The 57,671-nt window shown below is 65.1% G+C and carries 46 protein-coding genes and 1 pseudogene (1 of these 47 only partly in view); 25 read left to right on the top strand and 22 right to left on the bottom strand.

Translation table 11 applies throughout. The annotated features are described in order from the left end of the window. The 7 genes from bioF to AC56LR_RS07980 form a co-directional block, all read right to left on the bottom strand. On the bottom strand, positions 1-574 hold the 5' portion of the coding sequence (gene bioF, locus AC56LR_RS08010; protein WP_497129314.1) for an 8-amino-7-oxononanoate synthase. The gene continues 626 nt to the left of window position 1, outside the view; 574 of the gene's 1,200 nt are visible here — the first part of the coding sequence; the start codon lies at positions 572-574; the stop codon falls past the left edge of the window. A 1-nt stretch (position 575) separates the two neighbouring features. Then, positions 576-1,916, bottom strand: a complete 1,341-nt coding sequence (gene bioA / locus AC56LR_RS08005) for an adenosylmethionine--8-amino-7-oxononanoate transaminase (protein WP_497129313.1) — start codon at positions 1,914-1,916, stop codon at positions 576-578. A 13-nt stretch (positions 1,917-1,929) separates the two neighbouring features. Then, positions 1,930-2,715 (bottom strand): enoyl-CoA hydratase/isomerase family protein, encoded by a 786-nt coding sequence (locus tag AC56LR_RS08000; protein WP_497129312.1) that lies wholly within the window; start codon positions 2,713-2,715, stop codon positions 1,930-1,932. Positions 2,716-2,728: 13 nt separating this feature from the next. Next, entirely contained in the window at positions 2,729-4,336 is a 1,608-nt protein-coding gene (locus tag AC56LR_RS07995) for a carboxyl transferase domain-containing protein (RefSeq protein WP_497129311.1), read from the bottom strand. Between the two features lie 18 nt (positions 4,337-4,354). Next, entirely contained in the window at positions 4,355-4,795 is a 441-nt protein-coding gene (locus AC56LR_RS07990; RefSeq protein ID WP_497129310.1) for a YchJ family protein, read from the bottom strand. A 43-nt stretch (positions 4,796-4,838) separates the two neighbouring features. Further along, a complete protein-coding gene (locus tag AC56LR_RS07985; RefSeq protein WP_497129309.1) occupies positions 4,839-6,086 on the bottom strand; it encodes a D-amino acid dehydrogenase in 1,248 nt (415 codons plus the stop codon). 112 nt (positions 6,087-6,198) lie between these two features. Continuing rightward, entirely contained in the window at positions 6,199-7,560 is a 1,362-nt protein-coding gene (locus AC56LR_RS07980) for a serine hydrolase domain-containing protein (RefSeq protein ID WP_497129308.1), read from the bottom strand. A 234-nt stretch (positions 7,561-7,794) separates the two neighbouring features. Here AC56LR_RS07980 and AC56LR_RS07975 point away from each other — a divergent pair, with 234 nt between their 5' ends. The 10 genes and pseudogenes from AC56LR_RS07975 (at position 7,795) to AC56LR_RS07930 (ending at position 18,366) form a co-directional block, all read left to right on the top strand. Then, positions 7,795-8,535 carry a GntR family transcriptional regulator gene (locus tag AC56LR_RS07975; protein ID WP_497129307.1) on the top strand — a complete coding sequence of 247 codons (741 nt, stop codon included), beginning with the start codon at positions 7,795-7,797 and terminating at the stop codon, positions 8,533-8,535. 97 nt (positions 8,536-8,632) lie between these two features. Next, a complete protein-coding gene (locus tag AC56LR_RS07970; RefSeq protein ID WP_497129306.1) occupies positions 8,633-9,511 on the top strand; it encodes an N-acetylmuramic acid 6-phosphate etherase in 879 nt (292 codons plus the stop codon). Between the two features lie 37 nt (positions 9,512-9,548). Continuing rightward, positions 9,549-10,829 (top strand): AmpG family muropeptide MFS transporter, encoded by a 1,281-nt coding sequence (locus AC56LR_RS07965; protein WP_497129305.1) that lies wholly within the window; start codon positions 9,549-9,551, stop codon positions 10,827-10,829. Positions 10,830-10,965: 136 nt separating this feature from the next. After that, on the top strand, positions 10,966-12,108 hold the full coding sequence (locus tag AC56LR_RS07960; RefSeq protein WP_497129304.1) for an acyltransferase family protein: 1,143 nt from the start codon (positions 10,966-10,968) through the stop codon (positions 12,106-12,108). A gap of 20 nt (positions 12,109-12,128) precedes the next feature. Beyond that, the gene (locus tag AC56LR_RS07955) at positions 12,129-13,733 is read left to right on the top strand and encodes a glycoside hydrolase family 10-like protein (RefSeq protein WP_497129303.1); all 1,605 of its coding nucleotides are present in this window, start codon (positions 12,129-12,131) and stop codon (positions 13,731-13,733) included. Between the two features lie 90 nt (positions 13,734-13,823). Beyond that, positions 13,824-14,747 (top strand): N-acetylglucosamine kinase, encoded by a 924-nt coding sequence (locus tag AC56LR_RS07950; protein ID WP_497129302.1) that lies wholly within the window; start codon positions 13,824-13,826, stop codon positions 14,745-14,747. A gap of 19 nt (positions 14,748-14,766) precedes the next feature. Beyond that, positions 14,767-15,549, top strand: a pseudogene (locus AC56LR_RS07945) (N-acetylmuramoyl-L-alanine amidase); the annotation flags it as partial. A 300-nt stretch (positions 15,550-15,849) separates the two neighbouring features. Then, positions 15,850-16,755: a LysR family transcriptional regulator gene (locus AC56LR_RS07940; RefSeq protein WP_497129301.1), complete on the top strand. Its 906-nt coding sequence runs from the start codon at positions 15,850-15,852 to the stop codon at positions 16,753-16,755. Then, positions 16,752-17,378, top strand: a complete 627-nt coding sequence (locus AC56LR_RS07935; protein WP_497129300.1) for a M15 family metallopeptidase — start codon at positions 16,752-16,754, stop codon at positions 17,376-17,378. Before AC56LR_RS07940 ends, AC56LR_RS07935 begins: the two co-directional genes overlap by 4 nt. Before the next feature lie 70 nt (positions 17,379-17,448). Continuing rightward, positions 17,449-18,366: a polysaccharide deacetylase family protein gene (locus AC56LR_RS07930; RefSeq protein WP_497129299.1), complete on the top strand. Its 918-nt coding sequence runs from the start codon at positions 17,449-17,451 to the stop codon at positions 18,364-18,366. Between the two features lie 50 nt (positions 18,367-18,416). Here the strand turns inward: AC56LR_RS07930 and dacB are convergent, their stop codons facing one another. Together dacB and AC56LR_RS07920 are read right to left on the bottom strand one after the other, a co-directional pair. Further along, positions 18,417-19,898, bottom strand: coding sequence for a D-alanyl-D-alanine carboxypeptidase/D-alanyl-D-alanine endopeptidase (gene dacB, locus AC56LR_RS07925; protein WP_497129298.1), 1,482 nt, complete (start codon positions 19,896-19,898; stop codon positions 18,417-18,419). A gap of 9 nt (positions 19,899-19,907) precedes the next feature. Continuing rightward, entirely contained in the window at positions 19,908-21,146 is a 1,239-nt protein-coding gene (locus AC56LR_RS07920) for a nucleoside recognition domain-containing protein (protein WP_497129297.1), read from the bottom strand. A gap of 167 nt (positions 21,147-21,313) precedes the next feature. Here AC56LR_RS07920 and AC56LR_RS07915 point away from each other — a divergent pair, with 167 nt between their 5' ends. The 3 genes from AC56LR_RS07915 to AC56LR_RS07905 all read left to right on the top strand — a co-directional run bounded on the left by AC56LR_RS07915 (position 21,314) and on the right by AC56LR_RS07905 (position 27,339). After that, the gene (locus AC56LR_RS07915) at positions 21,314-23,107 is read left to right on the top strand and encodes an ABC transporter substrate-binding protein (RefSeq protein WP_497129296.1); all 1,794 of its coding nucleotides are present in this window, start codon (positions 21,314-21,316) and stop codon (positions 23,105-23,107) included. Positions 23,108-23,293: 186 nt separating this feature from the next. Beyond that, on the top strand, positions 23,294-26,143 hold the full coding sequence (locus tag AC56LR_RS07910; protein WP_497129295.1) for a TonB-dependent receptor domain-containing protein: 2,850 nt from the start codon (positions 23,294-23,296) through the stop codon (positions 26,141-26,143). 146 nt (positions 26,144-26,289) lie between these two features. After that, complete coding sequence (locus tag AC56LR_RS07905) at positions 26,290-27,339, top strand: S66 peptidase family protein (protein WP_497129294.1); 1,050 nt, start codon at positions 26,290-26,292, stop codon at positions 27,337-27,339. Positions 27,340-27,351: 12 nt separating this feature from the next. Here the strand turns inward: AC56LR_RS07905 and AC56LR_RS07900 are convergent, their stop codons facing one another. Then, entirely contained in the window at positions 27,352-28,425 is a 1,074-nt protein-coding gene (locus AC56LR_RS07900; protein ID WP_497129293.1) for a hypothetical protein, read from the bottom strand. Between the two features lie 142 nt (positions 28,426-28,567). Here AC56LR_RS07900 and AC56LR_RS07895 point away from each other — a divergent pair, with 142 nt between their 5' ends. Then, entirely contained in the window at positions 28,568-29,947 is a 1,380-nt protein-coding gene (locus tag AC56LR_RS07895; protein WP_497129292.1) for a hypothetical protein, read from the top strand. Here AC56LR_RS07895 and AC56LR_RS07890 read toward each other — a convergent pair. From AC56LR_RS07890 to AC56LR_RS07860, 7 genes are all read right to left on the bottom strand, one after another. Next, entirely contained in the window at positions 29,944-30,486 is a 543-nt protein-coding gene (locus AC56LR_RS07890; RefSeq protein WP_497129291.1) for a GNAT family N-acetyltransferase, read from the bottom strand. The two genes, AC56LR_RS07895 and AC56LR_RS07890, sit on opposite strands and share 4 nt — an antisense overlap. Next, entirely contained in the window at positions 30,483-31,610 is a 1,128-nt protein-coding gene (locus AC56LR_RS07885; protein WP_497129290.1) for an acyl-CoA dehydrogenase family protein, read from the bottom strand. Before AC56LR_RS07885 ends, AC56LR_RS07890 begins: the two co-directional genes overlap by 4 nt. 33 nt (positions 31,611-31,643) lie before the next feature. Beyond that, a complete protein-coding gene (locus AC56LR_RS07880) occupies positions 31,644-32,312 on the bottom strand; it encodes an SDR family oxidoreductase (protein ID WP_497129289.1) in 669 nt (222 codons plus the stop codon). Positions 32,313-32,478: 166 nt separating this feature from the next. Then, positions 32,479-33,678 carry an acetyl-CoA C-acyltransferase gene (locus AC56LR_RS07875; protein WP_497129287.1) on the bottom strand — a complete coding sequence of 400 codons (1,200 nt, stop codon included), beginning with the start codon at positions 33,676-33,678 and terminating at the stop codon, positions 32,479-32,481. Then, entirely contained in the window at positions 33,671-35,509 is a 1,839-nt protein-coding gene (aceK, locus tag AC56LR_RS07870; protein ID WP_497129285.1) for a bifunctional isocitrate dehydrogenase kinase/phosphatase, read from the bottom strand. Before aceK ends, AC56LR_RS07875 begins: the two co-directional genes overlap by 8 nt. 171 nt (positions 35,510-35,680) lie before the next feature. Next, on the bottom strand, positions 35,681-36,865 hold the full coding sequence (locus AC56LR_RS07865) for an isovaleryl-CoA dehydrogenase (RefSeq protein WP_497129283.1): 1,185 nt from the start codon (positions 36,863-36,865) through the stop codon (positions 35,681-35,683). A gap of 120 nt (positions 36,866-36,985) precedes the next feature. Then, positions 36,986-37,387, bottom strand: coding sequence for a MerR family transcriptional regulator (locus AC56LR_RS07860; RefSeq protein WP_489874838.1), 402 nt, complete (start codon positions 37,385-37,387; stop codon positions 36,986-36,988). 129 nt (positions 37,388-37,516) lie between these two features. Here AC56LR_RS07860 and AC56LR_RS07855 point away from each other — a divergent pair, with 129 nt between their 5' ends. From AC56LR_RS07855 to AC56LR_RS07845, 3 genes are all read left to right on the top strand, one after another. After that, positions 37,517-38,569, top strand: coding sequence for an MBL fold metallo-hydrolase (locus AC56LR_RS07855; protein WP_497129280.1), 1,053 nt, complete (start codon positions 37,517-37,519; stop codon positions 38,567-38,569). Between the two features lie 258 nt (positions 38,570-38,827). After that, on the top strand, positions 38,828-39,244 hold the full coding sequence (locus AC56LR_RS07850) for a hypothetical protein (RefSeq protein WP_497129278.1): 417 nt from the start codon (positions 38,828-38,830) through the stop codon (positions 39,242-39,244). A gap of 117 nt (positions 39,245-39,361) precedes the next feature. Continuing rightward, on the top strand, positions 39,362-39,535 hold the full coding sequence (locus AC56LR_RS07845) for a hypothetical protein (protein WP_171087040.1): 174 nt from the start codon (positions 39,362-39,364) through the stop codon (positions 39,533-39,535). Between the two features lie 16 nt (positions 39,536-39,551). Here AC56LR_RS07845 and AC56LR_RS07840 read toward each other — a convergent pair whose 3' ends face one another. Both AC56LR_RS07840 and grxD read right to left on the bottom strand, forming a co-directional pair. Continuing rightward, on the bottom strand, positions 39,552-40,145 hold the full coding sequence (locus tag AC56LR_RS07840) for a UbiX family flavin prenyltransferase (protein WP_497129276.1): 594 nt from the start codon (positions 40,143-40,145) through the stop codon (positions 39,552-39,554). Then, positions 40,138-40,452 (bottom strand): Grx4 family monothiol glutaredoxin, encoded by a 315-nt coding sequence (grxD, locus tag AC56LR_RS07835; protein WP_497129274.1) that lies wholly within the window; start codon positions 40,450-40,452, stop codon positions 40,138-40,140. Before grxD ends, AC56LR_RS07840 begins: the two co-directional genes overlap by 8 nt. A 207-nt stretch (positions 40,453-40,659) precedes the next feature. Here grxD and AC56LR_RS07830 point away from each other — a divergent pair, with 207 nt between their 5' ends. Further along, positions 40,660-40,944 carry a hypothetical protein gene (locus AC56LR_RS07830; RefSeq protein WP_497129272.1) on the top strand — a complete coding sequence of 95 codons (285 nt, stop codon included), beginning with the start codon at positions 40,660-40,662 and terminating at the stop codon, positions 40,942-40,944. Positions 40,945-40,987: 43 nt separating this feature from the next. On the opposite strand, the gene AC56LR_RS07825 is transcribed toward AC56LR_RS07830, so the two are convergent. Beyond that, positions 40,988-43,351 (bottom strand): Tex family protein, encoded by a 2,364-nt coding sequence (locus AC56LR_RS07825; protein ID WP_497129270.1) that lies wholly within the window; start codon positions 43,349-43,351, stop codon positions 40,988-40,990. Between the two features lie 254 nt (positions 43,352-43,605). Between AC56LR_RS07825 and AC56LR_RS07820 the strand changes: the two genes are divergently transcribed. Next, a complete protein-coding gene (locus AC56LR_RS07820; RefSeq protein ID WP_497129268.1) occupies positions 43,606-46,719 on the top strand; it encodes a DEAD/DEAH box helicase in 3,114 nt (1,037 codons plus the stop codon). Between the two features lie 197 nt (positions 46,720-46,916). On the opposite strand, the gene AC56LR_RS07815 is transcribed toward AC56LR_RS07820, so the two are convergent. Beyond that, positions 46,917-47,165, bottom strand: coding sequence for a DUF3297 family protein (locus AC56LR_RS07815; protein WP_171087024.1), 249 nt, complete (start codon positions 47,163-47,165; stop codon positions 46,917-46,919). A 225-nt stretch (positions 47,166-47,390) separates the two neighbouring features. On the opposite strand from AC56LR_RS07815, the gene AC56LR_RS07810 reads away from it, so the two are divergent. The 5 genes from AC56LR_RS07810 to AC56LR_RS07790 all read left to right on the top strand — a co-directional run bounded on the left by AC56LR_RS07810 (position 47,391) and on the right by AC56LR_RS07790 (position 56,531). Then, positions 47,391-48,485 (top strand): PAS domain-containing sensor histidine kinase, encoded by a 1,095-nt coding sequence (locus AC56LR_RS07810; RefSeq protein ID WP_497129266.1) that lies wholly within the window; start codon positions 47,391-47,393, stop codon positions 48,483-48,485. 11 nt (positions 48,486-48,496) lie between these two features. After that, entirely contained in the window at positions 48,497-49,177 is a 681-nt protein-coding gene (locus AC56LR_RS07805; RefSeq protein WP_489874849.1) for a response regulator transcription factor, read from the top strand. Between the two features lie 179 nt (positions 49,178-49,356). After that, positions 49,357-50,067, top strand: a complete 711-nt coding sequence (locus AC56LR_RS07800; RefSeq protein ID WP_497129264.1) for a transposase — start codon at positions 49,357-49,359, stop codon at positions 50,065-50,067. A 243-nt stretch (positions 50,068-50,310) separates the two neighbouring features. Further along, positions 50,311-55,026 (top strand): glutamate synthase-related protein, encoded by a 4,716-nt coding sequence (locus AC56LR_RS07795; protein WP_497129262.1) that lies wholly within the window; start codon positions 50,311-50,313, stop codon positions 55,024-55,026. Between the two features lie 41 nt (positions 55,027-55,067). Continuing rightward, complete coding sequence (locus AC56LR_RS07790; RefSeq protein ID WP_497129260.1) at positions 55,068-56,531, top strand: glutamate synthase subunit beta; 1,464 nt, start codon at positions 55,068-55,070, stop codon at positions 56,529-56,531. A gap of 72 nt (positions 56,532-56,603) precedes the next feature. On the opposite strand, the gene AC56LR_RS07785 is transcribed toward AC56LR_RS07790, so the two are convergent. Then, a complete protein-coding gene (locus AC56LR_RS07785) occupies positions 56,604-56,828 on the bottom strand; it encodes a hypothetical protein (RefSeq protein ID WP_497129258.1) in 225 nt (74 codons plus the stop codon). A gap of 17 nt (positions 56,829-56,845) precedes the next feature. Between AC56LR_RS07785 and AC56LR_RS07780 the strand changes: the two genes are divergently transcribed. After that, positions 56,846-57,667: a transporter gene (locus AC56LR_RS07780; RefSeq protein WP_497129256.1), complete on the top strand. Its 822-nt coding sequence runs from the start codon at positions 56,846-56,848 to the stop codon at positions 57,665-57,667. Positions 57,668-57,671: the final 4 nt, after the last annotated feature.

Raw genomic sequence — 57,671 nt, 5'->3', positions numbered from 1 at the left:
TGCCGTCCATGCTGAACACGCTGTCGGTGACGACGATTTTGATGGCGGCGCTGCTGGCCTGCAGCAGCCGGTCCAGTGCGGCGACGTCCCCATGCGGATAGACCGTCACGCCGGCCTTGGCCAGGCGGGCGCCGTCGATCAGCGAGGCGTGGTTCAGCGCTTCCGAAAAAATCATGGCGTCGGCATCGGCGCCCAGGGCGGTGAGGATGGCGAGGTTGGCCATGTAGCCGGTGCACAGGTAGAGTGCGCGCGCCTTGTCGATATGCGGCGCCATCCACTCGGCCAGGCGGTGTTCCAGCAGCGCGTGCGCGCGGCTGTGGCCACTGACGAGGTGCGAGGCGCCGCTGCCGGCGCCGTAGCGGCTGGCGCCTTCGCGCAGCGCTTCGATCACCAGCGGATGCGCCGCCAGGCCAAGATAATCGTTGCTGCAGAAGGCCAGCATCGGGCGGCCATCGACGACCTGGCGCGGTGCGCAGGCGCTGTCGGCCACGCGCAGGCGGCGCGTGAGGCTGTGCGCGGAAAGCGTGTCGAGCTTGCGGTCGATGGCGGCGAGGATGTTTGGAAATGCGTCCATGCTAGGGAGCGATCACCGATTCGAAGACCCGCTGGGTGCGCTCGGCCAGGCCGGCGATCTCTTCGTCATTCAGGATATACGGCGGCATCAGGTAGACGGTGCGGCCAATTGGGCGCAGCAGCAGTTCGTTCTCGACCGCGGTAGTGAAAAAGCGGCGCGAGAAGTTTGACGCGCGGACTGGATCGGTTTCCACCGCGTCGAACGCGAAGATCATGCCGTGTTGGCGGAAATGGCGTGTGCGGTCGTGCTCGGCCAGCGGCGCCAGCGCCACGGTCAGTTTCGTCGCCAGCTCGCGGTTGCGGTTCAGGACGTCGTCGTCCTCGAAGATCTGCAGCGTGGCCAGCGCCGCGCGGCAGGCCAGCGGGTTGCCGGTATAGGAGTGCGAGTGCAGGAAGCCGCGCGTGATGTCTTCGCTGTAGAAAGACTGGTAGATGGCGTCGCTGGTCAGTACCAGCGACAGCGGCAAATAGCCGCCGCTGATGCCTTTCGACAGGCACAAGAAGTCCGGCCAGATGGCGGCCTGCTCGCAGGCGAAGAAGGTGCCGGTGCGCCCGCAGCCCACGGCGATTTCGTCGGCGATCAGGTGTACCTGGTGCTGGTCGCACAGCTCGCGCAGCAGTTCCAGGTAGAGCGGCTCGTACATCGCCATGCCGGTCGCGCACTGCACCAGCGGCTCGACGATGATGGCGGCGATGCGCTCGCCGCGCGCCTCGAACAGGGCGCGCACATCGCCAATCGCGCGGCGCGCCACGTCCTGGGCCGATTCGCCTTCGTGCGCATTGCGCGCGTCGGGGCTGGGCACCACGTGCGAGGCGCGCAGCAGCGGGCCGTAGGCATCCTTGAACAGCGGCACATCGGTGACGGACAGCGCGCCGATGGTCTCGCCATGGTAGCTGCCCTGCAGGCAGACGAATTCCTGCTTGGCCGTGTGGCCGGCATTGCGCCACGAATGAAAGCTCATCTTCATGGCGATTTCCACCGCCGAGGCGCCGTCGGACGCATAGAAGGCGTGGCCCAGCGCGTGGCCGGTGAGGGCCGCCAGCTGCTCGGACAATTCGATCACCGGCTCGTGCGTGAAGCCGGCCAGCATCGCGTGTTCCAGCTTGTCCAGCTGGTCTTTCAGGGCCGCGTTGATGCGCGGGTTGGCGTGGCCAAACAGGTTGACCCACCAGGAGCTGATCGCGTCCAGGTAGCGCCGCCCTTCGTGGTCGTACAGCCAGGGACCCTTGCCGTGGCTGACCGCGATCAGCGGCACCTCTTCGTGGTGCTGCATCTGGGTGCACGGGTGCCACACACTGCGCAGGCTGCGTGCGATCCAGTCGGAAGAGGTTTGCGGCTTCAAGATGGTTCCAGTGTTAGTTCAGCCAGGTCGGCTTGCGCTTCTCGAGGAAGGAGGCGACGCCTTCCTTGCCCTCGCTCGATGCACGGATGGCGGCGATGCGGTTGGCGGTATCGAGCAGCAGCGCGTCGTCTACCTGTTGGCCCACGACTTCGCGCACCAGTTTTTTCGCTTGGCAGACGGCATGCGGACTGTTGGTCACCAGCGACTTGACGATGCCGGCCACGGTGGCGTCGAGCATGTCCGCCGCGACCACTTCATGTGCAAAACCGATGCGGTGGGCTTCACGCGCGTCGAAGCGCTCGGCGGTGAGGAAATAGCGGCGCGCCGCCTGCTCGCCCATCGCCTTGATGACATACGGCGAGATGGTGGCCGGGATCAGGCCCAGCTTGACCTCGGACAGGCAGAAGTTGGCCACTTCGCTGCTGACGACGATGTCGCAGGCCGCGACCAGGCCCATGCCGCCGGCGTAGCAGTCGCCCTGCACCTTGGCCACGGTGGGTTTCGGGCACAGGTAGATGGTGCGCAGCATGTCGGCCAGGCGCGCGGCGTCTTCCTGGTTCTCGCTGTGCGAGTAGCCGGCCATCTTCTTCATCCAGTTCAGGTCCGCGCCGGCGCAGAAGGCCGGGCCGTTCGCCCCCAAGACGATAGCGCGCACGCCTTCATGGCGTCCCAGTTCGTCGAAGGCCAGCGCCAGCTCGGCGATGGCGTGTTCGTTGAAGGCGTTGCGTACGTCCGGGCGGTTCAGGGTGACGGCAGCGACCTTGCCGTCGATGGCGATGGTGAGCGTTTGGTATTCCATTGTCAAGTTCCCTTTACATCCGGAAGACGCCGAACTTCGTGTCCTCGATCGGCGCGTTCAGCGCGGCCGACAGCCCCAGGCCCAGCACGGTGCGGGTATCGGCCGGGTCGATGACGCCGTCGTCCCACAGGCGCGCCGACGCGTAATACGGGTGGCCCTGGTGCTCGTACTGTTCCTTGATCGGCTGCTTGAAGGCGGCTTCTTCGTCCGCCGACCACTGGCCGCCCTTGCCCTCGATGCCGTCGCGCTTGACGGTGGCCAGCACCGACGCGGCCTGGTCGCCGCCCATGACGGAGATGCGCGCATTCGGCCACATCCACAGGAAGCGCGGCGAGAATGCGCGGCCGCACATGCCGTAGTTACCGGCGCCAAAACTGCCGCCGATGATGACGGTGAACTTCGGCACCGAAGCGGTAGCGACGGCCGTGACCATCTTGGCGCCGTTGCGGGCGATGCCTTCGTTTTCGTATTTGCGGCCAACCATGAAGCCGGTGATGTTCTGCAGGAAGACCAGCGGGATCTTGCGCTGGCAGCACAGTTCGATGAAATGGGTGCCCTTGAGCGCCGATTCCGAGAACAGGATGCCGTTATTCGCGATGATGCCGACCTTCATGCCGTAGATATGGGCGAAGCCGCAGACCAGCGTGGTGCCGTAGCGCGCCTTGAATTCGTCGAATTCACTGCCGTCCACCACGCGAGCAATCACTTCGCGCACGTCGAAGGGCTTGCGGGTGTCGACCGGAATCACGCCGTACAGTTCTTCCGGCGCGTGCTTCGGCTCCACGCTCTCGCGCAGCGCGCCCTGCGCAGGTTTCACACGGTTCAGGTTCGACACGATGGTGCGCGCCAGCGACAGCGCATGCAAATCGTTCTGGGCCAGGTGGTCGACCACGCCCGACAGGCGGGTATGGACGTCGCCGCCGCCCAGGTCTTCGGCCGTGACCACTTCGCCGGTCGCCGCTTTTACCAGCGGTGGGCCGCCCAGGAAGATGGTGCCCTGTTCCTTGACGATGATCGATTCGTCGCTCATCGCCGGCACGTAGGCGCCGCCGGCCGTGCACGAACCCATGACCACCGCGATCTGCGGGATGCCCTTGGCGGACAAATTCGCCTGGTTATAGAAGATGCGGCCGAAGTGGTCGCGGTCCGGGAACACGTCGTCCTGGTTCGGCAGGTTGGCGCCGCCCGAATCGACCAGGTAGATGCAGGGCAGGTTGTTCTGCTCGGCGATCTCCTGGGCGCGCAGGTGTTTTTTTACCGTCATCGGGTAATAGGTGCCGCCCTTGACGGTGGCGTCGTTACAGACGATCACGCATTCCTGGCCGGCCACGCGCCCGATGCCGGTGATGATGCCGGCCGCAGGCGCGGCGCCCTCGTACATCTCGTAGGCGGCCAACTGGGAGAATTCGAGGAAGGGCGTGCCCGGATCGAGCAGCATCTGCACGCGGTCGCGCGGCAGCAGCTTGCCGCGCGCGAGGTGCTTGGCACTGGCCGCTTCGCCGCCGCCCAGCGCGACTTGCGCGACCTTCGCGCGCAGGTCGTCGACGATCAGCTGCATGGCGGCCGCATTGGCCTTGAAGTCTTCGCCGCGCGGGTTGAGTTTGCTCTCGATCTGGGGCATATGGTCTCTTCTATAGTTCTATGTCGGGAAACTGCCGTCCACGTAGTACCAGCGCGGCGTCCCGGTCTCCGGGTCGGGTTCGCGCAGGAAACGGCTCACTTCGTGCAGCCGCTGCGCCCGTCCTCCCACCTTGAAGCGGGCGACGAATTCGACGGTGTCACGGTCTGGATCATCCGGCAAATTTACTTTACGTTGACGTAAACGTAAAGCAGATTTTACCTCAAGTCCCAGCCAGCGGATCGGCTCTTTTTCGTCGATGATGGGCTCGCCTGGACGGGTGCTCGGGTGCCAGGTGGCCAGCAAATAAGGCTCGTTCTTCTGGCTGTAGGCGGTATAACGCGAGCGCATCAGGGCCTCGGCCGTGGGCGGCAGTGCTTGGCCAGCGATGAAGGGGCCGCAGCAGGCGGCCAGCGAGGGCCCGCCGCAGGGGCAGGCGCCAGGAGTGCTTGTCTTGGACATGGGCGCCATTATCCGCCATTTCCGGCGGAGGCACGGGCCGCGGTCAGCCGCGCAGGGTCAGCCCATCGAGCGAAAACGGCGGCGCCTCGCCCCGCATCGCGCCCGTCAGCAAGGCGGCGCTGCCGCAGGCGAAGGTAAAGCCCAGCGGCCCGTGGCCGACGTTCAGCCACAGGTTGGCGTAGGGCGTGGCGCCGATGATCGGGGCGCTGCTCGGGGTGGCGGGGCGCAGGCCGGCCCAGACCGAGAGCTGCGAATAGTCGGCCGCGCGCGGCATGGTTTCGCGCACCTGCCGGGTCAGGCTGTCGACCCGCTTCGGGTTGTGGCGCAGGTCTTCGCCCACCATGTCGACCATGGCGGCCACGCGCAGCTTGTCGCCGATGCGCGCGTACAGCACCTTGCGCTCGAAGTCGGTGACGCTGATTTCCGGCGCCACGTCGTCCGGGCGGATCGGCGCGGTCAGGCTGTAGCCCTTGAGCGGGTAGAGCGGCAGGGTGATGCCGACGGTATCGGACAGGTTGCGGCTCTGGATGCCGGCCGCCAGCACATAGCTGTCGGCGGCGATGGTGTTGATTCCCGCGCCGGTGTCGATCTCGATGCCGGTGATGCGGCCACCGTCGGCCAGCAGGCGGCGCGCCTCGCCGCCCACGAAACCCTGGAAGCGCGGATGGGCGCGCAGGCGATCGGCCAGCGCCAGGCAGAAAGCGTGGCAGTCGGCCACCGCTTCGCCGCTGTTATAGATGCCGCCGGCCAGCAGCGGTTCGGCTGCCGCCAGCGAAGGTTCGCGTGCGGCGCATTCGGCGGGGGACCAGATTTCGCCGGCGCCGGCCTTCCCGGCCGCTTTCACGAACAGGTCGCGCGAGCGGTAGACCACCAGCTTGCCGGCGTCGCGCCAGTCGAATTCGTCGAGCGGGATGCTCACTTCGAGCTGCTTCATGCCCTGGCGCGACAGTTCGCCCAGTTCGAGCAGCTTGGCCGTGGTCTTGCGGTTGACGTCGGCGCGGCAATGGGCCAGGAAGCTGGCCAGCCAGCGGTACTGGCGCAGGTCGGCCTCGGGCCGGAAGTGCAGCGGGCCGGTGTCCTGGAACATCCACTGCAGGGCTTTCAGCGGCACGCCCGCGTCGGCCAGCGGCGACACGTAGCGGTAGCTCAGCTGCCCGCCATTGCCGTAGCTGGACCCGCTGCCGACTTCCGGAGCGCGTTCGAGCACGGTGACGCGGTAGCCGGCTTCGGCCAGCCACCAGGCCGAGGTCAGGCCGACCACGCCGCCGCCGATGACGATTATCTGCTGCATCCTGCACTCTTCTTCTTGGACATGGGGTGAGAGCTTAGGCGCTGGGTCCCATCACGGCCAATGAAAGTCGCGCCGGACGCCATAACCACGGTATATAAATAGGGGCTTGGCATCATGATGCCGCCCGTTGGCCGACGATGGCATGCCGGTGCAGCGCCGTGAGGATGCGTTCCTCGTAGCGCGCCATGGCCGAGTAACGGCCCTTTTGCAGGGCCGGGTCGTGCGAGCTGCCGCCGGCCAGCACGATCAGGCCGTTGCCGCGCGCCGGGTCGAAGGCGAATACCGAACGCAGGCCGTAGGCGTCGCCCAGGTGGCCGACGGCCTCGAAGCCGCCTCCCTCCACGAGCGCCATGCCGGGGCGGTCCGGGAACTGGGCATTGCCCAGGCCCCAGGCGTTGAAGAAGCCGTTCATCGAATCGCCGTTGCCGCCCTTGGCATCAAAGGTCCACTGGCGCGCGAACATGCGCTCGAGGGTGGCGCGCTGGAACAGCCGCGTCGTTCCGTGCATGCCGCCATTGATCAGCATGCGCATCACCACGCCCATGTCGCGCGCCGAGATGCGCAGGCCGCCGGTCGGGCTGAAAGGCGTGGCGTTGGCGCCCGGGACATAGGTGGCGATGCCGGCCGGCGGCGCGGGTGGCCTGGCGGAATAATCGTCGACCTGGGCGATCCACGGGCCTTCCCCGTCCCAGATCTCGGTGTCCGTGGTGCGCTTGCGGTAGAGCGTCGCCAGCTTGTCGAGCGCCCCAGGCGGCAGCATGGCGGGGTTGTAGCCGCCTTCGATGCCGAGCGGCTGCAGCAGCAAACGCTGCATGAGCAGGTCGAAGCGCTCGCTGGTGACGCGCTCCATCACGGTGCCGATCACGCCCCAGCCGAGGTTACAGTAGGTGAACCAGGCGCCCGGCCCGGCGCGGTCGGACCACATCTTGCCCGCGCCATATAACGGGGCGCCCGGCACCAGCACGTCCCTCAGGGCGGTGCTCAGCGGCCACGAATAGCCGCCGTCGTCGCGCAGCGAGGACTGATGGGTGAGCAGGGTGCGCAGGGTGATGGCCTGCGCCGGGAAATGCGGGTTGCGCAGGCTGAAGCCCAGGTAGCCGGAGACGTCGGCGTCCAGGTCGACCCGGCCTGATTCGACGAGCCGCATCAGGCCCAGGGTGGTCATCATCTTGGAAATCGAGGCGATGCGGTACAAGGTCTGCGGCGTAGCCGGGCGATCTGGCAGGGCGCCGTTGCCGATGAAGCGGCGTCCGACAGCGTGTTCGTACACCGGCTGGCCGCCGCGGATCGCGACCACCGACAGGCTGGCCAGCTGCATCGCCGGATCGCCCGCGACCGCCGCGAGTTCGGCATCGAGCGCCCGGCGTGCTTCCAGGGGGAGCAGCGGCGCGACGGGCGAGGGGGGCGCCGCGAACAGCGGTTCGACGCTGCCCAGCAAAGCCATGCCCAGCAAGGATCGCCTGCCCTGGTTCATCCGGTCTCCCTATTCGCCCTTGCGGCGTGTAATTGTCATTGTCTTGCAGAGCATACGGAGTGACAGCGAGCCTTGCCAAATGAATAGCCGTGGCGGTGGCATAACCGTTTTATATTGGTATCAAGTGGTATGCTTATAAGGCCAGTGAATGCAATGACAACGCTTTTTCATGGGCTGCATGGTGTCGGGCGACGCTGCCGCCGTTACACTTTGTACGCATCTTTCCATACGCCGATGACCACGACCAGCCCCGTTTTCCAGCTCGACCTGAACGACAACTCGCCACTGTACATGCAGCTGGCGCGCAAGCTCGCGCAGGACGTGCGCGAGGGCCGCTACCAGGCCGACCAGGCGCTGCCTTCCGAACGCACGCTGTCCGAGCGGCTCGACGTTTCGCGCGTCACCGCGCGCAAGGCGATCGACCAGCTGGTCGACCAGGGCCTGGTGGTGCGCCGGCGCGGTTCCGGTAATTACATCGCGCCGCGCATCGAGCAGCCGCTGTCCGATTTGTCGAGCTTTTCCGAACAGCTGCAGCAGCGCGGCTATACGCCCAGCAGCCACTGGCTGCGGCGCGAAGTCGTGCTGGCCGACGCCGACGAGCAGCTCTCGCTCGGCCTGTCGCCCAATACGCGGGTGGCGCGGCTCGAGCGCCTGCGCCTGGCCGACGGCGTGGTGATGGCCTACGAAGTGAGCATCCTGCCGGCCACCGTGCTGCCGCGTCCCGAGAACGTCGGCGGCTCGCTGTATGCGCACCTGGCCAAGACCGGCCACATGCCGGTGCGCGCGCTGCAGCACCTGCGCGCCATGAATGCCTCCAGCGAACTGGCGGCGCGCCTGGACGTGCCGGAAGGCCGCGCGGTGCTGTTCATTACCCGCATCGGCTACCTGGAGTCGAATGAACCGGTCGAGCTGACCCACTCTTACTGCCTGAGCGATCACTATGACTTCGTCGCGGAGCTGCGCCGTCCTGCATAACTTTTCGGCATGATGCCGCTGCCAGCTTTCATGGGATAGTCCCGGCAATTGGTATTACACTGGTTTTATCGATCACTCCGCACCAAGAGACCCGTCCATGCTGAAAACCGAAACCCCGGCCCAGGACCACGCGACCCTCGACCAGTACCCGACCGCTGAACTCATCACGGTCTTCATCGACGACCAGACCCGCGCCGTCGAGGCAGTGCGCGCCGCGGCGCCACGCATCGCTGCCGCCGTCACTGCGGCGCTGCCGCGGATGGAAGCGGGCGGGCGCCTGATCTACGCCGGCGCCGGCACCTCCGGGCGCCTCGGTGTGCTCGACAGCGTCGAGCTGAACCCGACCTTCTCCTGGCCGCACGGCCGCGCGGTGGCGCTGCTGGCCGGCGGCGCCGACGCCATGTTCGTGGCGGTCGAAGGCGCCGAGGACGACCTCGAGCAGGGCGCGGCCGACCTCAAGAGCGTTGACGTCGGACCAAGCGACGTGGTGCTGCTGCTGGCGGCATCGGGCCACACCCCCTATGTGCTGGGCGCCCTGCGCGCGGCGCGCGAAGCGGGTGCGCTGACGATCGGCTTTTCCAACAATGCCGACGCGCCGGTGGCGAACGGCGCCGAGATCGGCATCACCCTGGACACCGGTGCGGAAGTCATCTCCGGCTCCACCCGCCTGAAAGCGGGCACCTCGCAGAAGATCGCGCTGAACACCTTCTCCAGCGCGCTGATGGTGCGTTTGAACAAGGTTTACGGCAACCTGATGGTAGACTTCCGGGCGACCAATGCCAAGCTGGTGCGCCGCGCCATCCGCCTCACCGTCTTCGCCACCGGCGCCGACGAGGCGGCTGCGCAGGCAGTGCTGGAGCAGTGCGGCTACCACGTCAAGACCGCGATCGTGGCCTTGACCAAACAAACCACCGTCGAGCAGGCGCAGGCCTTGCTGGCGTCGGCCCACGGCAGCGTGCGCGACGCCATCGCCTGAGGCGGAGCAGCGCGCGCCTGCGCAACACGAAAGACCTATGCAGACTTCGTTAGCAAACAGCCCGCCGCAGGCCAATCCATGGGCCTGGATACCTTCCCTGTACTTCGCCCAGGCCATCCCCTATGTGGTGGTGATGAGCCTGTCGGTGATCATGTACAAGGACATGGGGATCTCGAATTCCGACATCGCCTTCTATACGAGCCTGCTCTACCTGCCCTGGGTGATCAAGCCCCTGTGGTCGCCCATCGTCGACATGTTCGGCACCAAGCGCCGCTGGACCGTGCTGCTGCAACTGGCGGTAGCCGCTTCGCTCGTCGCAGTGGGCCTGACGCTGCACCTGCCGAACTTTTTTGTGGCCAGCCTGGCCGTGATGTGGCTGATGGCCTTCAGCTCGGCCACCCACGACATCTCCGCCGACGGCTTCTACATGCTCGGCCTGCGCCAGAAGCAGCAGGCCGCTTTTGTCGGCGTGCGCTCGACCTTCTACCGCCTGGCGACGCTGGCCGGCCAGGGGCCGCTGGTGGTGCTGGCCGGTTACCTGGCCACCCGGCTGGGCGATGTCCACCAGGCCTGGTCGATCGTGTTCTTCGTGCTCGCCGCCTTCTTCGGCCTGGCCTTCCTGTGGCACGGCTTCATCCTGCCCAAGCCCGATTCCGACCACAAGGTCGCCCGCACCGATAACCCGCTGCGCGACTTTTTCGTGACCTTCGCGCTGTTCTTCCGCAAGCGCGACATCTGGCTGATCCTCGGCTTCATCCTGACCTTCCGCCTGGGGGAGGCGCAGCTGCTCAAACTCGTGGCGCCCTTCCTGAAGGACCCGCTGGTCAAGGGCGGACTGGGCCTCACCACCGCGCAATACGGCATCGCCTACGGCACCATCGGCATCGCCTTCCTGACCCTGGGCGGCCTGGCCGGCGGCTACCTGATCTCGCGCCTGGGCCTGAAGCGTTGCCTGTGGCTGATGGTGTTTGCCGTGCACCTTCCCGACCTGGTCTTCGTCTACCTGTCGCAGGCGCAGCCGACCAGTTTCGCCCTCGTGTGCGCAGCGCTGGCGGTCGAGCAGTTCGGCTACGGCTTCGGTTTCACCGCGATGATGCTGTACATGATCATGGTCTGCGAGGGCGAGCACAAGACCGCCCACTACGCGATCTGCACCGGCCTGATGGCGCTGGGCATGATGGTGCCGGGCATGTGGAGCGGCGATTTGCAGGAATACCTCGGCTACAAGAACTTCTTCATCTGGGCCTGCCTGTCGACCATCCCGGCATTCATCATGGCGGCATTGGTGAAGATCGATCCCGAGTTCGGTAAAAAATAACGAACCCGTAGGGTGGGCGGCTTCGCCGCCCGCGCGTTCAATCCGGGCATGAACAGATGCAGCGCCCATTCATGCGCCGGTTGAACGCGCGGGCGGGAGACCCGCCCACCCTACAACACCAGGAGACTATCCAGCAATGCGCGATGCACCGGTGCGCCTGATTTCGCTCGACGCCTTCCGCGGCTTTACGATCGCCGCGATGGTGCTCGTGAATAACCCGGGTGACTGGGGCAATCTGCATGCCCAGCTGGCCCACGCCAAGTGGAACGGCTGGACCTTCACCGACTGTATCTTTCCCTTCTTCCTGTTCATCGGCGGCGTCGCCATGACGCTCTCGCTCGGGCGCCTGGCCGCAGCAGGAGCCGACAAGCCGCGCCTGCTGCGCAAGCTGGCCAAGCGCGCCGCGCTGATCTTCCTGATCGGCTTCCTGCTCAACCTGATCCCGCACTTTAACTTCGGCGCCGTGCGCATCCCGGGCGTGCTGCAGCGCATCGCCCTGTGCACGCTGCTGGCCGCACCCATCGTGGTCTACCTCGGCTGGCGCGCCCAGCTCGCGGTCGCCGCCGGCTTGCTGGCGCTGTACGCATTCTTGATGCTGTGGGTGCCGGTGCCCGGCATCGGGGCCGGCGTGCTCGAACCCGGCAAGGACTTCGGCGCGTACGTCGACCGCATGGTGCTGGATGGCCACATGTGGGTGCAATCGAAAACCTGGGACCCGGAAGGGCTGGTCAGCACCATCCCGGCCCTGTGCAGCCAGCTGTTCGGCGTGCTCGCCGGACGCGTGCTGGCATCAAACCTGCCGCGCATCGAGCAAACCGTGTGGATGCTGTTCGCCGGCCTGGTATTCCTGGCGCTGGGCTCGAGCCTGGATGCGGTGCTCATGCCGATCAATAAGAGCCTGTGGACGGTATCGTACTGCCTGTGGATGACCGGCTGGGCGCTGCTGGCCTTCGGCGTGTTCTTCTGGCTGCTCGACGCCGCGCCGCATGCGCTGGTGCGCGAGCGCGCGGCCGTGTGGGCGACACCGTTCGTGGTCTACGGGATGAACGCGCTGTTCATCTTTGCCTTCTCCGGCTTCGTGGCCAAGATGCTCGGCTTTATCAAGCTGGCGCAGCCAGACGGCAGCCAGCTCTCGCTCGGCCGCAGCCTGTACGCGCCGATCAAGGCGCTGCCGCTGGGCCCCGCCAACACCTCGTTGTTATATGCCATCCTGTTCAACGCCTGCATGTTCGCGATCGCGTATGCCATGTGGCGCAAGCGGTGGTTCGTCAAAGTCTGAACAAGAATATTGGAGCGATAGTGAAACCCGATTTGAAGAAACGCGCGCTGACGCTGGCTGGGTTGACCGGTGCGCTGGCGCTGGGCGGCCTGATGACCGCCTGCACCACCCAACCGGGCAAGCCGGAAGATGCGCTCGATGCGCCGCCGCCGGCCCCGCGCGAATTCCGCGCCGCCTGGGTCTCGACGGTTGCGAACATCGACTGGCCGAGCAAGCCGGGCTTGCCCGCCGCGCAGCAGCAGCAGGAAGCCATCGCCATCCTCGACCGCGCCGTGGCGCTCAAGTTGAACGCCATCGTGCTGCAGGTACGCCCGGCGGCCGATGCCATCTACCCATCGAAGATCGAGCCCTGGACCGAATACCTGACCGGCGCGCAGGGCAAGCCGCCGCAGCCCTTCTATGACCCGCTCGCATTCTGGGTGAGCCAGGCGCATGCGCGCGGGCTCGAACTGCACGCCTGGTTCAACCCCTACCGCGCGCGCCACGACAACGCCCGTTCGCCGGCCGCGCCGAACCACATCACCAATACCACCCCGTCTGCGGTGAAGCGCTACGGGAAGTTCATGTGGATGGACCCGGGCGAAGAAGCCGCTTCGAAGCAGACCATGGACGTGATCCTCGACGTGGTGCGCCGCTACGACATCGACGGCGTGCACATCGACGACTATTTCTATCCCTACCCGATCGAAGCGCCCGACGTCGCCGGCAATGCCTCGGCCCTCGATGGCAATGGCAACGGCAAGGCCGCGGCCAGGCCGGAGCTCGATTTTCCCGACACCCCGGCCTGGGAACGCTACCTGGCCGGCGGCGGCAAGCTCGATCGCCCGTCCTGGCGCCGCGACAACGTCAACCGCCTGATCGAAGCCATGTACAAGGGCATCCACCGCGAAAAGAGCTGGGTGCGCTTCGGCATCAGCCCCTTCGGCCTGGGCCGCCCGGACCGCCGTCCGCCCGGCATCGTGGGTTTCTCGCAGTACGACAAGCTGTATGCCGACGCCGAATTGTGGCTGCAGAACGGCTGGCTCGACTACTTCACGCCGCAGCTGTACTGGTCGATCGCACCGGCGGCCCAGTCCTACCCGGTGCTGCTCGACTACTGGATCGGCCAGAACACGCAGGGCCGCCACATCTGGCCGGGCCTGTTCACCAGCCGCATCGGCGCGCCGGCGCCGACCAAGCAGTTCGAGCCGGACGAAATCCTGCAGCAGATCGCCCTCACGCGCGCCCGCCCGCTGGCCACCGGCCATGTCCACTTCAGCATGGTCGCGCTCACGCAGAACCGCAAGGGCATCAGCGACCAGTTGCGCGCCACCACCTACGCCGGGCAAGCGCTGGTGCCGGCCACCACCTGGCTCTCCAGCGAGCGCCCCGGTACGCCGCAGGTAACGGGTGCGCCGCGCAAGGACGGCGTCGGCTTGAAGCTCAAGGCGGGCAGGGGGACGGCGCTGTACGCGATCTGGGCGCGCCACGGCAGCGAGTGGCGCTTCGCGGTGGCACCGGCTTCGCGCGTGGACTGGACGGTGCCGGACGATGCCAAACTCGGCGCGGCCAATCTGGTGTATGTGAGCGCGGTGGACCGCCTCGGCAACGAGGGCGCGCGCGTGCAGGCCTGGAGCAAGCCGTAAAGACGATGCAAGGCTCATAAGCTTTGTTCATGTAAACACCGCCAGCATTCATTCGCATGCCTGAGCGGCCACAACGTACACTCGCGGACTATGGTTAACTCCGAACAGCAGCAGCAAGAAGGCCTGGGCCTGGGCATCGATGCCGGCGGCACCCAGACCCGCTGGGCCCTGGCCGCGCCCGGTGGGCGCATCGTCGCCGAGGGCACGGCGCCGGGCCTGTCGGCCCTGCAGATGGGCAGCGCCGAAGGGCGCGAGTCCGTGCAGGCCGCCTTTGCCGGCATCGCCCGCGCGGTGCTGGCCCATGGCCGCCCGGTAGCGGTGCGCGCCGGCCTGACCGGCTATGGCGGCGAAGGCGAACAGCTGCAGCAGTGGCTGGGCAGTCTGCTCGGCCTGGCCCCGAGCGCGGTCGCGTTCAGCAACGACATCGAAATCGCCTACCTCGCCAGCTTCAAGCCGGGCGAGGGCTATCTCGTGTATTCCGGCACCGGCTCGATCGGCGCCTTCATCGACGAGCGCGGGGGCTTCCACCGCGCCGGCGGGCGCGGCGTGGTGCTGGACGACGGCGGCGGCGGCTTCTGGATCGCGCGCGAAGCGCTGCGCCACATCTGGCGCCTGGAAGACGAGTGCCCCGGCGCCTGGGAAGACTCGCCCATGGCGCACGCGGTGTTCCAGCACGTGGGCGGCTCGGACTGGTCGTTCTCGCGCCAGTTCATCTATGGCCGCGAACGCGGCGAAGTCGGCAAGCTGGCGATCGCGGTGGCCGCGACCGCGGAGCGCGATCCGGCCGCCGCTGCTATCCTGCGCGAAGCAGGCAGCGAACTGGCGCGCCTGGCGCTGGCCCTGATCCGGCGCTTCGGCCCGCGCCCGGTGGCGCTGGCCGGCCGCGCCGCCGAGCTGCACCCGGCCATCGTCGACACCATGCGCGCGGCGCTGCCGCCGGACGCCACGCTGAGCCAGACCGGCCTGCGCGCCCACTACGCGGCCGCGCGGCTGGCCGCCGCACCCATCCAATAACAGTACAGGATTGCTTTAGATGAAAACCCTGATCGTCCCCGTCATCCTCGCCCTGCTGGCAGGCTGCGCCACCGCGCCCGTCGAACCGCTGGGTCCGAAGATCGACACGACCTACAACGCCAAGGGCCAGTCGAGCCGCGCCCGCTTCCTGGTGCTGCACTACACGGTGGCCGACACCCCGGCCTCGATCAAGATCCTGACCGAGCAGCAGGTAAGCGCTCACTATCTGCTTACGGACGCGCCCCAGCCGGTCATCTACCGCCTGGTCGACGAAACGCGGGCCGCCTACCATGCCGGCAATTCGAGCTGGAAGAACTATACGCAGCTCAACAACAGCTCGATCGGCATCGAAATCGTCAACTCTGGCTGGAAAGACACGCCGGCCGGCCGCGTCTACGCGCCTTTCCCGCAGACCCAGGTCGACGCCCTGGTGGGGCTGGTGAAGGACATCGTCCAGCGCCACGGCATCGCGCCCGAGAACGTGCTGGGCCACAGCGACATCGCCCCGCAGCGCAAGCAGGACCCGGGTCCGCTGTTCCCGTGGCAGCAGCTGGCCCAGGCCGGCCTGGTCGCGTGGCCCGACGCCAACCGGGTGGCCGCCGTGCGCCCGGCCTTCGAGGCCCTACTGCCGGACGCCGCCTGGTTCCAGCGCAAGCTGGCCACCCACGGCTACGGCATCGTGCAAAGCGGCCTGCTGGACCCGCAGACCCGCACCGTGCTGTCCGCCTTCCAGATGAAATACCGTCCTGCGGACATCGCCGGCAATATGGACGCCGAAACCGCCTCGCTGCTCGAAGTGCTGACCACGCCGGCCAATGCGCCGCTGCCGGTGGTGCCGCCGGTGATCACGATGCCGGTGCCGCCGCTGCCGCCTGCGACCCCGCCGGCGCCGGTCATCCCGGAAACGGCGCCCGCCCCGGCCGCCCCGCCGCCGCTGCCGAGTCCGGCAGTGCCGGCGCCGGAGCCGACCCCAGTCAGCCCGCCGGTCCCGACGACGGCGACCGCTCCGCACACGCCGTGACGGTCGCCGCAGCGGGGTTTTCCCTGTATCCTTCGACCAATCCGCGCCTGGTGCGCGGAGACTCTACTGAAGGATAAAGCGATGCGCCTGCGTCATATCGAAGTTTTCCACGCCATCATGCAGGTCGGTACCATCAGCGGTGCCGCCCAGGTTCTCCACATCTCGCAGCCCGCGGTGACGAAGGTGCTGCAGCACGCCGAACTGCAGCTGGGCATGCCGCTGTTCGAGCGCGTGCGCGGCAAGCTCTATCCGAAGCCGGAAGCGCATCGCCTGTTCGTGGAAACCGAAAAGCTGAACCGCGACCTGCAGGGCATCCGCCGCCTGGCGGCCAGCCTGAAGGGCCGCGCGGTCGAAACCGTGCGCCTGGTGTCGACGCCGACCATCGCCATCAGCGTACTGCCGCAGGCGATGTCGACCTGGCGCCGCGACTTCCCGATGGCGCGCTGCGAACTCGGCACACACCACACCAGCGAGATCGTCAACGCGCTGCGCCTTGGCGAAGCCGACCTCGCGCTGTCGCTGCAGGACCCGCGCCACCCCGGCATCGTGGCCGAACCGATCGCCCACGGCAACCTGACCGTGATGGCCCCCGCAGGTACGTGGACGGCAGAAGAACTTGCCCTGCCTTTCGGCGCCGAAGGCCTGGTCGGTGAACTCATCGGCCTGAACGACGGCGACCCGCTCGGCGAGATCGTGGTCGCGGCCTGCGAAGCCCAGGGCGTGCAGCCGATTTATCACACCGTGGTGCAGACCTACCAGATCGCCCGTTCGCTGGTGGAAGCCGGCGCCGGCATGGCCGTGCTCGACCCGTTCACGGCCGCCTCGGCCACACCTGGCAAGGTGCAGTGCCGCGAGTGGGCGCCGGCGATCCCGGTGCATTTGTATTTGCTCAGTGCCAGCCATTCCCCCCTGTCGCACGGGGCGCGCGAGCTGGCCAATTGTATCGGCGCGACCGCGCGCGCCTGTCTCGACAAGGGTTGTGCATGACCAGCATTGGGGTGGAATCGGGCGTGGCCAGCGAAGACATCGCCGGCAGCCCGGAATTCCGCCATCTTTCGAGCATCGAGGGCATTGCCGTCGACCTGCGCTACGCCACCCCCAACAACTTCGTCGGGCGCGACCTGTACTCGCCTTTCGACTGCGCCTGGCTGCACCGCGATGCCGCCGAGGCACTGGAAAAAGTCGTGGCCTGGCTGGCGCAGGAGCGCCCCGGCTACACCGCGCTGGTGCTCGACGCCCTGCGCCCGCAGCGCGTGCAGGAACAATTGTGGAATGCCCTGGCGGGCACGGGCCTGCAGATGTACCTGGCCAACCCGGTGCGGGGCTCGATCCATTCGTACGGGATGGCGCTCGACATCACCCTGCTCGACGAAGCGGGCGTGGAGCTGGACATGGGCACCGGTTTCGACGACATGACCGAGCTGTCGCATCCGGCGCTGGAAGAAGGTTTTCTCGTGGCCGGCAAGCTCACCGAGCAGCAGGTGGCCAACCGCCTGCTGCTGCGCGGCGCCATGCTGGACGCCGGCTTCCTCGGCATCAATACCGAGTGGTGGCATTTCGATTGCGGCGATCGGGAACTGGTACGCCGCACTTTCCGCCGCGTCTTCTAGGCCGCGGCGCTGCTTCCTTTACTTGCGCTGCCGGGCTATATTCAGCTTTTCGATCTTTTCCCTGCTGACGATGCGCGTCTTCTTGCCTGCGGCTTTTCTCTCCCTGCTGCTATCCGTGCCCGCCGCCGCCCAGTCGGTCGCCTTCACCTTCGACGACGGCCCGACACTGGCCACGACCCCGCGCCTGTCGCCGCAGGCGCGCAACGCAGCCATGCTGTCGGCGCTGGCCAGGCACAAGGTGAAGGCCGCGCTGTTCGTCACGGTGGCAAATGGCGCCGACCGCCCGGAAGGCCTGGCGCTGGCGCGCGCCTGGGGCCAGGCCGGGCATGCCGTCGCCAACCACACGATGACCCATCCGGACCTGGCCAGCGCCAAGGTCAGCCTGGAGCACTACCAGCAGGAAGTGCTCGACTGCGACCGCATCATCGCCGCGCTGCCGGGCTACCAGAAATGGTTCCGCTTTACCTACCTGCGCGAAGGGAATACCAAGGACAAGCGCGACGGCATGCGCACTTTTCTCCGCCAGCAGGGCTACCGCAACGCCTATGTCACGCTCGACACCAGCGACTGGCGCCTGAACGACAAGCTGGTCGAGGTGCTGGACAAGTATCCGCAAGCGGACGTGGAGCCGATTCGCCAGGCCTACCTGGCGCACATCCGCCAGCGCGCCCTGGCTTACCGGGCACTCAGTCACCGCCTGCAGGGCAGGGACATCCCGCAGGTGCTGCTGCTGCACCATAACCTGATCAATGCGCTGTGGCTGGACGATGTGGTCAAGCAGTTCAAGGAGATGGGGTGGGCGATTACCACGCCGGGAGAGGCGTTTGCCGATCCGGTCTACCAGCTGATGCCGGATCGGGCGGCGCCGGGGCAGAGCCTGTTGCTGTCGATGGGACGCAGCCTGGGTTTGACGACGGCGGACCTGGGATTGCGGCTGATGGATGATGGGGATGCCGAGATCGAGGCCTTGCAGGCGAAGGGCTTGTGAGCGTCGTGCGATGCCGCATGGTCACATGCGGACACGCAGCCACCATCATTTCACGGCGCCGCAGGCGCCGCCACTGCCGAAACACCACCCGAGCGCGCCACCCACTCCACCAGCGCCTCCACCACCGCGCGCCCGCGCCCATTGCCCGCCTGTTCGCTATTGACCATCGCCACGAACACGTTCTGCACCCCGTTCGCATCCGGCACATAACCGGCCAGCGCCACCACGTTGCGCAGCGTCCCGGTTTTCAAGCGCGCACGCCCCGCAGCCGCGGTGCCGTGCAGCCGCCGGCGCAGGGTGCCGTCGATGGCGGCGATCGGCATGCTGGACTGGAATTCGGGCGCCCAGTTGCTGCGCAGGCCGGCCTGCAGCAGATACGCCATCTGCTGCGCCGAGATGCGCTCGCTGCGCGACAGGCCCGAGCCGTTCTCGATCACGAAACCGGCATCGTCGATGCGGTGACCGCGCATCCATTCGCGCACGGCCGCGTCAGCGCGCGCCACGGTAGGTTCGCCGTTGGCGGGAACGGCGAAGCTGCCGGCCGCCGGATCGGCCTGCAGGCTGCCCAGGCTCAGGAACAGGGTGCGCGCCAGCAGGTTGTCGGAGGGCTTGTTCGTGTCGCGCACCAGCTCTGGCAGCATGCGCGAGGTGTGCTCGGCCAGCAGGGTCGATCCCGGGGGCGCCACGCCATCGACCACCTTGCCGCTGAATTTGCCGCCCAGTTCCTTCCACTTCTGGCGGAACAGGCGGTCGATGTAGTCGTCGCGATCGAGCACGTTGATGCTGTAGCTGCGGGCGCAATCTTTCGGGAAGGTTCCGTGCAGGACCACCTTGATGCGGCCATCCTTCCGGCGCACGGCTTCCGGCAGCTTCCAGCCGTCTTCCCATTTGGAGCAGTCGGCCTCAATGAGCGTCATGTCCGAGCCGATTGTCACGCGGTCCAGCGCCGGCTGCATCTGCAGCTTGAGCGCTTTGTTCGTCGAGCGCATGTCGAGCTGCAGCATGTTCTTGTTGACCAGCAGCGCATCGGGAATGACGTTGTAATACGCCTCGGGCGACTCGTCGAAAGGCGGGAGGCCCACGTCCATGCGCGCGGGCTGGAACAGCTGGCGGTCCAGCACCAGGTCGCCCTCGATGCGGCGGATGCCCTGGTAGTGCAGGGCGCGCAGCATGGTCTCGAGGTCTTCGCCGGACAGGTCCGCGTCCGCCCCGCCTTTCAGAATCAGGTTCCCGCGCAGGACGCCCTTGTCGATCGTGCCCGTGGTGCGCAATTCGGTACGGCCGCGAAACGCCGGTCCGAGGCGCTCCAGGCTGGCCAGGGTGGTTACCAGCTTCATCGTCGATGCCGGCTGCATCGCCTTGGCCGCCCCGTGCGCGAGCACGACCGCATCGCCCTTGAGCACCATCACGCCCAGTGACTCTTCCGGCAGGCCCTGCTGGGCCATCACCTGCGCGATCGGCGCCGGCAGCTGGGCTTGGGCAGCGCCCAGGATGGCAAAGAGGGCGGTGGCGAGACTCAGGCGACGCAGCATGGCAATCCTTTAACCGAAGAAGAGATAGGCGACGAAGATGGCGGCAATGATGCCGATCAGGTCGGCCAGCAGGCCGTAGCTGACCGCATACCGGGTCTTGCGGATGCCGACCGAGCCGAAATACAGGGCGATGATGTAGAAGGTGGTGTCGGATGCGCCCTGCAGGATGCTGGCCAGGCGGCCGACGAACGAGTCCACCCCATAGGTCTTGATCGCATCGATCATCATGGCGCGCGCGCCGCTGCCCGACAGGGATTTCATCAGCGCGGTTGGCAGGGCGCCGACGAAATCGGTCTGCAGGCCGAGTGCATTGAAGACCCAGGCGAAGCCGCTCACGATCAGGCCCAGCACGCCCGAGTTGCGCACCACGCTGATCGCCACGATCATGCCGACCAGGTAGGGAATGATCTTGATCGAGGTTTCGACGCCGGCCTTGGCGCCTTCGATGAAGGTCTCGAACACGTTGACCTTTTTCCGCAGGGCGGCCGTCATGAAGGCGGCAATCACCGAAAACAGCACCAGGTTGGCGATTACGCTCGAGACCATCTGGATCTCGGCCTTGTCGAGGAAATACGTGAAGCTGAAGACCATCGAGGCGATCAGCGCGGCGGTCCCGCCGATCCAGGCGAAGACCACCGGGTGGAGCAGGTTGATGCGCTGGCGCAGGCCGACCAGGATGATGCTGGCGATGGTCGCGGTATAGGTCGCGATCAGGGTCGGGATGAAGATGTCGGCCGGGTTGGCCGCGCCCAGCACGGCGCGCTGCGCCATCACGGCCAGCGGGATGATGGTCAGGCCCGAGGTCTGGATCACCAGGAACATCAACTGGGCGTCGGTCGCTTCGTCCTTGGTCGGGTTGAGCGACTGCAGGCTTTCCATGGCCTTCAGGCCGAAGGGCGTGGCGGCATTGTCCAGGCCCAGCATGTTGGCCGAGAAGTTCATCACCATGTGGCCGTTGGCCGGATGGTCGCGCGGCACGCCCGGGAAGATGCGCGAGAAGAAGGGCGCGATCAGGTGGGCGAAGCGCTGGATCAGGCCGGCCTTTTCGCCGACGTTCATGATCCCGAGCCAGAAAGTCATGACGCCGGCCAGCGGCAGGGCGATGTCCATCACCGCCAGCTTGGCCGCGTCGAAGGTGCCGTCGATGATGCGCTTGAAGATTTCGGTGTCGCCCATGAACAGCCATTGCGCGAGTGCCGCGATGAAGCCGACGAGGAAGAAACCGGTCCAGATGTAATTGAGTGCCATGAGTTCGCTGCCGCTGAGATACCGTTCGATTGTGCAGCGAGAGTATAGGCCGGGAATAAGCTGCACAGATGAAAGAATGCATCCGCGCCATGTGAAAAAGTTATGCCTATTGCTCCCGCAAACAGGGCGCGCATATGATACGCAACGCTTCCCACACGCCTTCGACCATGAAACTCCTGACCGCCGCCCTCCTGTCCTCTCTGCTGTGCGCGGGAGGCGCCGCCGCGCAATCCCCGGTCCGGCCCGCGCAGGCGCAGGAAAAAGTCCTGCACATGTTCCTGTCCACCAGCGAGACCGGCCTGGACCCGGCCTCCGCCTCGGACAACGCCACGCTCTCGCTGCTGGAAAACCTGTTCGACCCGCTGCTGCGCTACGACTACCTGGCGCGGCCCGCAAAGCTGCGCCCGAATACCGCCACGGCCATGCCGGAGATCAGCGCGGACGGCCTGACCTACACTTTCCGCCTCCGCCCCGGCATCTACTTCACCCCCGACCCGGCCTTCAAGGGGATAAAACGCGAGATGACGGCGCAGGACTACGTCTACAGCATCAAGCGCCTGTACAACCCGGCGCTCAAGTCGCCCTGGGCTTATATGTTCGAGGGCAAGCTCGCGGGCGACGAAGCGCTGCGCAAGAACTTCAACATTGACGCGCCCATCGCCGGCCTGCAGGCCCCGGAGCGCTACCTGCTCCGCATCCGCTTGAGCGCCCCGGACAACAACTTCCTGTTTTACCTGGCCACCACCGCCACCGGCGTGGTGGCGCGTGAAGTGATCGAGGCCTATCCGGGCCAGGCGGGCAACCACCCGGTCGGCACCGGCCCCTTCATGATCAAGGAGTGGAAGCGCAGCGACCGCATCATCCTGGCGGCCAACCCCTATTCGAGCGCCATATTCCAGGCCACGCCCGGCGACAACCCAGAGGATAAAGCCATCGCCGCGGCATTGAACGGCAAGCGCCTGCCGCGCGTGGACCGCGTCGAGGTGCGCATCGCCGAGGAATTCCAGGGCCGCATGCTCGGCTTCCTGAATGCCGAATACGATTATCTCGAGCAGATTCCCGAGTCGATGACCGACATGGTGGTGCGGGACGGCCAACTGAAGCCCGAACTGGCGGCGCGCGGCATCGTGCTGTCGCGCTTCCCGGTGCTGCAGACCTATTACATGTGGATGAACATGACCGACCCGGTCATCGGCGGCTACGGCAAGGACAAGCTGGCGCTGCGCCGCGCGATCTCGATGGCCTACAACAATGCCGAGGACATCGCGCTGCTGAAAAAAGGCTTCGCGATCAAGGCCGAGTCGCCGCTGCCGCCGAACGTGCTCGGTTACGACCCGGCCTACCGCAGCCCGGTGCCCTACGACCCGGCGCTGGCGAACGCGCTGCTCGACCGCCACGGCTACCACCGGCGCGATCCGGACGGGTTCAGGCGCACGCCGGACAACCGCCCGCTCACCCTCACCATGCACAGCGAAGCGACCGTGGGCGGACGCCTGCGCGACGAACTGTGGCGCAAATGTCTGAACGCGATCGGCCTGCGTGTCACCTTCAAGTCGGACAAGAAGACCGAGATCATCAAGGCCTCGCGCCTGGGCACGGTCCAGATGTTCGAAAGTAACTGGATCGCCGACTTCCCGGACGGCGACAATTTTTATCAGCTGCTGTATGGGCCGAACGCCGGGCGCGCGAATTACTCGCGCTTCAACCTGCCGGCCTATAACGAGCGCTATGAAAAAGCGCGTGCATTGAAGGATGGGCCGGAGCGCCAGAAGCTGTATCTCGAGATGAACCAGCTGATCCACGCGTGGAACCCGTGGGTGCCGTTGACCCATGTGCTGTCGGGGGACCTGCGCCATCCGTGGTTGAAAAACTACAAACGCCATCCGGTTGAATTTACGCAGTGGCGCTATCTGGATGTCGATGTTGCGCAAAGAGCACGGTCCTCCCGGGCCAGGCGCTAGATTTCGTGAGTTTTTCCCAAATAAAACATTCCTGTTAGTTATACTGGCCGCCAGATATTTCATTGGATAGCGCCAAATAACCCGGCGTACCCTGAAATTGAAAAAATAACGTAATGCCAAGACATTACACATATACGAGCCGGTGTTGACTCCCCGGCCGCCCAGGGAAAACGTTAGGAGAAACGCGTGAAGTTAAAGAAGCTTGCCCATTTGATCGCCCTGATCGGCATAGTCGGCCCTGCAATGGCCCAGGACGTCCCGGTCACCGGCAAAATCCAGCGTGTCGAGATCACCGGCAGTAGCATCAAACGTATTGCCAAGGAAGGCGCACTGCCCCTCGAGATCATCTCGCGCAAGCAGCTTGAAGACCAGGGCATCGTCAGTGCCGAGCAGCTGATCGCGACCCTGAACATCAATGGCAACGGTTCCGACAACCTGGCCTCGAACGCCGACGTCACCTCCGGCGCCCAGCGCGGCAACAACGGCGCTTCGTCGGCCAACCTGCGCGGCCAGGGCGCCGACTCGACCTTGGTGCTGCTCAACGGCCGCCGCATCGCGACGCACGGCATGAAGGGTTCGGCAGTCGACCTGAACTCGATCCCGATGTCGGCGGTCGACCGCGTCGAAGTGCTGAAGGACGGCGCTTCCGCGATCTACGGCACCGATGCAATCGGCGGCGTCATCAACTTCATCCTGAAAAAGAACTACAAGGGCCTGGAAGCCCAGGGCTTCGTCGACGTCACCGAGGCGGGCGGCAGCGAGATCGGCCGCGCTTCGCTCACCGGCGGCTGGGGCGACCTGGATAGCGACGGATGGAACGTGCTGGCCACCTTCTCGCACCGCGAAAACAAGGCCCTGCGCGGCGACCAGCGCGACTTCGTGAACACCTTCCAGCCGGACCGCGGCGTGTCGGTGGATACCCGCGGTTCGCCAAGCGGCAACGTGTTCGCCACCACCGTCGGCCCATCGCTTCTGTCGCGCACCGGCACCGGCCCGACCATCCCGGGCGGCGGCACCACCACCTATAACGGCATCAGCATCCTCGACCTGCCGGGCGGCCCTGGCTGCGCCAGCATCGACGGCATGGGGCCGTACGACGAGAAGCTGTGGAACAGCGCCGGCGCCGCCTATGGCTGCGCCTGGGACACCGGCCGCGCTGCCGTGCTGCAGCAGCCGGTCAAGAGCAGCAATGCGCTGGCGCGCGCCACCTTCCAGTCGGGCGAGCACCAGTTCTTCGTCGAAGCCGTGGGCTCGAACGTCGAAGTGGCCAAGCGCTTCTCGCCGAACCAGATTTCGCCGGGCACCACCACCTTCCCGGCCAGCTCGTTCTATCCGCGCACCGGCGCCGCCTACGACACCGTGTACAACGCACTGGTCAAGGTGTTCCCGAGCATCTCGGCCAACTACGGCCTGCCGATCGCCTACCGCTGGCGCTGCATGGAGTGCGGCAACCGCGAGATCGTCACCGAATCGAAGGCCGCGCGCCTGCTGATCGGCGCCGACGGCCCGGTCAACCTGTTCGGCAAGCGTTTCGACTACCGCACCGGCGTCTCGCGCGCCTTCAGCGAATCGGAGTCGCTGCTGGGCACGGGCTACAACTACACCGTCGCCCTGGCCAACGCGCTGGGCACCGGCAAGATCAACCCCTTCCTGCTGCCGGGCCAGCAACAGTCGCAGGAAGCGATCGACCTGATCAAGAGCACCTCGGCCGCCGGCGTCATCATGTACGGCGGCAAGACCATCCTGAGCCAGGTCGACGGCGCGCTCTCGGGCGAGCTGTTCAACCTTCCGGCCGGCACCGTGATGGGCGCGGTCGGCTTCGACCTGCGTCGCGAAGAGTACAAGTTCAACGGCGACAAGCGCGCAGCGGGTGCCCGCCCGGCGATCCTGAATGCGCCCTTCGACGATCCGAATGCGCTGGATGGCGTGCACCGCGACATCAAGGCCGTCTACGCCGAGCTGCTGATCCCGGTGATCACCAACCTGGACGTGACGCTGGCGATCCGCCGCGACCACTACAGCGGCATCGGCAGCACCACCAACCCGAAGATCTCGTTCCGCTACCAGCCGATCCCGCAGCTGCTGTTCCGCGGCTCGTACAACGAAGGCTTCCGCGCCCCGTCGTTCAACCAGCTGTACAACGGCATCACCGAGTCGCCGTACGCCGGCAAGGACCTGGTCGATCCGTCCAGGTGCCCGACCGGCCTGGTCGACGCGACCAAGCCTGGCTGCGAAGCGATCACCCCGAACATCTACACCGGTGGTAAATCGAACCTGGGTCCGGAAACTGCGAAGCAGGGCACCGTCGGCGTCGTGATCGAGCCGTTCAACTGGTTCTCGGCCAATGCCGACATCTGGGAAGTGCGCAAGCAGAACACCATCGATTCGTTCAACACCGCGACCATGGTGGCGAACTACAACCTGTTCTCGGAGAACTTCATCCGCGACGCGGCGGGCAACATCGCCTTCATCGACCAGCGCTGGGTCAACGCCGGCGAGCGCACCACCCGCGGCCTCGAGCTGGGTGCCCGCTTCAACGGCAAGTTCAGCACCGGTGCAATCTGGACCGTGGGCATGGACGGTTCGCGCCTGCTGGAGAAGAAGTCGCGCGCCACCACCAATGCCCAATTCGGCAAGAGCGAAGTGGGCCGCTTCACCTTCACCGGCGACCTGGGCCTGAAGTGGAAGCACAGCGCCTATGTGACCTACAAGTACGGCAACTGGAGCGGCCTGTTCCAGAACATCTACCGTTCGGGTTACGACGACCAGGTGCTGCCGGGTGTCGCCAATGGCCTGGTGAAGCCGTCCAACTACAATCCGAAAGTGGACGATTATTCGATCTTCAACCTGAGCGCGAACTACACCGGCTTCAAGAACCTGACGCTGACCGCGGGCGTGAAGAACATCTTCGACGAAGATCCACCGTTCGCGATCACCTACGACGGCAACACCGGCGCCGGCAGCTCGTGGGAGCCACGCGTGGCCGACCCGCGCGGCCGCTCGTTCACCCTGATGGCGACCTACAAGTTCTTCTAAGTTGACCGTTTATGGCGGCCCGCTGTCGAGGGAGGCGCAAGCCTTTCGCGGCGCGGGCCGTTTTTCTTTGGGGTGGATGGCATGAACAGTGGCAGCGTTCATACTTCCCAGTCACCTCGGCACGATAACTGTTTAGCGGTCCTCGCATGACTATCACCCGGCGCGGCTTCGGCGTCCTCACCGCAGCAGGCATCGCCGCCAGCTTTCCCTGCCTGGCTGGCGCGGCACCGCGCCGCCCCACCAAAAAGCTCATCAAACCCCCGCGCCTGCGCACCGGCGACCTGGTCGGCCTGATCGCCCCCGGTGGCTACACCAACGAGCGTTCCATCGACAAGGCGGTCCGCAACATCGAAGCGCTGGGCCTGCGCGTGAAAGTGGGTACTTACCTGCGGGCCGCGCACGGCAACTACGCCGGCTCGGTGCAGCAGCGCCTGGCCGACCTGCAGGCGATGTTCGCCGATCCGGAAGTGAAGATGATCTGGCCGATCCGCGGCGGCTCCGGCTGCATTTCGCTGCTGGCGAACCTGGACTATGGCCTCATCCGCCGCAACCCCAAAATCCTGCTTGGCTACTCGGACATCACGGCGCTGCACCTGGCCATCTACAACAAGACCGGCCTGGTAACCTTCCACGGCCCGGTAGCCTCGTCGACGCTGTCGGACTATTCGCGCGAGCACATGATGGCCGTGCTCACCGATCCGCGCGCGCCCTACACGATCCCGATGGCCCCGGAGAACGCGCTGCGCGCCCAGGCCGAGCCGCATTACGGCATCCGCACCGTCACCGCGGGCGTGGCGACCGGGCCGCTCATGGGCGGCAACCTGTCGCTGGTGGCGGCGCTCGCCGGCACGCCATATGCGGCGAACTTCCGCGACAGTTTGCTGTTCCTCGAAGAAGTCGACGAAGCGCCCTACCGGCTGGACCGCTGGCTGACCCAGCTCGATTTGTCGGTGGGGCTGGCCAATGCCGCGGCGGTGATCGTCGGCATTTGCGAAGACTGCAAGCCCGAGCCTGACCGGCCTTCGCTGACGCTGGACGACACGTTCGCCCAGCACCTGAACCGCCTGACGATACCGGCGGTGACGGGCTACTCGATCGGCCATATCCGCAACCAGTTCACGCTGCCGATCGGCGTGCGCGCCAGGCTCGATACCGCGGCGCAGAGCGTGACGCTGCTGGAAGCCGCGGTGTCCTGAACCGCCCGGGTCTTACTCGGCTGTGAAGCGGAACTTGACTGGGTAAATGAGTTCGCACGGGCTGCCGTCGCAGATGCCGGGCTTGAAGCGCTGCGTCATCGCGACCATGCCCACATAGCGCCCCAGTTCCGGGTGCGGAGCGCCGATCATCGTCGCATTTTTCGGCACGCCATCCTTGCCGATCAAGGTATAGAGCGTCAGCTCGCCCTGGAAGTCGGTGAACTTCTTGTAGACGTTGGCGATGGCTGTGTACATCGCGCGCGTGCCCTTGAGCGGATAGGGCGGCTCGTCGCCCGGCGCCAGGCCCGGGTAGTCTTCGCGCACCACGTTCTTTTGCTGCTCGGTGAGCTGCTCCCAGGAGGCATCGTAAGGGACGGTGCCAATGACACGGTCCATGCGCAGCATCGATCCAAGGCCCTTGCCGTCCTTGATCGCAAAGCGGTCTTCCGACACGCCTGCGTGGGACGGCGCGGTGCTTACGAGATACCCGTTGCGGAATTCGCCGCTGGCGACGCGGCCGCTGCCGGCATAGGTGATTTTGCCCTGGCCGTGGAAGCGGTCGTTGGCCCATTGCCCTTCGTAGCTGCCGCCCAGCGCGAACACGGCCTTGCCCTGCCCGTGGCGCTTGCCGGCCTTCCATTCGCCTGCGTAGGTCGACCGGTCCGGCGCGACATGCTCCCCCACGCCTTCGCGCATCCCGTCGACGACGCCGCCCTCGTACATTCCGTCGCCATTGGTATGCTTGAAGAAGCCGGCGCCGTGCGGCAGGCCCTGCCTGAACGTGCCGGTGTAGCTGCCGTCGCGGTAGCTCAAGCTGCCTTCGCCCGCGACGTCGCCGCGCACCAGGTTCGCTTCCAGCTTGCGCTTGCCCTCGCCGGGCACGCGCCATTCGAGCACGCCCCGGCCCTCGGCGTAACCGTCCTTGCAGGCGCCGCTCCACGAGATGGCGTCGCCCGCCGGACGCGGCATGACCGCCGCGATGCGGCAGTCCGCTTTACCGATGTAGGCAGCCGGTTCGGCAGCCTGGGCGGCGCCGGTCAGGCACAGGGAGAAGAGCAGGGGCAGGGCTGGGCGGAATGCGGGCATGCTGGAAGTGGCGAGAATAGGAAATGCCTATTCTATGGGCGTTGGCGCCATCCAACAAAGCGATATTGAACTAACTTGGCACATAGACATATTGTCTTTTGGTAAGTACACTTGTCTGTTGGTCCACATTTATTCCCTACACATGAACTTCCTCACACAGCTTGCCGCCATCGGGCGGCAGCTAGCCTCGTTTGCCGCCGTCCTCGCCATCGCCGGCTGCGCGACCGTCCCGGTCGATACCTATGCCCACTTCACCGCAGCCGAGGTCGAGGCCTTCCTGGCGCAAAAGGCGGCGCAGGCCGGTGCGCGCAAGCCGGCCGCGCTGGGCGCCGCCTACACCACGATGGAAGAGCGCGCACTCACCGATGGACGAACCTACATCTGTAACGGCACCTATCGCTTTACCAAGGTCACCGATTGGGTGATCACGCCGGCCGCCAATGGCGCCTTTTCCGCCAAGCAGGTCGAGGTCACCAGTTGCGTGGCGCCGTACAACTACGAAGTGGTGAACCGTGAAGGGCGGGTGATCGGCGAGGAAGTCTTCATCAAGTTCCCGCTCGAGGGTGATGCCGTCGCGCTGCGCCAATACCGCAAGAACGGCGCCCGCCTGGTGTACGAAGGCGCCCACTGGAAGCGCAACGGCCTGCCGCTGTTCTCGCCTTTGTCGGCGGACAACAAGGCGATCAATGGTGCGGAAGAGTTCCAGTACTACCCGATCAGCCCCATCAAATGGACCCCTGCCCGCCAGCGCGAGCTGCTGCAAATGGCCGAGGACTACCACGCCGCGGCCGATGCATCGAAGCAGGCCAAGGCAGCGCAGGATGCGGCCGATGCCGAAGAACGCCAGGAGGAGCAGCGCAGGCTGGCCGCGGCGCTGCGGCAGTTCAGCGATACCTTTGCCAAGGAGACTGCGCAGAACAACGTCAACATCGAGCGCTCGAACGCCAACCTGCGCCGGGCGCAGCAACTGCAAGCGAATCACTACGCGCGCCAGGCCGAGATCGCCAAGCGCGAACAGCGGGCCAAGGAATACATCGCCGGCAACCACCGCGACGATGCACCGGTAGCCCAGGCCCCGGCCGGCAACGCCAGGACGCAGGCACGCGCGGTGGCGGCGAAGCCGGAGAAGCCGGAGAAGGTGGCAGCGCGGGCCATGCCGGCCCAGGCATGGACCCCGAGCGCCAGTCCCCCCGCAGCGCTGCCTGCGCGTGAGCCGGCGCGCGCGCCTGAGCAAGAGCGCGCCCAGATCGGAGACGATCCGCGCAGCTGCGTGTCGGCGCCGACCTTCGGCCGCGACCCGAACTGCAAGGAAGGCATTTCGGCCGCGATCACGAACGGATGCGACCATACGGTCGAGGCAAAGATGTGCTTCTTCACGACCAAGGGCAAATGGACTTGCGGCGCGACCTTCGGCATCAATCCGGGCAAGCGCTGGTCGCACGCCTCGTGCTTCGGCACCTCGCGCATTTTCTACGACGTGCGGCGCAAGGGCGACAACCGCAAGTTCGCTTCCCCGGACTAAGCCCGTTCCAGGCGCAGGCTCATCGACACGGCGCCGACCGGCACGCCCCGGATGCGGTACAGGTCGGGCACTTCGCCGGTGACGTGAAAGCCGGTGCGCACATAGAGCCCACGGGCCTTGTGGTTCTGCGACATCACTTCCAGGTCGACCCAGTCGAGGGTCGGCATGCTGCGGGCCCAGGCCAGGGCCTCCTGCACCAGCCGCGTGCCCAGGCCCGCGCGGCGCTGGTCGTGGCGCACGCCCATGCCGAGCAGGGTGCGGTGGCTGGACGCCGTGTCAAGGTAGCCGCGCAGGTCGATATGCCCGGCGATCGCGCCCGCCGCGTCGAGCGCGATCCAGACATGGCGCCAGCCCGGTTCTCCGGCAGGTGTCGCCACGCCGCTTGCAAAGCGTTCCTGCATCGCCGGCGGCACGCCGGCGTCGGTCGGCTCCATCGGCTGGAACAGGACGCCGTCGCGGCCATTCTCGGCCAGCTGCTCGCCCAGGTAGGCGAACAGCGCCGGCAGGTCGCCGGCGGTCGCCGGACGGATGGCGATCACAGTGCGCGCGCGATCAGGATCTTCTGGATGTCGCTGGTGCCTTCGTAGATCTGGCACACGCGCACGTCGCGGTAGATGCGCTCGACCGGGAAGTCGGCCACATAGCCGTAGCCGCCGAATACCTGCATCGCATTCGACACCACGCGCTCGGCCATCTCGGAGGCGAACAGCTTGGCCATCGCGGCTTCCTTCAGGCAGGGCAGGCCGGCATCCTTCATCGACGCCGCGTGCAGGATCAGCTGGCGCGCCGCCTCGATCTGCATCGCCATCTCGGCCAGGCGGAACTGCACCGACTGGTGCTCGAAGATCGGCTTGCCGAAGCTCTCGCGGTCTTTCGAATACGCCAGCGCCGCCTCGTACGCGGCGCGCGCCATGCCGACCGACTGCGAGGCGATGCCGATGCGGCCGCCCTCGAGGCCCGACAGGGCGATCTTGTAGCCCATGCCCTCGTTGCCGATCAGGTTTTTCGCCGGGACGCGGCAGTTCTCGAACAGGATCTGCGCGGTGTCGGACGAATGCTGGCCCATCTTTTCTTCGATGCCGGCGACGATGTAGCCGGGCGTATTGGTCGGCACCCAGAAGGCGCTGATGCCCTTCTTGCCGGCCGCCTTGCTTGTTACGGCCATGACGATGGCCACGTCGCCGTATTTGCCGCTGGTGATGAACTGCTTGGTGCCGTTGATGACGTAATCATCGCCGTCGCGTACCGCCGTGGTGCGCAAGGCGGAGGCATCGCTGCCGGTGTGCGGCTCGGTGAGCGCGAAGGCGCCCAGCATGTCGCCTTGCGCCAGTGGGCGCAGGAAGCGCTCTTTTTGTTCGTCGTTCGCATACATCATGGCGATGCTGCAGACCGGGCAGTTGTTGACCGAGATGATGGTCGAGGTGCCGCCGTCGCCGGCCGCGATTTCTTCCAGCACCAGCGCCAGCGACACGTAGTCGAGGCCCGCGCCGCCATATTGTTCCGGCACCGCGACGCCGAAGGCGCCCAATGCGGCCAGTTCCTTCAGCTCTTCTTTCGGGAAGCTGTGTTCCTTGTCGCGGCGGGCGGCGCCGGGGGCCAGGCGCTCCTGCGAAAAGCTGCGCAGGGCGTCGCGGATCATCTGGTGTTCTTCGCTCAGTATCATCTTGTCTCGTTGTCTTGTTATGGGATGTGCGGCTTACCAGGGAATCGGTTCGCCGTCGTGGTTCAGGAAGCTGCCGTTGCTGGACGCGTCGAGCCTCGCCAGCGTGGCGCGCAGGTCGCTCACGCTTTGTTCGACGTTCAAGGGCGCGCCTGCTCCGCCCATGTCGGTCTGGACCCAGCCCGGATGGAAGGCAACGCAGGTCACGCCTTGCGCGCCATATGTGATGGCGGCGTCGGCCAGCACCGAATTGAGCGCGGCCTTGCTGGCGCGGTAGAGCGTGCCTTCGGTGCTGTGGCGCGCGCCGATCGAGCCCATTTTGGAGGACAGCACCGCCAGCTTGCCGCGCGCATTGGCCACCAGCGGCGCCACGACCGGGATCAGGCGCATTGCGGACAGCACATTGGTGTGCATGACGGTGTCGAATTCGGGACCGGTCGGGAAGCTCGTATGCGGCGGGCCATAGACGCCGGCGACCAGCCAGGCCGCGTCGACCTGTTCGTCGTCGAGCCGCCAGGCCAGTGCGGCGATCGAGTCGGCATCGAGCACGTCGAGCTGGTGGGCTTCGGCGCCCATCTGCGCGAGTGCGTCGCAGTCTTCCTGCTTGCGGGCGGTGGCGATCACGCGCCAGCCATCAAGACGGTACTGGCGCACCATCTCGCGGCCGATGCCGCGCGAGGCGCCGAGGATCAGGGCAGTGGGCATGACAGGCTCCTTGTCATTTGTAGGGTGGTCGGCTGTGCCGACCGCGCGTTCAATCGCATGCTATGCCAATACGCGTGTTCCGGTTGAACGCGCGGTCGGGGGACCCGACCACCCTACGATTCGTGGTTAATCTGGCAAATATGCCCCCATTAACCACATTCCGTGTTTAAACCAGCTCGATCGCCATCGCAGTCGCTTCACCGCCACCGATGCACAGCGACGCCACGCCGCGCTTGCCGCCGGTGCGCTTGAGCGCGCCCAGCAGGGTCACGATGATGCGCGCGCCCGAGGCGCCGATCGGGTGGCCCAGCGCGCAGGCGCCGCCGTGGATGTTGACCTTGTTGTGCGGGATGCCGAGGTCGCGCATGGCCGCCATCGGCACCGCGGCGAAGGCCTCGTTGATCTCGAACAGGTCGACGTCGGCAGCAGTCCAGCCGGTCTTCTTGAAGAGCTTTTGCATCGCGCCGATCGGGGCGGTGGTGAACAGGTTCGGCTCCTGGGCGAAGGTGGCGTGGCCGATCACGCGGGCGATCGGGGTCAGGCCCAGTTCTTTCGCTTTCGATTCGCGCATCATCACCAGGGCGGCGGCGCCGTCGTTGATCGACGAGGACGAGGCGGCGGTCACGGTGCCGTCCTTCTTGAAGGCAGGCTTGAGCGACGGGATCTTGTCGACCTTGGCCTTCATCGGGCCTTCGTCCTTCTCGATCACCAGTTCGCCGGTGCGGGTGGCGACGGAGACCGGCGCGACTTCCCAGTTGAACCAGCCTTCGTTGTTGGCGGCCTGGGCACGCTTGACCGATTCAATCGCGAAGTTGTCCTGCTCTTCGCGCGAGAACTGGTAAGTGGCGACGCATTCTTCGGCGAAGGTGCCCATCGAACGGCCTTCGCCGGTCTTCTCGTTGCGCGAGTAGGCGTCTTCCAGGCCGTCGAGCATCATGTGGTCGAACATCGGCGCATGGCCGATGCGGTAGCCGCCGCGCGCCTTCGGGATCAGGTAGGGCGCGTTGGTCATCGACTCCATGCCGCCCGCGACGACGATGTCGGCGCTGCCGGCGACCAGCTGGTCGTGGGCGAAGATCGCGGCCTGCATCGCCGAGCCGCACATTTTCGAGAGGGTGACGGCGCCGACCGACATCGGCAGGCCGGCCTTGATCAGCGCCTGGCGCGCCGGGGCCTGGCCCTGGCCGGCCATCAGGCAGTTGCCGAAGTAGACGTGTTCGACGCTGTCGGCTGCGACGCCGGCGCGTTCCACCGCGGCCTTGATCGCCACCGCGCCGAGGTCGCTCGCCGACTTCGACGAGAAATCGCCCTGGAAGGCACCCATCGGGGTACGGGCGGCGCCAACGATAACGACTGGATCATTCATGGTGTGTGTTCTCCAAAAGGGTTGGCTGTGCAGGTGAATGCTGCGGCGCCGGGGTGGGGATAGCCTGGGAATGGCAAAAGCGGATCTGCTGCGGATACGGGAAGACGTCGTCGACGACGCCCGCCAGGATACGGTCCTTGTGGGACTGCCAGTAATCGCGGGTGAGCAAATCCGCGTGGTGTTTCATAAAGTAGTGACGGATCCTGGGATTTCCAAGCAGGAAGCGGCCGAATTGTTCCGGGAAGACGTCGTGCTTGCCGATCGGGTACCAGGGCTCGGCCGACATCTCGTCTTCTTCGTTGCGCGCTTGCGGAATATCGCGGAACTGGCAGTCGGTTAAATATTCGATTTCATCGTAATCATAAAACACGACGCGGCCATGGCGGGTGACGCCGAAATTTTTGTACAGCATGTCGCCCGGGAAGATATTCGCCGCGACCAGGTCCTTGATCGCATTGCCATATTCGACCACGCCGTGCTCGATGCGTTCTTCATTGCCCTGTTCCTGCGCATTGCCGAGATAGATATTCAGCGGCACCATGCGGCGCTCGATATACAGGTGGCGCACGATAATCCGCTCGCCTTCGATCTCGACCAGCGAGGGCGCGAATTGCTGCAGCTCGGCCAGCAGCTCTTCCGAAAAGCGCGCCAGCGGAAAGGCGACGTCGGAATATTCGAGGGTATCCGCCATGCGCCCCACGCGGTCGTGGTGCTTCACCAAGAGGTATTTTTCCTTGACCAGCGCGCGCGTGGTGTCCTTCGGCGGCGGATAGAAATCCTTGATCACCTTGAACACATAGGGGAAGGACGGCAGCTCGAACACCAGCATCACCAGCCCGCGGATGCCGGGCGCGATCTGGAAGCGATCCGAGCTGTGCTTGAGGTGCTGCAGGTAGTCGCGGTAGAACAGGGTCTTGCCCTGCTTCTGCAGGCCCAGCACCGTGTAGATTTCGCTGCGCGGCTTGCGCGGCATCAGGCTGCGTAAAAAGCCCACGAACGCCGACGGCACTTCCATGTCTACCAAAAAGTAGGCACGGGTGAAGCTGAAGAGCAGGGTGATGTGATACACGTCGGTCAGCACCGTGTCGAGTACCAGCCGCTGCTCCCGGTTGTGCAGCACCGGGATCACGAAGGGGTAGTCGCGCGGGCCATTGATGGCGCGGCCGACGATATACGCGCCCTTGTTGCGAAAGAAAGGGCTCGACAGCACTTGCAGCTGCAGATTCGGCTCGGCCTGGTCGAGCCCGAAAGCTTCGATCATGCGCGCTTCGACCTGCGCGGCATCGCGGTCGAGGTCGGCGAACGGGACGTTCAGCTGGAAATTGGTGACGACGCGCTTGAGCGCGCAGCGCAGGCCGTCCGCCGCCGGGTAATACACGCGGTAGGTCGGCTGCAGCTCGTCAGTCTCGATGTACTCGGTGGAGATCACCGGGCGCACGAAGATATAGTCGTTATGGTAATAGCTGCGGTGCAAAATGATGCAGCTGACCGAATTGAAGAAGGTTTCGGCCAGTTCCGGCTGCTTGTGGCCCGAGAGCAGGCCGATATAGTGCAGCTTGGTTTCGCGCCAGACCAGGTCGGTGAGTTCCTCGGCGGCGTACTCGTCCTCGAGCACGTGCACGCATTCCTGCACCCGCTGGTCGTAGTAATCGATGCGCTCGCGCGCCGCCTGTTGCGCGGTGCCCCAGTCGGCCGTCTCGAAATAGCGCTTGGCCTGCTGGCTGGCCTGGCGGAACAGGCGGTAATGCTTGTCGAAGCCATCCAGGATGGTGCGCGCGATGTCGAAGGCGATCTGGGAAGACAGCAGTTTGGGGAACGCTTGGCTGGTCATCGTTCGTCTCGCGCGCGGGCTGGGAAAGCGGACATTCTAGCAATGTAGGGTGGTCGGGTCCTCCCGACCGCGCGTTCATCCAGCCGATGCGTTATCTATATGCCGGTTATCGTTGAACGCGCGGTCGGCAAAGCCGACCACCCTACGAACGGCATACGCCATTGAAATGCCTTACATCGTCTCGCCAAACAGCTCACGCCCGATCAGCATGCGGCGGATCTCGCTGGTGCCCGCGCCGATCTCGTACAGCTTGGCGTCGCGCCACAGGCGGCCGACCGGGTATTCGTTGATGTAGCCGTTGCCGCCCAGGGTCTGGATCGCTTCGCCCGCCATCCAGGTCGCCTTTTCAGCCGAATAAAGAATCGCGCCGGCGGCGTCCTTGCGCAGGGCGCGCACGGCGGCGGCGTTATCCGCGCGGTCGCAGGCCTGGCCGACGGCATACACGTAGGCGCGGCAAGCCATCATGGTCGAATACATGTCGGCGATCTTGCCCTGCATGAGCTGGAACTCGCCGATGGCCTGGCCGAACTGCTTGCGCTCGTGGATATAAGGCACCACCGAATCCATGCAGGCCGACATGATGCCCAGCGGACCGCCCGACAGCACGGTGCGCTCGAAGTCCAGGCCCGACATCAGCACGTTCACGCCCTTGCCCAGGCCGCCCAGCACGTTCTCGACCGGCACTTCGCAATCCTGGAACACCAGTTCGCCCGTGTGCGAGCCGCGCATGCCCAGCTTGTCGAGCTTTTGCGCGATCGAGAAACCTTTAAAGCCTTTTTCGATCAGGAAGGCGGTCATGCCGCGCGGGCCGGCTTCCAGGTCGGTCTTGGCGTAGACCACCAGGGTGTCGGCGTCGGGGCCGTTGGTGATCCACATCTTGGTGCCGTTGAGCACGTAGCGATCGCCCTTGAGTTCGGCCTTGAGCTTCATGCTGACGACGTCGGAACCGGCATTCGGCTCGGACATGGCCAGCGCGCCGATGTGCTCGCCCGAGATCAGCTTGGGCAGGTATTTCTGCTTCTGCTCTTCGGTGCCGTTGCGCTTGATCTGGTTGACGCACAGGTTCGAATGGGCGCCATAGGACAGGCCGACCGAGGCCGACGCGCGCGAGATTTCTTCCATCGCGATGATGTGCGCCAGATAGCCCATGTTGGCGCCGCCGTATTCCTCGCTGACGGTGATGCCCAGCAGGCCGAGCTCGCCCATCTTCTTCCACAGGTCCATCGGGAACTGGTCGGTGCGGTCGATCTCCGCGGCGCGCGGCGCGATTTCGGCTGCTGCAAACTGTTGGACTGCTTCGCGCAGCGCGGCGATGTCTTCGCCATGGTCAAAGGTCAAGCCTGGGAGATGCAGCATGTCGTCGTCCTCACGTGAACGGGTTGGGCAGATAGTGGAGTGAATCATACTCGCCTCTTACGTTAACGTAAACGTCAACCAGGAGGCGGCAAAAAGGGGCTGGACCAGCCCCGGTGTGTGTCAGGCAGCGTCCTGGCGCTCGGTACTCTCGAGCAGCAAGCGGCGGCATTCTTCCTCGTGCGCGGCAATTTCTTCCAGCGCCATCTCGATATCGGCGCGCTGCTGTTCCAGCGTCACGCGCTGGTGGGCCAACACCCCGAGGAAGCGGTCGATCTGGGCCACGGTGTCGCGCGGCGATTCGTACATGTCGACGATGCTCTTGATTTCCGACAGGGTCAGGCCGAGGCGCTTGCCGCGCAGGGTCAGCTTCAGGCGGGTACGGTCGCGCGGGGTGTAGACCCGGTTGCGCCCGCCGACGCCTTCGCGCATGGGGCTGAGCAGTCCTTGGTCTTCATAGAAACGGATGGCGCGGGCGGTGATGTCGAATTCGCGCGCCAGTTCGGCGATGGTATAGGTGACCATGGTGGGCGGTAAGGGCAAAGGAAGCAAAAGCACGGAATCGCTTAAAATCACTGCTTGGCGCATTTCCGTTTACGTTAACGTTAAACACATTGTAGCGCGCCCGCCTTTCCACGAACACGAAAGATTTCCATGAACCCGCTCGAAGCCCAGCTGGCCTATCCTTATGGCGACACGATTCCCCAGCCCGGCGTCCTGAACGAGATCGTGCCGGGGCTGGCGTGGATCCGCATGCCGCTGCCGTTTGCGCTGGATCACATCAATTTGTGGTTGCTGAAAGACGAGCGGGAGGGACGCAGCGGCTGGAGCGTGGTCGATTGCGGGGCCGGCACCGACGCGACCCGCGCCGCCTGGGAGCAGGTGCTCGCCGAAGGGCTCGATGGCGCGCCGCTGTTGCGCGTGTTCGCCACCCATTGCCATCCTGACCACGTCGGCCTGTCCGGCTGGCTCAGCAAGCGTTTCGACGCGCCGTTCTGGACCACCACGGGCGAATTCGCGTTTGCCCGCATGATGGCGGCGGCTTTGCCGGGTGTCGATGGCCCGTCGGCCATTCCGCACTTCGAGCGCCATGGCCTGACCGATGCCTCGATGCTCGAGCAAATGCGGAGCCGCAAGAATTACTATCCATCGCTGGTGCCAAGCGTGCCGGAAGCCTATACCCGCCTGCAGGACGGCGACCGGGTCGATATCGGCGGCACCGATTGGCGCGTGATCACCGGTTTCGGCCATTCGCCCGAGCATGCGTCCTTGTATTCAGAGACATTGAATATCCTGATATCCGGCGATATGGTGCTGCCGCGTATTTCGACGAATGTCTCCGTCTTCGCGGTCGAGCCGGAAGGCAATCCGCTGCAGTTGTATCTGGATTCCTTGGAAAATTTCACAAACTTGCCAGAAGACACCTTGGTCCTGCCTTCGCACGGCAAACCCTTCCGCGGCCTGCATACCCGCATCGCCCAGCTGCGTGACCACCATGCAGAGCGGCTGGCCGAAGTGGTGGCGGCTTGCGCCGAACCGAAATCGGCGGTCGATATCGTGCCGATCATGTTCCGGCGCCAACTCGATGCCCATCAGCTGAGCTTCGCCCTGGGCGAGGCACTGGCCCACCTGCATCAGCTCTGGCAGGACGGCGTGCTGCGCCGGATCAAGGGTGCGGACGCCGTGATTCGGTTCCAAATTCTGTAACAATTCACTATCCATATACCGGGTCATGTGCGGCAAAATTGCCGTGAATTGTGCGGCATCGTCATAAAATTTCCGGTAGGATATATTTTTCTCTACTTTGATTGCGTAATGAGAGAGATTCGCTGTTTATAAAACAAGCGAATTCTATTAAATAATCACATCTTTGTTAAATTTTAAGGGTATGATTATCCGCGAGGCTTCTCAGCAGTAGGGAGCGCGGCCGTCCAGGCCATCCGATTCTAATTTGTAAGTATCACAATGAATTCATCCAATGAACGGGAGAGTTTCAGCGAGCGCCTGCAGCAGGCGCTGAAGAACGCTCACTACTCGCCCGATAGCCCGACCCGCCTCGCCAGGGAATTCAATATCCGCTTCGAAGGCCGCCCGATTACCGTCCATGCCGCGCGTAAGTGGCTGGTGGGCGAAGCCATCCCGACCCAGGAAAAACTGCGCATGATTGCCCAGTGGCTGGGCGTGCCTGCCGACTGGCTGCGCTTCGGCGGCGCCGAAAGCGTGGCTGCAGGCAGCGAAGGCGGGGGCGGCGCCCGGTTCGAGTCCGCCGACGTGAAGCTGATCGCGGATTTGCAGCGTCTCGACGAACATCACCGCCAGCTCGCCCGCGAGTTCATCCGGATGCTGGTGCGCATGAACCACCAGAAGCCAGAGCAAAAATAGTTTCGCAAATGCACTTTTCGTGACTTCCGGAACGCACAAACGGCCGGGAGTGGGTCATAATCAGTCAAGTGGCGAGCGGATCCGCCGCCACTGGTCACGTCAAGGAGCAGCTGCCGCATGCGAAACAATTACGCCAATACCGCCCAGCTCAAGGAACTCATGACCGCCCCGCCGATGACGGCGGCGCGCCATGCCGAAGTGATGCGACAACGGAATGCCAAACGGCGGATGATCGAAGAAGCGCGCGAGGCTAAGAAGGCCGACGACCCGTTCGACAGCGACAAACGCTGACGTAGCGGTAAGCCGGTCAGGCGTCCGGCGCGCTTTTCATGCCGCCCCAGCGCGGGGCGTGGGTGTTGTCGAGCCCAAGCAGGTCGACCGCCCGGTCGACCGTGTGTTCGACCATCTCCTCGATGGTCGCCGGGCGATGATAGAAGCTCGGCAGCGGCGGGAACACGATCCCGCCCATTTCCGTCACCGCCGTCATATTGCGCAGATGCGCCAGGTTGAACGGCGTTTCGCGCACCATCAGCACCAGCCTGCGTCTTTCCTTGAGCATCACATCCGCCGCACGCGTGACGAGATTGTCCGACAGGCCATGGGCAACGGCCGCCAGGGTTTTCATCGAGCAGGGTGCAATGATCATGCCGTCGGTCTGGAACGAACCGCTGGCGATCGAGGCGCCGATATCGCGGTTGCGGTGGACGACATCGGCCAGGCTTTCGGCATCGCGCCGCTGCAGGCCGAGTTCCTGGTGCAGGGTAAGGGTGGCGGCGTCGGAAATCACCAGGTGAGTTTCGACGCCGGGCATGGCGTGCAGGCGCTTGAGCAGCTGCACGCCATAGGTCGCGCCGGTCGCGCCAGTGATGGCGACGATAATCCGGCGCAAACGGTCAGCCATTGTTCAGCAGGGTCTTCAGTTCGCCCGATTCGAACATTTCATTCATGATGTCCGAGCCGCCGATGAATTCGCCGCGCACGTACAGTTGCGGGATGGTCGGCCAGTTCGAATAATCCTTGATGCCCTGGCGGACTTCCGCATCGTCCAGCACATTGACGGTGGCGATATTCTCGACGCCGCAGGCTTTCAGGATCTGGATGGCGCGGCCCGAAAAGCCGCATTGCGGGAACTGGGCAGTTCCTTTCATGAAGAGCACGACCGGGGTGGTGGTCACGGTGTCTTTGATCCAGGTTTGAACGTCGCTCATGTTGTTTGCCTTCAGTGAGAATGGGTGAGATGGCGACATTTTATAAGAATTCGGCCAGGCGGACATTGGCGGCCAGTCCGGGGAAGGCAATTCTGTCGCTGATAGTGAAAATTAGCACGATTCTGCGAGGCGGCCGGCATCTGCGCCCGGGCGTCCACGGCCGGGTGATATGATCGCGCGGATTCCTTTCATTCGCAGGTCTTCGCCATGCAACAGCCACCCAAACGCGTTCCTTCCGCCGGCGCCAACCTCGCCATCGCCGCCCTGCTCGGCATCCCGGGCATGATCAACCTGGCCGGTGGGGCCGCGCGCGGCAGCGCCGGCGACATCATCTCCGGCATCGCGGCGCTCGCGTATGCGGGCCTGCTGGTGCGCGACGCCTGGTACATCAAGAAGACCGGCGCGCCGGCCATGCCGCAGGCGCGCATGCTGATGATCGGCTTCGCGTGCCTGGGCGTCTATCTGGTCGGGCTGCTCATCAAGCACAGCTGACCGACGCGCGGCCCCGGCAGGCCGCGCTTGCACGCTACGGGTTTTACTTGCGCAGCTTGGCGAAGGCTTCCGCCATCGCGCCGCCGGCCGCCGGCGCCGGTTTGTCCTGGCGCTGGCGCTGCTGCTGGTGCTGGGCCAAACGCTTGCTGTCGTCGCGGTCGCCGCGCTGTTCGGGCTTGCTGCCGTCCTGCGGCGCCGAGTCGGTGAGGCGCATGGTCAGCGCGATGCGCTTGCGCTTGGGGTCCACTTCCAGCACTTTTACCTTCACCACCTGGCCGGCTTTCACCACCGTGTGCGGGTCTTTGACAAACGTGTTCGACAGCGCCGAGATGTGCACCAGGCCATCCTGGTGCACGCCGATGTCCACGAACGCACCGAACGCGGCGACGTTGGTGACGACGCCTTCCAGGATCATGTCCGGGCGCAGGTCCGAGATCTCCTCCACGCCTTCTTTAAAGGTGGCGGTGGTGAATTCCGGGCGCGGGTCGCGGCCCGGCTTTTCCAGTTCCTTCAGGATGTCGGTGATGGTCGGCACCCCGAACTTCTCGTCCGCATACTTCGCCGGGTTGAGCGACTTGACCAGGGCGCTGTCGCCGATCACCGCCTTCATGTCGCGCTTGAGGTCCAGCAGGATCTTCTGCACCAGCGGATAGGATTCCGGGTGGACCGCCGAGGCATCGAGCGGGTTCTCGCCATTCATCACGCGCAGGAAGCCGGCCGCCTGCTCGAAGGTCTTGTCGCCCAGGCGCGGCACGGATTTGAGCGCCGCGCGCGAGGTGAACGCGCCCTTCATGTCGCGGTAGGACACGATGCTCTGCGCCACGCTCGAGGACAGGCCCGAGACGCGCGCCAGCAGCGGCGCCGAGGCAGTGTTCACGTCCACGCCCACCGCGTTCACGCAATCCTCGACCACCGCATCGAGCGAACGCGCGAGCTGGGTCTGGGACACGTCGTGCTGGTACTGGCCAACGCCGATCGATTTCGGGTCGATCTTGACCAGTTCGGCCAGCGGGTCTTGCAGGCGGCGCGCAATCGAGACCGCGCCGCGGATCGACACGTCGAGGTCCGGCAGTTCGCGCGAGGCGAATTCCGAGGCCGAATAGACCGAGGCGCCGGCTTCGGACACGACGATCTTGGTGAGCCCCAGTTCCGGACGCTGTTTAATGAGATCCTGCGCCAGCTTGTCGGTTTCGCGCGAGGCGGTGCCGTTGCCGATCGAGACCAGCGAGACATTGTGCTTCGCGGCCAGCTGGCCGAGGACGTGCAGCGCGCCGTCCCAGTCGTTGCGCGGCTGGTGCGGATAAATCGTGGCGGTATCGACCACCTTGCCGGTGGCGTCTACCACCGCCACTTTCACGCCGGTGCGCAGGCCCGGGTCCAGGCCCATGGTCGCGCGCGGGCCGGCCGGCGCCGCCAGCAGCAGCGCCTTCAAATTACGGGCGAATACCTGGATCGCATCGAGTTCGGCCTTCTCGCGCAGCGCGCCCATCAGCTCGGTCTCGATATACATGAAGCTCTTCACGCGCCAGGTCCAGCGCGCGGTGTCCAGCAACCATTTGTCGGCCGGGCGCCCAAGCGCCTTGATGCCGAAAGCGGCGCAGATGCGGCTCTCGCACGGGTTGTGCGGCGCATCCCATTTCGGTTTCTCCGCTTCCGTATCCAGGCGCAGGGTCACGTCCAGCATGCCTTCGCGGCGGCCGCGCATCAGGGCCAGCGCGCGGTGTGAGGGGATGGTGGAGAGGGTCTCGGAATAATCGAAGTAGTCGGCGAACTTCTCGCCCGCGTCTTCCTTGCCGGCGACGACCTTGGACTCGACCACGCCGTGCTCGCGCACGTAGTCGCGCAGGGCCTGCAGCAGCGCCGCGTCTTCGGCGAAGCGCTCCATCAGGATCTGGCGCGCGCCGTCGAGCGCCGCCTTCGCATCGGGCACGCCCGGGTTGGCGCCGCCGTCTTCATTGGTGAAGGCGTCGCGCAGGTAGCTGCCTGCTGCCTCGTCGGGATTGAGCATCGGGTCGGCCAGCAGGGCGTCGGCCAGCGGCGCCAGGCCCGCTTCGATCGCGATCTGGGCCTTGGTGCGGCGCTTCTGTTTATACGGCAGGTAGAGGTCTTCGAGACGGGTCTTGTCTTCGGCCAGTGCGATCGCCTGCATCAGCTCCGGCGTCATCTTGTTCTGCTCGGTGATCGAGGCGATGATCGACGCGCGCCGGTCTTCGAGTTCGCGCAGGTAGCGCAGGCGCTCTTCCAGCAGGCGCAGCTGGATGTCGTCGAGCCCACCGGTGGCTTCCTTGCGGTAGCGGGCGATGAAGGGGACGGTCGCGCCTTCGTCGAGCAGAGCGACGGCAGCGGCCACCTGGGCTGGTCTGGCGGACAGTTCGAGGGCGAGGCGTTGTTCGATGGAGGGCAGCATGGTGCTTGGGTCGCGTGGTTCAGAAGGTCAAGCGAACAATCATACGCAAACCCGGCGGATACGCCAGTCTTGACAGCCGCATCCGATCATGCGAGAACAGTCGGCTGCGCGCAACGCCTGCGCATGCGAAAAATCTGCGCCCAGTAGCGCGAACGAGTTTTTGTCCGCTACGTGCGATTCCGAACAAAACGGAAGTGCCCGTATGAAGGATAATGGTATTTATTGTCGTTTTTTATACGAACACACGAGACCCAATGCACACAGTCGATGATCACCGCGAGAACGCCGCCGACGCAGCACCAGTCGCCCGCGCTCCCGCACGCGCTCCCGCCCTGCCCGCGCCGGTGGTGAGCTGGCTGCAACGGGTCGAAGCGGCGGCGCATCCGCAGCCGAAACTCACCGACGAGATCGTCGATCCGAAAGCGGTGCAGTACAAATTCGTCTACGTGATGGCGCCCACCAGCGGCGGCCGCCATGTCGCGATCTGCCTGTGCAAGGCGCGCCTGCGTCCGAACGGCGACGTCGCCGCCGCCAGCCCGGTGAGCGAAGTGTTTTCGCTGCTGTCGGCGCCACCAGGCTATCTCGAAGGCGAAGACGTCGACCTGGTGCGCTTCTTCATCGCCATGCGCAGCGGCTCGGCCCAGGGCACCAGCGCCACCGAACCGAAAGGTAAAGTCGGCGCGATCCTGCTGCAGATGCTGCTCGAGCAGGGCAAGCTGCTGTGGGCGAACTCGTGGTCCGACATGGCCGGTGGCCTGGTCTATCCGCTGCAGGCCGGCCCGCAGCGCCTGGCCAGCCTGGCCTGGCGCGACGAGGGCCGCGTGGCCAGGCTCGGATGGTCGGTCGAACCGGCCAAGGGCGCGACCCACAGCGCGGCCGACCAGATCGACTACATGCTGCCGACCGACCCGCCGTGGTATATCGACAACCTGTCGATCGGGCCGCTCGAACTCAATCGCGGCGGCATCGACATCTCGCTGGCCGAACTGCAGGCCCTGGTGGCGCAGGCCCCAACGCTTACCGGCACCGACAAGAAGCGCGTGTCGCAACTGCTGCTGGCGCACGGCCTGCAAGGCCTGATGCCGCTGCCGCAGCCGCTGACCCAGCGCCTGCGCAACGACGTCAAACCAATCCCGCACCTGCTGCTCGATTCGGTCCAGATGGCCGACGCGGGCGCCGCGCGCTGGCAGGATTTCGCGGTGCTGGCCTACGACTACGACGGCCAGCGCGTGTCCTTCGATCCGGCCCAGCGCGTGGTGCGCCAGATCGGCGACGTCACCGAGATCATCGAACGCGACCCGAAGGCCGAAGCCGCGGCGCTCAACCAGCTCAATGAGCTGGGTTTCCGCAAGCCCCTGATCGCCCCGTTCAACGCCATGGCCGGCGCGCTGGCGCTCGACAGCCAGGCGCACTGGCTGCGCTTTGCCGAAGCCGACCTCGATGCATTGAGCGACGCCGGCTGGCATGTGCAAAAGTCCGCCAAATACCGCTACGACGTGGTGCCGGTCGAAGAATGGTATGCCCACATCGACGAACCGGTCGAAGCGGGCAATGCCTGGTTCGAGCTGGAGCTGGGCATCATCGTGGCGCGCCAGCGCGTGGCGCTGCTGCCGGTGCTGGTGCAGCTGATCCGCAGCGCCCCGGCCGACTTCGACCCGGCCGTGCTGGCCGCGCACGCCGAAGCCGACCAGATGCTGGCTACCCTGCCCGACGGCGTGCGCGTGGCGCTGCCGTGGGGCCGCCTCAAACCCATCCTGGCCACGCTGGGCGAGCTGTATTTCAATGACAAGATCAAGGGCCGCATCCGCCTGTCCACGCTCGACGCGGCGCGCCTCGAAGAACTGGCGCGCGGGCTCGAGCTGCGCTGGAGCGGGGGCGAACGCCTGCGCGAGACCGGCCGCAAACTGAGCCAGTTCGGCGCCGTGAAAAAAGTCGAGCCGCCAAAAGGCCTGCAGGCTACCCTGCGCGACTACCAGCTCGATGGCCTGTCGTGGATGCAGTTCCTGCGCGAGTACGACCTCGGCGGCATCCTGGCCGATGACATGGGCCTGGGTAAAACGGTGCAGACGCTGGCCCACATCCTCATCGAGAAAGAAGCGGGCCGCCTCACCAGCCCGGCCCTCGTGATCGCGCCGACCAGCCTGATGGCCAACTGGTTCGACGAAGCCGCGCGCTTTGCGCCGAGCCTGAAGGTGCTGCTCCTGCAGGGCAAGGAGCGCATGGACCTGTTCGACCAGATCGACGGCGCCGACATCGTGCTGACCACCTATGCGCTGCTGCCGCGCGACGAAGAAAAACTGCGCGAGCACCACTATCACCTGGTGATCCTCGACGAATCGCACTACATCAAGAACACCCGCTCCAAGGCGGCGCAGACGGCCGGCTCGCTCGACGCCCAGCACCGCCTCTGCCTGTCCGGCACCCCGCTCGAGAACCACCTGGGCGAGCTGTGGTCGCAGTTCCACTTCCTGCTGCCTGGCCTGCTGGGCGACGAGAAGACCTTCAACAGCCAGTTCCGCCACCCGATCGAACGCCAGGACGACCCGGTGCGCCGCATGCTGCTGAACCGCCGCATCAAGCCTTTCCTGCTGCGCCGCACGAAAGACAACGTGGCCAAGGAACTGCCGCAGAAGACCGAGATGGTGCGCCGCATCGAGCTCTCCGGCCCGCAGCGCGACCTGTACGAAACCGTGCGCCTGGCGATGGACAAGAAGGTGCGCGAAGAGATCGACCGCAAGGGCGTGGCGCGCAGCCAGATCGTCATTCTGGAAGCGCTGCTCAAGCTGCGCCAGGTCTGCTGCGACCCGCGCCTGGTGAAGGCCATGCCGGCCAAGAAGAACACGGCCGCCATTTCCGCCAAGCTGACCGACCTGATGCAGATGGTCGAAGACCTGCTCGGCGAAGGCCGCAAGATCCTCGTGTTCTCGCAGTTCACCAGCATGCTGGCCCTGATCGAAGAAGAGCTGCAGCTGCGCGGCATCCGCTACGCGCTGCTCACCGGCGAAACCCGCGACCGTTCGGCCCAGGTGGCCGCCTTCCAGCAGGGCGCGGTGCCGATCTTCCTGATCAGCCTGAAGGCCGGCGGCGTGGGCCTGAATCTCACCGCGGCCGACACCGTGATCCACTACGACCCGTGGTGGAACCCGGCGGCCGAAAACCAGGCCACCGACCGCGCCTGGCGCATCGGGCAGGATAAACCGGTGTTCGTCTACAAGCTGATCGCCAAGGGCACGCTGGAAGAAAAGATCCAGCTGCTGCAGCAGAAGAAGTCGGAACTGGCCAATTCGATCCTGGCCGAAGGCGAATCGCAGAAGATGGCGCTGACGCAGGAAGACCTGCAGGCGATTTTCGCGCCGCTGGAGGAGTAAGGATACGTTCGCGTATCGTGGTTCGTAGGGTGGGCGGGTCCCCCGCCCGCGCGTTCAAATCCAATACGAACAGATATACGTTCGTTCGGATACCGGTTGAACGCGCGGGCGGCAAAGCCGCCCACCCTACAATCGCGACATCAAAAAAGGGCTGCCCGTATACACCGGCAGCCCTTCTTCATTCAAGCCTTGCAGCCTTACTTATAAAACGCTTCGACCTTGCCTTTCAGTTTGATCAGCATCGGCTTGCCCTTGCGGTCGAGCGTCTTGCCGGCGGCGACCTTGATCCAGCCTTCGCTGAGACAATACTCTTCCACATCGGTGCGATCCTTGTCGTTGAAGCGGATGCCGATGTCGTGCTGGAAGACGTCGCGGTTATGGAAAGGGCTGCTCGGGTCGATCGAGAGCCGGTCTGGGAGCGGGGGGAGGGTAGCGGTATCGTTCATAGAGGCGAATTATCTAACAACCGCGCGCGCAGTGGCGCATTTTTCGTTTATGCGACCTGCATGTCCTCTTGGCCCTTCTATACAAGTAAGCAAAAGGACGGATATACTGTCTGACAACCTTCTTGTTCCACCGCTAACAGAAAGTGCCCGATGATCTGTAGCACCGATGTTGCCACTCCTGTTACCAAGCCTGCGCCGGATAGCCCGGAACAATCCGCGGCCAGCATGCCCGTCCCCAGCGAGCAGTTTCGCACCATCGCCGAACTGGCCGGCGACATCGCCTTCAGCATCGATCTGCCTTCGCACACCCTGCGCTATGTGAGCCCTGCGTTCTCCGAACTGCTCGGCTATCCCGCCGGCGCACTGCAGGCAGCGCTCGCGGGCAGCGGCCCGCATGCCGACCTCGCCGCCCTCGGCGCCTATCTCGCATCGGGCGGCCATGCGCCCGGAGTACGCAGCGTGCACGACGTCGAGGTATGCAATGCCGATGGCCATCCGGTCGGCCTGCAGGTCATCGCGACCGTGATGCGCAATGAAGACGGCGGCAGCGCGCTGGTGGGGCAGTTGCGCGACCTGACGCAGCAGCGCGCCCATTTCGCCGACCAGCGCCGTTTCGCGAGCATGCTGAACCACGAATTCCGCACGCCGCTGGCCACCATCGACGGCGCGATCCAGCGCCTGGAAGCGACTTCGCATGGCGCCGACGAGCCGACCCGCCAGCGCTACCGCAAGATCGCGGTGGCGGCCGACCGCCTGATCGCCATGCTCGACGAATACCTGTCACCGGACCGCATGGCGGCCATCGGCAAGGTGCGGCAGCCGAATACCATCGCGCCGGCCGACCTGCTCGAAGCAGGCGCGAAACAGGTGCGCGACGCCGGGCGCGAAGCTGCGCTGGATGCGAGCGAGCTGCCGCTGGCGCTGCGCGGCGAACCCGAAGGCCTGCGGCTGGCATTGAAGGTCCTGGTGGACAACGCACTGCTGTTTTCCCCGCCCGGCACCAAGGTGGCGCTGGGCGCGCGCCGCAGCGGCGGCGGCGTCGAGTTCACGGTGCGCGACGAAGGCAAAGGCGTGCCCGCGGACGAAGCGGCGCGCATCTTCGACAAGGGCTACCGCGGCCGCAACGCAGAAGGCCTGCCGGGCAGCGGGCTTGGACTTTACATGGCACGCTCGATCGTCGACGTCCACGGCGGCATGCTGCGCCTGGGTGCGCACGAGGGCGGTGCTGAATTCCGGTTATGGCTGCCGGCACTGGAGAGCGGCGGGCAACAACGACTTGCCTCATCCAGTCCCAGCAGTGATAATCGGACGGACGAATAACTGGCCCATCCATGACGCAGATACTGATTGTTGAAGACAATGGCGAATACGCAGACGACATGGCCGAGTTCCTGAGGGAGCTCGATCACGACGTCACGATCGCCAAGACCGCGAGCGAAATGTGGGCTGCCCTGACCCGTACCCCGGCAGCAGTGGTGGTGCTGGACCTGGGCCTGCCTGACGAAGATGGTTTCAATGTCATTCCGCGCATGCGCCAGCTCTATCCGGAGATCGGGCTGCTGGTGCTGACGGGACGCGTCGCATTCGACCACCGCATCCTCGGCCTGCGCCTGGGCGCCGACCATTACCTGACCAAGCCGATCAAGTTCCCCGAGCTGGCCGCCCACATCGAAGCACTCGACCGCCGCGTGCGCCCGGCCGACCCGGCGCCGGCGCCAAGCAAGTGGATGCTGCGCGTGAGCGCACGCCAGCTGGAGCTGGCCGGCAAGGTGATCGACCTGACCGAGAAGGAGTGCAACTTCCTGCACCTCCTGACCATCAACACCCGCCCGGTCCCGCGCCACGTCATCGTGGCCGGCATGGGCGGCGAAGACCCGGACGCCAGCCGCCGCGTCGACATGCTGGTCTACCGCCTGCGCAAAAAGGCCCGCTCCGGCCTCGGCCAGGACCTCCCCCTGCGCAGCGCCTACGGCGAAGGCTACAGCCTCTCCGCCGGCTTCACCCTCTCTTAATGAGGGTCAGAGTCGAATTATTGAGCAATTGATCCTCCAGGGTGGGCGCAGGTCCCATCCTGGGGCTCAGCAAGCTTAATTGGGGACAGAGTCAGCCCATTTTCCGCCAACCTTGCGATTAATTGGGGACAGAGTCAATTTTTCGACTAGAATTGCCTGCTCGACCGTTGAGCACTCCCATGGCACGCCTTCCCCGACTCATCATCCCGAACCAGCCGCACCATGTCATCCAGCGCGGCAATGACCGGCAGCCCATCTTCCGCGACGAGGCGGATTACGGGCGCTTTCTCGCCTGGCTGAAGGAAGCGGCACGCTTCTACCAGGTGGCGATCCATGCCTATGTGCTCATGCCGAATCACATCCACCTGCTGGTCACGCCTTCCGACGGTGTCGGGCTGGCGTTGATGATGCAGAAGGTCGGCCGCTTCTACGTCCCCTGGTTCAACAACAAGTACGAGCGCACCGGCGGCCTGTTCGAAGGGCGTTTCCGCACCTCGCTGATCGATACCGAGCACTATTTCCTGGCCTGCAGCCGCTACATCGAGCTCAATCCCGTGCGCGCCAACCTGGTGGCGGCGCCGCTGGACTACTCCTGGTCGAGCTATGCCCACCACACCGGCGTGCGTACGGACGGGCTCGTCACCGATCACCTGCTGTACTGGGGCATGGGCAACACGCCCTTCCAGCGCGAAGCGGCTTATACCGAGCTGGTGATGCAGGGCATTCCGCAGGATGAAGTCGATTTCGTCACCACCTCGGTGCTGAAGAACCAGCCGCTCGGTTCCGTCGCCTTCAAGAGCGAACTCGAGCGCAAAACCCGGCGCCAGATCTTGCCGGCCAAGCGCGGGCGACCTTTCCGGGAGCCGCTGCCGCCTTATCCGCCGGCATAAAGGCGGGCATATCGATCAACGGCACGGCTTTCCGTGCCGTTTTTTATTGTCGGCTGGCTTCATGCCGATGGGCTCGCTCGTACACCTCTTGAGACGTCATGGATTGACTCTGTCCCCAATTAAACCTCTCCGCAAAAAGTTGTCAAACAATTCGACTCTGACCCTAATTAATATGGTTGCCGATTCTGCTGCATTGCACTATTCTCGATTTCAACCCCCTGAAAATGTTGTGGAGATTGCCTCATGATTGCCCAAGGTTTGTACGATCCCGCCAATGAGCATGATGCCTGCGGTGTTGGCTTCATCGCCCATATCAAGGGCAACAAGTCCCACTCGATCATCGAGCAAGCCTTGCTGATCCTGAAGAACCTGGACCACCGCGGTGCGGTGGGGGCCGATGCGCTGATGGGCGATGGCGCCGGTATCCTGATCCAGATTCCCGATCAGTACTTCCGCGACGAGATGGCCAAGCAGGGCGTCGAGCTGCCGCCGGTCGGCGAATACGGCGTCGGCATGGTCTTCCTGCCGAAAGAGCACGCCTCGCGCATCGCCTGCGAACAGGAAATCGAGCGCGCCGTGCGCATCGAGGGCCAGGTCGTCCTCGGCTGGCGCAACGTGCCGGTCGACGAGACCATGCCGATGTCGCCGTTCGTGAAAGCGAAAGAACCGGTGATCCGCCAGATCTTCATCGGCCGCGGCCCCGACATCATGGTCACCGATGCGCTGGAACGTAAGCTGTATGTCATCCGCAAATCGTCCGGCCACGCGATCCAGGCCCTCAAACTCCTGCACGGCAAGGAGTTCTTCGTGCCCTCGATGTCGGCCCGCACCATCGTCTACAAAGGCCTGCTGCTGGCCGACCAGGTGGGCGTCTACTACAAAGACCTGCAGGACCCGCGCTGCATCTCGGCTTTGAGCCTGGTGCACCAGCGCTTCTCGACCAACACCTTCCCGGAATGGCCGCTGGCCCACCCTTACCGCCTGATCGCCCACAACGGCGAGATCAACACGGTCAAGGGCAACTTCAACTGGACCCGCGCCCGCGAAGGCATGTTGAAATCCGCCGTGCTTGGCGAAGACCTGGGCAAGCTCTTCCCCCTGATTTACGAAGGCCAGTCCGATACCGCCTGCTTCGACAATGCGCTCGAGCTGCTGGTCATGGCCGGCTATCCGATCGCCCAGGCGATGATGATGATGATCCCGGAAGCCTGGGAGAACCACACGGCGATGGACGACAACCGCCGCGCCTTCTACGAATACCACGCGGCCATGATGGAACCGTGGGACGGCCCGGCCGCCATGGCCTTCACGGACGGGCGCCACATCGGCGGCACCCTGGACCGCAACGGCCTGCGTCCGGCGCGCTATGTCATCACCGAAGACGACCTGGTGGTGATGGCCTCCGAATCCGGCGTGCTGCCGATCCCCGAATCGCGCATCGTCAAGAAGTGGCGCCTCCAGCCGGGCAAGATGTTCCTGATCGACCTGGAAGCGGGCCGCATCATCGACGACAAGGAACTGAAAGACACCTATTCGAACGCCAAGCCCTATAAGGCCTGGATCAAGTCGGTGCGCATCAAGCTCAATGAAATCAAGCTGTCGGAAAGCCAGCTGCTGCAGCACCGCGCCAAGGACGCGCAAGGCGAAAAAACCGCGATCCCGCTGCTGGACCGCCAGCAAGCCTTCGGCTATACCCAGGAAGACCTGAAATTCCTGATGGCGCCGATGGCCGTGCTGGGCGAGGAAGCCACCGGCTCGATGGGCAACGACTCGCCGCTGGCGGTAATGTCGAACAAGCTCAAACCTTTGTATAACTACTTTAAACAATTGTTCGCGCAGGTGACGAATCCGCCGATCGACCCGATCCGCGAGAGCATGGTGATGTCGCTGGTGTCCTTCATCGGTCCCAAGCCCAACCTGCTCGACACCAACAACGTCAACCCGCCGATGCGCCTGGAAGTCGCGCAGCCGGTGCTCGGTTTCGACGACATGGCGCGCCTGCGTTCGATCAGCCTGCACACCGGCGGCAAGTTCAAGTCGTATGAGCTGGACATCTGCTACCCGGTCGCCTGGGGCAAGGAAGGCATCGAAGCCTGCCTCGCCTCGCTGTGCGCGGAAGCGGTCGATGCGGTGAAATCGGGCCACAACATCCTGATCGTCTCGGACCGTAACCTGTCCGAAGAACAGGTCGCGATTCCCGCGCTGCTCGCCACCTCGACCATCCACCAGCACCTGGTCGGGCGCGGCCTGCGCGCCTCCACTGGCCTGGTCGTCGAAACCGGTTCGGCACGCGAAACCCACCATTTCGCCCTGCTGGCCGGCTACGGCGCGGAAGCCGTCCACCCTTACCTGGCGCTCGAAACGCTGGCGGAACTCGCGCATAACCTGCCGCACGAGATGGACGTCGACAAGGCGATTTATAACTACACCAAGGCGATCGGCAAGGGCCTGCTGAAGGTGATGTCGAAGATGGGCATCTCCACCTACATGTCGTATTGCGGCGCGCAGATCTTCGAAGCCGTGGGCCTGAACAAGTCGCTGGTCGACAAATACTTCCGCGGCACCTCGTCCACCGTCGAAGGCATTGGCCTGTTCGAAGTGGCGGAAGAAGCGCTGCGCCTGCACACACTGGCGTTCGGGGCCGACCCGGTGCTGGCCAATGCGCTGGACGCCGGCGGCGAATATGCCTTCCGCGTGCGCGGCGAAGACCACCTGTGGACGCCGGACGCCATCGCCAAGCTGCAGCACTCGACCCGCGCCAACAGCTTCAGCACCTACAAGGAATACGCGCAGCTGATCAACGACCAGACGCGCCGCCACCTGACCCTGCGCGGCCTGTTCGAGTTCAAGATCGATCCGTCCAAGGCGATTCCATTGGAAGAAGTCGAGCCTGCGAAAGAGATCGTCAAGCGCTTCGCCACCGGCGCGATGTCGCTCGGCTCGATCAGCACCGAAGCCCACGCCACGCTGGCCATCGCCATGAACCGCATCGGCGGCAAGAGCAATACCGGCGAAGGCGGCGAAGATCCGCTTCGCTACATCAACGAATTCAAGGGCATCAAGATCAGCAAGGGCGAGACCCTGGCCTCGATTTTGGGTAGCGACCGCGTCGCGGCCGACATCCCGCTCGAAGACGGCGACTCGCTGCGCTCGAAGATCAAACAGGTGGCCTCCGGGCGCTTCGGCGTCACCGCCGAATACCTGAACTCGGCCGACCAGATCCAGATCAAGATGGCGCAGGGCGCCAAGCCGGGCGAGGGCGGCCAGCTGCCGGGCCACAAGGTGTCCGAATACATCGCCAGCTTGCGCTTCTCGGTGCCGGGCGTGGGCCTGATCTCGCCGCCGCCGCACCACGACATCTATTCGATCGAAGACCTGGCGCAGCTGATCCACGACCTGAAGAACGCCAATCCGAGCGCCTCGATTTCCGTGAAACTGGTGTCGGAAGTGGGCATCGGCACGGTCGCCGCGGGCGTCTCCAAGGCCAAGGCCGACCACGTGGTGGTGGCGGGCCACGACGGCGGCACCGGCGCCTCGCCGCTGTCCTCGGTCAAGCACGCCGGCACCCCGTGGGAGCTGGGCCTGGCCGAGACCCAGCAGACACTGGTGCTCAACGGCCTGCGCAGCCGCATCCGCGTGCAGGCCGATGGCCAGATGCGCACCGGCCGCGACGTCGTGGTCGCCGCCATGCTGGGCGCCGACGAAATCGGCTTCGCCACCGCGCCGCTGGTGGTCGAAGGCTGCATCATGATGCGGAAATGCCACCTGAATACCTGCCCGGTGGGCGTGGCCACGCAAGACCCGCTGCTGCGCGCGAAATTCCAGGGCAAACCCGAGCACGTGGTGAACTACTTCTTCTTCGTGGCCGAAGAAGCGCGCCAGATCATGGCGCAGCTGGGAATCCGCACTTACGACGAATTGATCGGCCGTGCCGACCTGCTGGATAAGTCGAAGGCGGTCGGCCACTGGAAGGCGCAGGGCCTGGACTTCTCGAACATCTTCTACCAACCAAAGGCCGATTCGCCGCGCGCCCTGTTCCACACCGACGAGCAGGACCACGGCCTGGAAAAGGCGCTGGACCACAAGCTGATCGCCCAGGCCAAGGCTGCGCTGGAAAAAGGCGAGCGCGTCTCCTTTATCTCGCCGGTGAAGAACGTCAACCGCACGGTGGGCGCGATGCTGTCGGGCGAAGTGGCCAAGCGCTACGGCCACGCCGGCCTGCCGGACGACACCATCCACATCCAGCTGCAGGGTACGGCGGGCCAATCGGCCGCGGCCTTCCTGGCCGGCGGCATCACCATGGACCTGGTCGGCGAGGGCAACGACTATGTCGGCAAGGGCCTGTCGGGCGGGCGCATCATCGTGCGGCCGAACACCGAGTTCCGCGGCTGGGCGGTGGACAACATCATCGTCGGGAACACGGTGCTGTATGGCGCGATTGCCGGGGAAGCCTTCTTCAACGGCGTGGCCGGCGAGCGCTTCGCCGTGCGTAACTCGGGCGCCGTGGCGGTGGTCGAGGGCTGCGGCGACCACGGTTGCGAATACATGACCGGCGGGACCGTCGTGGTGCTGGGCGAGACCGGCCGCAACTTCGCAGCGGGCATGTCGGGCGGCGTGGCCTTTGTCTACGACCCGAACGGCGAGTTCGAGGGCCGCTGCAACACCGCCATGGTGAACCTGGAACCGGTGCTGCCGACCCGCCAGCAGGGCGACCGCGCCGGCTGGCACAGCCAGACCCGCGAGGGCGAGCGCGAGTCGGACGAAACCATCCTGCGCCGCCTGATCGAGCGCCACTTCAAGCACACGGGATCGACCCGCGCGCGCAACCTGCTGGATGACTGGGGCAACAGCCGCACCAGGTTCGTCAAGGTCTTCCCGACCGAGTACAAGCGCGCACTCGAGGAGATGCACAACTCGAGCATGGAAGAGGCGAACGACAAGATCGAGATGGCGGCGTAAGCCGCATCAGCACGCCATCCAGACAAAAAAAGGAAAACAACGTGGGCAAAATTACCGGCTTCATGGAATTCGACCGGCAGGAAGAGGGTCACCTCGAGCCGACCGATCGGGTCAAGAACTACAAGGAATTCGTGCTGACCCTGACCGATGGCCAGGCCAAGGTGCAGGGTGCGCGTTGCATGGATTGCGGCATCCCCTTCTGTAACACGGGCTGCCCGGTCAACAACCAGATCCCGGACTGGAACGACCTGGTCTACCACGGCAATTACCGCGCGGCCGTCGAGAACCTCCACTCGACCAACAACTTCCCCGAAGTCACGGGCCGCATCTGCCCGGCGCCTTGCGAGTCGGCTTGCACGCTCGGCATCAACGACGAGCCGGTCGGCATCAAGTCGATCGAGCGCAAGATTGCCGACGCCGGCTGGGAGCACGGCTGGATCGTGCCGCAGCCCTGCGCTACCCGAACCGGCAAGAAGGTCGCCGTGGTCGGCTCCGGTCCGGCCGGCCTGGCCGCGGCCCAGCAGCTGGCGCGTGTCGGCCACGACGTGACGGTGTTCGAGAAGAGCGACCGGCCAGGTGGCCTGCTGCGCTACGGGATCCCGGACTTCAAGATGGAGAAGGACCTGATCGACCGCAGGATCGAGCAGATGCAGGCCGAGGGTGTGGTGTTCCGCACCGGTGTCCTGATCGGCAAGGATTTCCCCGCCACGGTCAGCAACATGGCGCGCGACACCATCTTCCCGGAAGACCTGGAAAAGGAATTCGATGCCGTGGTCCTGGCCGGCGGCGCCGAGCAGCCGCGCGACCTGCCGGTGCCGGGCCGCGAACTCAAAGGCGTGCACTTCGCGATGGACTTCCTGCCGCAGCAGAACCGCGTCAATGCCGGCGACAAGGTCAAGGACCAGCTCAAGGCAACCGCCAAGCACGTGGTCGTGATCGGCGGCGGCGACACCGGTTCGGACTGTGTCGGCACCTCGAACCGCCACGGCGCCGCGTCGGTCACCCAGTTCGAACTGCTGCCGCAGCCGCCCGAGCACGAAAACAAGCCGCTGGTCTGGCCCTACTGGCCGACGCGCCTGCGCACCTCGTCCTCGCACGAGGAAGGCTGCCAGCGCGACTGGGCGGTGGCGACCAAGCGCCTGGAAGGCAAGGGCGGCAAGGTGGAACGCCTGATCGCCTGCCGGGTCGAGTGGAAGGACGGGAAGATGAGCGAAGTGCCCGAGTCCGAATTCGAGCTCAAGGCCGACCTGGTGCTGCTGGCGATGGGCTTCGTGTCACCGGTGCAGAACGTGCTCGATGCGTTCGGGGTGCAGAAGGATGCGCGCGGCAATGCGCGCGCCGCCACCGAGGGCGAACGCTCGTACCACACCTCGAGACCCAAGGTGTTCGCAGCCGGCGACATGCGGCGCGGACAGTCCCTGGTGGTGTGGGCGATTCGGGAAGGGCGGCAGTGCGCACGCGCGGTGGACGAATTCCTGATGGGTTCATCGGTCCTGCCGCGTTAACACTGTTTCATCCGCACGGCTACCAAGGCATCCTCGCGGGTGCCTTTTTTTATCGGAGTTACATCGGCTGACCTACAGCGGGATGTTGTTGAAAAACACCAAACTGGATGCTTTCGTAAAATAATTAGTGCGTTGTAGCAATACTACTTGAATTTGACCAATTTGATGATTAACATCGGGTGCATCGATTGTCCGCTGTCCGCCAGACTTCACTCCCGTCACCCCGATACCGATCAGCCAGTCCACCTGTGTGGAATGGGTGGGCGCGCCTGCGCGCGCACCGTATCGGCTCATCATTTTGCTCACTTTTCCAGATGCCGACTTCTTCCTTATTTTCTTTGAATAAACTGCGCCGGCCGGCCGCTGCCCTGTGCGCCAGTACGCTGCTGTGCTTCGGTGCCGATACCCGCGCACAGTCCCTGGATAGCGAGCCGATCCAGACCGACCGTCCCGATTTCGTGGAATCCAGCAATGTCGTCGGACCAGGCCGCGTACAAGTGGAAACCTCGGTTGCGGTCGAGAGCACGCGCACTGGAGGAGGAAAGGATGTCCTCAAGTCGACCCCCACCCTGCTGCGCATCGGCACCGGACAAGATTGGGAACTCCGGCTCGAAACGGATGGCCATGTACGGCAGCAGGCAGGCGGTCAGGCCGGCGTGCGCGGTTATGCCGATCTTTCCGTCGGCCTGAAGTGGCATGCGCGCGACCAGTCCGGCGTCCTGCCTTCGCTGGCCCTGCTCGCGCATGCCGATCTCGACTCCGGTTCCCGGGAACTGCGCGGGCGGGGCGTCAGGCCATCGCTGCGGATGGTGGCGGAATGGGAATTGCCGGCCGGTCTTTCGCTGGGCCTCATGCCAGGCCTCGCCTGGGAAAATACCGACGACGGGCGCCGGTTCTACCAGGGCATCTGGGGCATGGTGATCGGCAAGGCCTGGACCGGGCGATTCCGTACCTTCGCCGAATTTGCGGCCCCGGCCATTGCCCGCTCACGCTACGGGGCGACGTTCTCGACCTACAACGCCGGCGCCGCTTTCCTGCTTTCCGACCAGTGCCAGATCGACGTGATGGTGCAGCGGGGCGCCACCCGCAACGCCCCCGACCGCGCCTGGTCGGTCGGACTGTCCCAGCGTTTCTGACCCC

The organism is Telluria sp. ZT3P39 (assembly GCF_059685935.1).
Note: the sequence above shows the minus strand (reverse complement) of the source record. Positions and strands in the feature narration are given on the sequence as shown.

Coding starts and splice junctions, on each gene's coding strand:
- AC56LR_RS07810 (WP_497129266.1), top strand. CDS start 47,391: ATGCCCGTCCCCAGCGAGCAGTTTCGCACCATCGCCGAACTGGCCGGC.
- AC56LR_RS07805 (WP_489874849.1), top strand. CDS start 48,497: ATGACGCAGATACTGATTGTTGAAGACAATGGCGAATACGCAGACGAC.
- AC56LR_RS07850 (WP_497129278.1), top strand. CDS start 38,828: ATGAATTCATCCAATGAACGGGAGAGTTTCAGCGAGCGCCTGCAGCAG.
- AC56LR_RS07845 (WP_171087040.1), top strand. CDS start 39,362: ATGCGAAACAATTACGCCAATACCGCCCAGCTCAAGGAACTCATGACC.
- AC56LR_RS07825 (WP_497129270.1), bottom strand. CDS start 43,351: ATGCTGCCCTCCATCGAACAACGCCTCGCCCTCGAACTGTCCGCCAGA.
- AC56LR_RS07865 (WP_497129283.1), bottom strand. CDS start 36,865: ATGCTGCATCTCCCAGGCTTGACCTTTGACCATGGCGAAGACATCGCC.
- AC56LR_RS07900 (WP_497129293.1), bottom strand. CDS start 28,425: ATGCCCGCATTCCGCCCAGCCCTGCCCCTGCTCTTCTCCCTGTGCCTG.
- AC56LR_RS07875 (WP_497129287.1), bottom strand. CDS start 33,678: ATGAATGATCCAGTCGTTATCGTTGGCGCCGCCCGTACCCCGATGGGT.
- AC56LR_RS07935 (WP_497129300.1), top strand. CDS start 16,752: ATGACCAGCATTGGGGTGGAATCGGGCGTGGCCAGCGAAGACATCGCC.
- AC56LR_RS08000 (WP_497129312.1), bottom strand. CDS start 2,715: ATGGAATACCAAACGCTCACCATCGCCATCGACGGCAAGGTCGCTGCC.
- AC56LR_RS07780 (WP_497129256.1), top strand. CDS start 56,846: ATGCCGACTTCTTCCTTATTTTCTTTGAATAAACTGCGCCGGCCGGCC.
- AC56LR_RS07915 (WP_497129296.1), top strand. CDS start 21,314: ATGAAACTCCTGACCGCCGCCCTCCTGTCCTCTCTGCTGTGCGCGGGA.
- AC56LR_RS07930 (WP_497129299.1), top strand. CDS start 17,449: ATGCGCGTCTTCTTGCCTGCGGCTTTTCTCTCCCTGCTGCTATCCGTG.
- grxD (WP_497129274.1), bottom strand. CDS start 40,452: ATGAGCGACGTTCAAACCTGGATCAAAGACACCGTGACCACCACCCCG.
- AC56LR_RS07980 (WP_497129308.1), bottom strand. CDS start 7,560: ATGAACCAGGGCAGGCGATCCTTGCTGGGCATGGCTTTGCTGGGCAGC.
- AC56LR_RS07820 (WP_497129268.1), top strand. CDS start 43,606: ATGCACACAGTCGATGATCACCGCGAGAACGCCGCCGACGCAGCACCA.
- AC56LR_RS07860 (WP_489874838.1), bottom strand. CDS start 37,387: ATGGTCACCTATACCATCGCCGAACTGGCGCGCGAATTCGACATCACC.
- AC56LR_RS07795 (WP_497129262.1), top strand. CDS start 50,311: ATGATTGCCCAAGGTTTGTACGATCCCGCCAATGAGCATGATGCCTGC.
- dacB (WP_497129298.1), bottom strand. CDS start 19,898: ATGCTGCGTCGCCTGAGTCTCGCCACCGCCCTCTTTGCCATCCTGGGC.
- AC56LR_RS07880 (WP_497129289.1), bottom strand. CDS start 32,312: ATGCCCACTGCCCTGATCCTCGGCGCCTCGCGCGGCATCGGCCGCGAG.
- AC56LR_RS07895 (WP_497129292.1), top strand. CDS start 28,568: ATGAACTTCCTCACACAGCTTGCCGCCATCGGGCGGCAGCTAGCCTCG.
- AC56LR_RS07855 (WP_497129280.1), top strand. CDS start 37,517: ATGAACCCGCTCGAAGCCCAGCTGGCCTATCCTTATGGCGACACGATT.
- AC56LR_RS07965 (WP_497129305.1), top strand. CDS start 9,549: ATGCAGACTTCGTTAGCAAACAGCCCGCCGCAGGCCAATCCATGGGCC.
- AC56LR_RS07940 (WP_497129301.1), top strand. CDS start 15,850: ATGCGCCTGCGTCATATCGAAGTTTTCCACGCCATCATGCAGGTCGGT.
- AC56LR_RS07990 (WP_497129310.1), bottom strand. CDS start 4,795: ATGTCCAAGACAAGCACTCCTGGCGCCTGCCCCTGCGGCGGGCCCTCG.
- AC56LR_RS07785 (WP_497129258.1), bottom strand. CDS start 56,828: ATGATGAGCCGATACGGTGCGCGCGCAGGCGCGCCCACCCATTCCACA.
- AC56LR_RS07985 (WP_497129309.1), bottom strand. CDS start 6,086: ATGCAGCAGATAATCGTCATCGGCGGCGGCGTGGTCGGCCTGACCTCG.
- AC56LR_RS07800 (WP_497129264.1), top strand. CDS start 49,357: ATGGCACGCCTTCCCCGACTCATCATCCCGAACCAGCCGCACCATGTC.
- AC56LR_RS07970 (WP_497129306.1), top strand. CDS start 8,633: ATGCTGAAAACCGAAACCCCGGCCCAGGACCACGCGACCCTCGACCAG.
- AC56LR_RS07905 (WP_497129294.1), top strand. CDS start 26,290: ATGACTATCACCCGGCGCGGCTTCGGCGTCCTCACCGCAGCAGGCATC.
- AC56LR_RS07885 (WP_497129290.1), bottom strand. CDS start 31,610: ATGATACTGAGCGAAGAACACCAGATGATCCGCGACGCCCTGCGCAGC.
- AC56LR_RS07830 (WP_497129272.1), top strand. CDS start 40,660: ATGCAACAGCCACCCAAACGCGTTCCTTCCGCCGGCGCCAACCTCGCC.
- aceK (WP_497129285.1), bottom strand. CDS start 35,509: ATGACCAGCCAAGCGTTCCCCAAACTGCTGTCTTCCCAGATCGCCTTC.
- AC56LR_RS07840 (WP_497129276.1), bottom strand. CDS start 40,145: ATGGCTGACCGTTTGCGCCGGATTATCGTCGCCATCACTGGCGCGACC.
- AC56LR_RS07920 (WP_497129297.1), bottom strand. CDS start 21,146: ATGGCACTCAATTACATCTGGACCGGTTTCTTCCTCGTCGGCTTCATC.
- AC56LR_RS07815 (WP_171087024.1), bottom strand. CDS start 47,165: ATGAACGATACCGCTACCCTCCCCCCGCTCCCAGACCGGCTCTCGATC.
- AC56LR_RS07960 (WP_497129304.1), top strand. CDS start 10,966: ATGCGCGATGCACCGGTGCGCCTGATTTCGCTCGACGCCTTCCGCGGC.
- AC56LR_RS07950 (WP_497129302.1), top strand. CDS start 13,824: ATGGTTAACTCCGAACAGCAGCAGCAAGAAGGCCTGGGCCTGGGCATC.
- AC56LR_RS07995 (WP_497129311.1), bottom strand. CDS start 4,336: ATGCCCCAGATCGAGAGCAAACTCAACCCGCGCGGCGAAGACTTCAAG.
- AC56LR_RS07975 (WP_497129307.1), top strand. CDS start 7,795: ATGACCACGACCAGCCCCGTTTTCCAGCTCGACCTGAACGACAACTCG.